The sequence below is a fragment of the Hafnia sp. genome (assembly GCF_036648275.1).
Classification (GTDB): Bacteria; Pseudomonadota; Gammaproteobacteria; order Enterobacterales; family Enterobacteriaceae; genus Hafnia; species Hafnia alvei.
The window spans coordinates 1-50,231 of the sequence record NZ_JAVXIQ010000027.1 but is presented as its reverse complement, the minus strand read 5'-3'; the positions used below and the strand labels follow the sequence as shown (position 1 = coordinate 50,231).

General features: G+C 48.5%; 46 protein-coding genes, 1 tRNA gene and 2 pseudogenes. 27 read left to right on the top strand and 22 right to left on the bottom strand.

All coding sequences use genetic code 11. From position 1 onward, the window contains the following. A partial coding sequence (locus RSC70_RS17920; protein ID WP_332543115.1) for an APC family permease occupies positions 1 to 632 on the top strand: 632 nt, incomplete at its 5' end. 78 nt (positions 633 to 710) lie between these two features. On the opposite strand, the gene RSC70_RS17915 is transcribed toward RSC70_RS17920, so the two are convergent. From RSC70_RS17915 to RSC70_RS17905, 3 genes are all read right to left on the bottom strand, one after another. Then, on the bottom strand, positions 711 to 1,181 hold the full coding sequence (locus RSC70_RS17915) for a GNAT family N-acetyltransferase (RefSeq protein ID WP_332543114.1): 471 nt from the start codon (positions 1,179 to 1,181) through the stop codon (positions 711 to 713). A 4-nt stretch (positions 1,182 to 1,185) separates the two neighbouring features. After that, complete coding sequence (locus RSC70_RS17910; protein WP_332543113.1) at positions 1,186 to 1,614, bottom strand: TOBE domain-containing protein; 429 nt, start codon at positions 1,612 to 1,614, stop codon at positions 1,186 to 1,188. Between the two features lie 192 nt (positions 1,615 to 1,806). Further along, a complete protein-coding gene (locus RSC70_RS17905; protein WP_040044316.1) occupies positions 1,807 to 2,133 on the bottom strand; it encodes a DUF2623 family protein in 327 nt (108 codons plus the stop codon). Positions 2,134 to 2,431: 298 nt separating this feature from the next. Between RSC70_RS17905 and RSC70_RS17900 the strand changes: the two genes are divergently transcribed. The 3 genes from RSC70_RS17900 (at position 2,432) to nqrE (ending at position 3,881) form a co-directional block, all read left to right on the top strand. Beyond that, complete coding sequence (locus RSC70_RS17900; protein ID WP_004095514.1) at positions 2,432 to 2,635, top strand: hypothetical protein; 204 nt, start codon at positions 2,432 to 2,434, stop codon at positions 2,633 to 2,635. A gap of 62 nt (positions 2,636 to 2,697) precedes the next feature. Beyond that, on the top strand, positions 2,698 to 3,123 hold the full coding sequence (locus RSC70_RS17895; protein WP_332543112.1) for a GNAT family N-acetyltransferase: 426 nt from the start codon (positions 2,698 to 2,700) through the stop codon (positions 3,121 to 3,123). A gap of 158 nt (positions 3,124 to 3,281) precedes the next feature. Beyond that, complete coding sequence (nqrE, locus tag RSC70_RS17890; protein WP_025800077.1) at positions 3,282 to 3,881, top strand: NADH:ubiquinone reductase (Na(+)-transporting) subunit E; 600 nt, start codon at positions 3,282 to 3,284, stop codon at positions 3,879 to 3,881. A gap of 496 nt (positions 3,882 to 4,377) precedes the next feature. Here the strand turns inward: nqrE and yjjG are convergent, their stop codons facing one another. The 5 genes from yjjG to hpaR all read right to left on the bottom strand — a co-directional run bounded on the left by yjjG (position 4,378) and on the right by hpaR (position 8,514). Beyond that, entirely contained in the window at positions 4,378 to 5,052 is a 675-nt protein-coding gene (yjjG, locus tag RSC70_RS17885; RefSeq protein ID WP_025800078.1) for a pyrimidine 5'-nucleotidase, read from the bottom strand. 152 nt (positions 5,053 to 5,204) lie between these two features. Beyond that, positions 5,205 to 6,149 carry a kdo(2)-lipid IV(A) palmitoleoyltransferase gene (lpxP, locus tag RSC70_RS17880; protein WP_040044313.1) on the bottom strand — a complete coding sequence of 315 codons (945 nt, stop codon included), beginning with the start codon at positions 6,147 to 6,149 and terminating at the stop codon, positions 5,205 to 5,207. Positions 6,150 to 6,460: 311 nt separating this feature from the next. Next, on the bottom strand, positions 6,461 to 6,673 hold the full coding sequence (cspE, locus tag RSC70_RS17875; protein ID WP_004095506.1) for a transcription antiterminator/RNA stability regulator CspE: 213 nt from the start codon (positions 6,671 to 6,673) through the stop codon (positions 6,461 to 6,463). 469 nt (positions 6,674 to 7,142) lie between these two features. After that, positions 7,143 to 7,781 (bottom strand): hypothetical protein, encoded by a 639-nt coding sequence (locus tag RSC70_RS17870; RefSeq protein ID WP_332543111.1) that lies wholly within the window; start codon positions 7,779 to 7,781, stop codon positions 7,143 to 7,145. A 289-nt stretch (positions 7,782 to 8,070) separates the two neighbouring features. Continuing rightward, the gene (gene hpaR, locus RSC70_RS17865; protein ID WP_025800084.1) at positions 8,071 to 8,514 is read right to left on the bottom strand and encodes a homoprotocatechuate degradation operon regulator HpaR; all 444 of its coding nucleotides are present in this window, start codon (positions 8,512 to 8,514) and stop codon (positions 8,071 to 8,073) included. Positions 8,515 to 8,867: 353 nt separating this feature from the next. On the opposite strand from hpaR, the pseudogene RSC70_RS21070 reads away from it, so the two are divergent. The 11 genes and pseudogenes from RSC70_RS21070 to RSC70_RS17805 all read left to right on the top strand — a co-directional run bounded on the left by RSC70_RS21070 (position 8,868) and on the right by RSC70_RS17805 (position 21,007). Then, positions 8,868 to 10,273, top strand: a pseudogene (locus tag RSC70_RS21070) (fumarylacetoacetate hydrolase family protein). Continuing rightward, complete coding sequence (gene hpaE, locus RSC70_RS17850; protein ID WP_332543109.1) at positions 10,270 to 11,736, top strand: 5-carboxymethyl-2-hydroxymuconate semialdehyde dehydrogenase; 1,467 nt, start codon at positions 10,270 to 10,272, stop codon at positions 11,734 to 11,736. The pseudogene RSC70_RS21070 and the gene hpaE overlap by 4 nt, the downstream one beginning before the upstream one ends. A 63-nt stretch (positions 11,737 to 11,799) precedes the next feature. After that, a complete protein-coding gene (gene hpaD, locus RSC70_RS17845) occupies positions 11,800 to 12,657 on the top strand; it encodes a 3,4-dihydroxyphenylacetate 2,3-dioxygenase (RefSeq protein WP_332543108.1) in 858 nt (285 codons plus the stop codon). A gap of 9 nt (positions 12,658 to 12,666) precedes the next feature. Continuing rightward, positions 12,667 to 13,050, top strand: a complete 384-nt coding sequence (locus RSC70_RS17840; RefSeq protein WP_130998473.1) for a 5-carboxymethyl-2-hydroxymuconate Delta-isomerase — start codon at positions 12,667 to 12,669, stop codon at positions 13,048 to 13,050. 79 nt (positions 13,051 to 13,129) lie between these two features. Continuing rightward, positions 13,130 to 14,608, top strand: a complete 1,479-nt coding sequence (locus RSC70_RS17835; protein WP_332543107.1) for an NAD-dependent succinate-semialdehyde dehydrogenase — start codon at positions 13,130 to 13,132, stop codon at positions 14,606 to 14,608. Positions 14,609 to 14,633: 25 nt separating this feature from the next. Continuing rightward, positions 14,634 to 15,437 carry a 2-oxo-hept-4-ene-1,7-dioate hydratase gene (hpaH, locus tag RSC70_RS17830; RefSeq protein WP_040044386.1) on the top strand — a complete coding sequence of 268 codons (804 nt, stop codon included), beginning with the start codon at positions 14,634 to 14,636 and terminating at the stop codon, positions 15,435 to 15,437. A gap of 10 nt (positions 15,438 to 15,447) precedes the next feature. Then, positions 15,448 to 16,251: a 4-hydroxy-2-oxoheptanedioate aldolase gene (hpaI, locus tag RSC70_RS17825; protein WP_282806906.1), complete on the top strand. Its 804-nt coding sequence runs from the start codon at positions 15,448 to 15,450 to the stop codon at positions 16,249 to 16,251. A 23-nt stretch (positions 16,252 to 16,274) separates the two neighbouring features. Then, the gene (hpaX, locus tag RSC70_RS17820) at positions 16,275 to 17,651 is read left to right on the top strand and encodes a 4-hydroxyphenylacetate permease (RefSeq protein WP_282806907.1); all 1,377 of its coding nucleotides are present in this window, start codon (positions 16,275 to 16,277) and stop codon (positions 17,649 to 17,651) included. A 164-nt stretch (positions 17,652 to 17,815) separates the two neighbouring features. Beyond that, positions 17,816 to 18,703: a 4-hydroxyphenylacetate catabolism regulatory protein HpaA gene (gene hpaA, locus RSC70_RS17815; protein ID WP_046458316.1), complete on the top strand. Its 888-nt coding sequence runs from the start codon at positions 17,816 to 17,818 to the stop codon at positions 18,701 to 18,703. 209 nt (positions 18,704 to 18,912) lie between these two features. Then, the gene (gene hpaB, locus RSC70_RS17810; protein ID WP_234618924.1) at positions 18,913 to 20,475 is read left to right on the top strand and encodes a 4-hydroxyphenylacetate 3-monooxygenase, oxygenase component; all 1,563 of its coding nucleotides are present in this window, start codon (positions 18,913 to 18,915) and stop codon (positions 20,473 to 20,475) included. Between the two features lie 19 nt (positions 20,476 to 20,494). Further along, positions 20,495 to 21,007, top strand: coding sequence for a 4-hydroxyphenylacetate 3-monooxygenase reductase subunit (locus RSC70_RS17805; RefSeq protein WP_234618925.1), 513 nt, complete (start codon positions 20,495 to 20,497; stop codon positions 21,005 to 21,007). A 65-nt stretch (positions 21,008 to 21,072) separates the two neighbouring features. On the opposite strand, the gene yddG is transcribed toward RSC70_RS17805, so the two are convergent. Further along, on the bottom strand, positions 21,073 to 21,984 hold the full coding sequence (yddG, locus tag RSC70_RS17800) for an aromatic amino acid DMT transporter YddG (protein WP_040044300.1): 912 nt from the start codon (positions 21,982 to 21,984) through the stop codon (positions 21,073 to 21,075). Between the two features lie 474 nt (positions 21,985 to 22,458). Between yddG and exbB the strand changes: the two genes are divergently transcribed. From exbB to RSC70_RS17770, 6 genes are all read left to right on the top strand, one after another. After that, entirely contained in the window at positions 22,459 to 23,325 is an 867-nt protein-coding gene (gene exbB, locus RSC70_RS17795; RefSeq protein ID WP_418910012.1) for a tonB-system energizer ExbB, read from the top strand. A gap of 4 nt (positions 23,326 to 23,329) precedes the next feature. After that, positions 23,330 to 23,764 (top strand): TonB system transport protein ExbD, encoded by a 435-nt coding sequence (gene exbD, locus RSC70_RS17790; protein WP_043495096.1) that lies wholly within the window; start codon positions 23,330 to 23,332, stop codon positions 23,762 to 23,764. A 77-nt stretch (positions 23,765 to 23,841) separates the two neighbouring features. Then, on the top strand, positions 23,842 to 24,723 hold the full coding sequence (locus RSC70_RS17785) for a ChaN family lipoprotein (RefSeq protein ID WP_332543106.1): 882 nt from the start codon (positions 23,842 to 23,844) through the stop codon (positions 24,721 to 24,723). Positions 24,724 to 24,734: 11 nt separating this feature from the next. After that, complete coding sequence (locus RSC70_RS17780) at positions 24,735 to 25,517, top strand: energy transducer TonB (RefSeq protein WP_282813851.1); 783 nt, start codon at positions 24,735 to 24,737, stop codon at positions 25,515 to 25,517. A 141-nt stretch (positions 25,518 to 25,658) separates the two neighbouring features. After that, positions 25,659 to 27,752 (top strand): S9 family peptidase, encoded by a 2,094-nt coding sequence (locus RSC70_RS17775; RefSeq protein WP_442904331.1) that lies wholly within the window; start codon positions 25,659 to 25,661, stop codon positions 27,750 to 27,752. A gap of 58 nt (positions 27,753 to 27,810) precedes the next feature. Then, entirely contained in the window at positions 27,811 to 30,075 is a 2,265-nt protein-coding gene (locus RSC70_RS17770) for a TonB-dependent receptor domain-containing protein (protein WP_332543104.1), read from the top strand. Between the two features lie 68 nt (positions 30,076 to 30,143). Here RSC70_RS17770 and RSC70_RS17765 read toward each other — a convergent pair whose 3' ends face one another. Next, the gene (locus tag RSC70_RS17765; RefSeq protein ID WP_349238858.1) at positions 30,144 to 30,464 is read right to left on the bottom strand and encodes a YnfA family protein; all 321 of its coding nucleotides are present in this window, start codon (positions 30,462 to 30,464) and stop codon (positions 30,144 to 30,146) included. Between the two features lie 283 nt (positions 30,465 to 30,747). On the opposite strand from RSC70_RS17765, the gene RSC70_RS17760 reads away from it, so the two are divergent. Then, a complete protein-coding gene (locus tag RSC70_RS17760) occupies positions 30,748 to 32,319 on the top strand; it encodes a PTS transporter subunit EIIC (RefSeq protein ID WP_332543103.1) in 1,572 nt (523 codons plus the stop codon). 13 nt (positions 32,320 to 32,332) lie between these two features. Further along, positions 32,333 to 33,712, top strand: coding sequence for a family 4 glycosyl hydrolase (locus RSC70_RS17755; protein ID WP_304185110.1), 1,380 nt, complete (start codon positions 32,333 to 32,335; stop codon positions 33,710 to 33,712). Between the two features lie 43 nt (positions 33,713 to 33,755). Here the strand turns inward: RSC70_RS17755 and RSC70_RS17750 are convergent, their stop codons facing one another. Beyond that, entirely contained in the window at positions 33,756 to 34,469 is a 714-nt protein-coding gene (locus RSC70_RS17750; protein ID WP_103010310.1) for a MurR/RpiR family transcriptional regulator, read from the bottom strand. A 99-nt stretch (positions 34,470 to 34,568) separates the two neighbouring features. On the opposite strand from RSC70_RS17750, the gene RSC70_RS17745 reads away from it, so the two are divergent. Beyond that, complete coding sequence (locus tag RSC70_RS17745) at positions 34,569 to 35,756, top strand: MFS transporter (RefSeq protein WP_332543102.1); 1,188 nt, start codon at positions 34,569 to 34,571, stop codon at positions 35,754 to 35,756. Between the two features lie 54 nt (positions 35,757 to 35,810). Here the strand turns inward: RSC70_RS17745 and ahr are convergent, their stop codons facing one another. The 4 genes from ahr to arsR all read right to left on the bottom strand — a co-directional run bounded on the left by ahr (position 35,811) and on the right by arsR (position 39,172). Then, a complete protein-coding gene (gene ahr, locus RSC70_RS17740) occupies positions 35,811 to 36,830 on the bottom strand; it encodes an NADPH-dependent aldehyde reductase Ahr (protein ID WP_040044383.1) in 1,020 nt (339 codons plus the stop codon). 205 nt (positions 36,831 to 37,035) lie between these two features. Next, positions 37,036 to 37,461: a glutaredoxin-dependent arsenate reductase gene (gene arsC, locus RSC70_RS17735; protein ID WP_332543101.1), complete on the bottom strand. Its 426-nt coding sequence runs from the start codon at positions 37,459 to 37,461 to the stop codon at positions 37,036 to 37,038. A gap of 12 nt (positions 37,462 to 37,473) precedes the next feature. Further along, a complete protein-coding gene (locus RSC70_RS17730) occupies positions 37,474 to 38,763 on the bottom strand; it encodes an arsenic transporter (protein WP_332543100.1) in 1,290 nt (429 codons plus the stop codon). Positions 38,764 to 38,821: 58 nt separating this feature from the next. Continuing rightward, the gene (arsR, locus tag RSC70_RS17725; protein WP_040044284.1) at positions 38,822 to 39,172 is read right to left on the bottom strand and encodes an As(III)-sensing metalloregulatory transcriptional repressor ArsR; all 351 of its coding nucleotides are present in this window, start codon (positions 39,170 to 39,172) and stop codon (positions 38,822 to 38,824) included. Positions 39,173 to 40,432: 1,260 nt separating this feature from the next. Between arsR and RSC70_RS17720 the strand changes: the two are divergent. Beyond that, positions 40,433 to 40,636, top strand: a pseudogene (locus RSC70_RS17720) (tyrosine-type recombinase/integrase); the annotation flags it as partial. A gap of 10 nt (positions 40,637 to 40,646) precedes the next feature. Here the strand turns inward: RSC70_RS17720 and RSC70_RS17715 are convergent. Beyond that, positions 40,647 to 40,722, bottom strand: a tRNA-Thr gene (locus RSC70_RS17715). A 283-nt stretch (positions 40,723 to 41,005) separates the two neighbouring features. On the opposite strand from RSC70_RS17715, the gene RSC70_RS17710 reads away from it, so the two are divergent. Beyond that, positions 41,006 to 42,037 carry an NADP-dependent oxidoreductase gene (locus RSC70_RS17710; protein ID WP_282813844.1) on the top strand — a complete coding sequence of 344 codons (1,032 nt, stop codon included), beginning with the start codon at positions 41,006 to 41,008 and terminating at the stop codon, positions 42,035 to 42,037. A gap of 97 nt (positions 42,038 to 42,134) precedes the next feature. On the opposite strand, the gene proA is transcribed toward RSC70_RS17710, so the two are convergent. From proA to gpt, 5 genes are all read right to left on the bottom strand, one after another. After that, positions 42,135 to 43,388 (bottom strand): glutamate-5-semialdehyde dehydrogenase, encoded by a 1,254-nt coding sequence (gene proA / locus RSC70_RS17705; protein WP_282813843.1) that lies wholly within the window; start codon positions 43,386 to 43,388, stop codon positions 42,135 to 42,137. Positions 43,389 to 43,397: 9 nt separating this feature from the next. Next, positions 43,398 to 44,501 carry a glutamate 5-kinase gene (gene proB / locus RSC70_RS17700; RefSeq protein ID WP_025800157.1) on the bottom strand — a complete coding sequence of 368 codons (1,104 nt, stop codon included), beginning with the start codon at positions 44,499 to 44,501 and terminating at the stop codon, positions 43,398 to 43,400. Positions 44,502 to 44,615: 114 nt separating this feature from the next. Further along, positions 44,616 to 45,017: a sigma factor-binding protein Crl gene (gene crl, locus RSC70_RS17695; protein WP_025800158.1), complete on the bottom strand. Its 402-nt coding sequence runs from the start codon at positions 45,015 to 45,017 to the stop codon at positions 44,616 to 44,618. 60 nt (positions 45,018 to 45,077) lie between these two features. Beyond that, positions 45,078 to 46,325 (bottom strand): esterase FrsA, encoded by a 1,248-nt coding sequence (gene frsA, locus RSC70_RS17690; protein WP_130933191.1) that lies wholly within the window; start codon positions 46,323 to 46,325, stop codon positions 45,078 to 45,080. 183 nt (positions 46,326 to 46,508) lie between these two features. Continuing rightward, entirely contained in the window at positions 46,509 to 46,967 is a 459-nt protein-coding gene (gene gpt / locus RSC70_RS17685; RefSeq protein ID WP_025800161.1) for a xanthine phosphoribosyltransferase, read from the bottom strand. A 256-nt stretch (positions 46,968 to 47,223) separates the two neighbouring features. Between gpt and pepD the strand changes: the two genes are divergently transcribed. Continuing rightward, entirely contained in the window at positions 47,224 to 48,684 is a 1,461-nt protein-coding gene (gene pepD / locus RSC70_RS17680; RefSeq protein WP_103010320.1) for a beta-Ala-His dipeptidase, read from the top strand. A 71-nt stretch (positions 48,685 to 48,755) separates the two neighbouring features. Here the strand turns inward: pepD and dinB are convergent, their stop codons facing one another. After that, positions 48,756 to 49,817 carry a DNA polymerase IV gene (gene dinB / locus RSC70_RS17675; protein WP_332543099.1) on the bottom strand — a complete coding sequence of 354 codons (1,062 nt, stop codon included), beginning with the start codon at positions 49,815 to 49,817 and terminating at the stop codon, positions 48,756 to 48,758. Positions 49,818 to 50,231: the final 414 nt, after the last annotated feature.

Below are 50,231 nucleotides of genomic sequence, written 5' to 3'. Positions count from 1 at the left end.
GCGGTGTGATCTTTATCGTGGTGTCGTACTTCTTACAGTTGTACTTCCCAGATATCTCACGCTTCGCTAACCCAGATGCATCACAGCCAGAAATCATGCTGTTTGTCGCAGGCAAGTTCTTCCAGTCCATCATTCTGGTGTTCTCCTGCGTTACCGTACTGGCTTCGGGTATGGCTGCACACGCCGGTGTTTCTCGCCTAATGTACGTTATGGGCCGCGATGGCGTGTTCCCTGAGCGTCTGTTCGGATACATTCATCCGAAATGGCGTACCCCAGCATTCAACGTGTTGTTGGTGGGTTGCATTGCCTTGTCAGCGGTATCGTTTGATCTGGTGACGGCCACGGCGCTGATTAACTTTGGTGCTCTGGTGGCGTTTACTTTCGTGAACCTGTCAGTTATCTCTCAGTTCTACATTCGTGAAAAACGTAATCGTACGCTGAAAGACAACATCAACTATCTGCTGCTGCCGGTATTAGGCGCTGCAACCGTTGGTGTACTGTGGGTAAACTTGGAAGAGAGTTCTATGACGTTAGGCCTGATTTGGGGCGCTATCGGTCTGGGTTACTTAACCTTCCTGACTCGCCGCTTCCGTCAGCCGCCTCCGCAGTATGACGCTGAAATCGCTCAGTAAAAACTCAACCTGATAAACTAAAAAGCCCGTTCACTGAACGGGCTTTTTTTATATCTCTTTGCCAACGAGTAAATACGCCTATAGCCGCTTACTCATGCGTGCATTTTCAAGCTGCTGTCCGCCCACCTCAACGTTTTGGCGATAAACAATCTCAAAGCCGTAACGCGTGAAAAAAGGCTGAGCCGTCAGGCTGACATACGCATAAATTTCAGAAAGGCTGCGCGTCTGTGCTCGTTGCAGGATTTCATCCATCATCGCTCGAGCGATGCCCTGATGCGCAAATGCAGCCGCCACATAGAAATGATCAATTAATCCGTCAGGCTGCAAATCGAAATATCCAGCGATCTCACCGTCTACTAAGGTTACGGCTGGTTGGATACGTTCAAGTACGCGCAGCCAATATTTAGGTTCCGCACTGGCCTGAATCCATGCCGTGCGTTGAGCGAGGTTATATTCACCCACGGTGAGTTGAGAAACCGCAGATTCATACACTAGCCGCAAAGAAAACGCATCAGAATGATCAAACAGGCGAAATTGAATCTGCGGCATAAGACTAGGCCTTGGTAGCCAACATAACGCTGGAGGCTTTAATCAATGCAATTACGCGACTGCCAGCGCTTAGCGCCATTTCTTCTGCGCTTTCGTTGGTAATAACGGAAGTCAATTCAATGCCCTGATCGGTTTTCACATGCACCGTTGAGTTCACCGCACCTTTAAGAAAAGCACTCACTTCACCGGCGAATTGGTTGCGGGCAGAAAATACTAAACCACAGTCTTCGGAAGCCAAAATAACCCAAGGCGCTTTGATTAACGCGACGGCGTCTTTACCTTTAGTTAGACCCATGGCTTGTTTGCTTGCATGAGTAACAACCGCTACGATTTTCGCGCCACCGTTTAAGGTCAATTCAACCTCGTCATTAACGGCTCCATCCGCGACTGCTGAAATGACGCCACTTAATTGGTTGCGTGCTGAAACAGACATTTTGCTCTCCTTGATTAAACAAACTGTATTGACGACACAATGGTTATAGACTCTATAAATTACGTAACATCAAGGAGATAAATCAGACTGATAAGCCGAGTTCACATTGATGCTGCTTGAAATAAACGAATCTACATCAGTCTTTAATACTAACAGAAGTTAATCGTAACAACAGAGATCAACCCGAGCTATTCAGCCTGTCGCTTCAGCACCGAAGAAAACTTCGTCTGCGCGGCGTGAGCGTTCATAGCCGGAATAATAATATTCTTGTAAACCCCGATCTTCACTACCATGGAAAAAATCAGCAATAGCATCCCGCTCCAGCCCGTAGTCACGTGCGAGCTCCCCCGCTCGGCAAGCAGCCATGTAACGGTTATCCACCCGTTTGCCAAAGCTGTGCGCAAATCCACAAACAAAACCACGTCGATAATCGAAGCAGTGCTGGCTCATCTCATTGGCTGATTTAGGTTCATAAGCCCTTACGCCGTCCATCACACCTTCGCCAAAATGATTTTTCACATCATCCTCCACGACTCTTTCACCATGAGAGATAACCTCAATAAATTGCTATCATTGAGCAAATAGCAATCGTTATATAAATTATTATACAACGATTATATAAATAAAAGGTATACCCTTCGTGAGGTAGGCTAAAGACAAGTCTGAGAATCAAATGGGGGTCAATTCAAGTGTATGACGATCATCGTTCAACCGAGTATAATCACGCGCTTGATTCGAGAACCGCATCATAACGCTATTCTGTAATCACGATATTCTGTTATTACTCAATTTTGTCACGACTATATAGGGGAAGAAAATGGCTGATGAGTTTGACAACGCCAGTGCACTGGAAGAATTAGAGCGTGACCTCGCTCTTGCGAACCGCCAAAAGACACAAATGCCATTTACTGGTATGTGCTATAACTGCCACGAAAAAATTGAGAGTGGCAACTTTTGTGACAAAGACTGCTGTGAAGACTGGCAGAAAGCGCAATGGGCTAAGTCACAACGCCAGCGTTAATATTTTGGTTTAATATCAAAAATATAACGTACAATTTTACTAAACTAACGGGAAGGTCAGAGATGTCATCAACGCCAGCCGAAGTGTGTTATCACGTCAATAAGGCGATCACTGTTGAACAGTTTTCACAATTGTTGTCAGAAACAACACTGGGCCCACGACGCCCGTTAGATAACCCAGAATGTTTGGCAGGAATGTTAGAACATGCTGATATCTTAGTCACTGCGTGGGCTGGTGAGCGCCTGATTGGCATCGCTCGTTCAGTGACAGATTTCAACTACTGCTGCTACTTATCCGATCTCGCAGTATCAGAGTCGGTTCAAAAGGGCGGCGTAGGTAAAGCATTAATACAAATGACGTGTCGCCAGCTTAAACCTAGCTGCAAAGTTATTCTGCTGGCAGCACCACTCGCACAGGAATATTACCCACGCTTGGGTTTTGATCAACATCCAAGTGCCTGGACCTGTACCGCTGAAAGTCTCATCTAATTTCCCCCCAAACCCTATTTCAATCACAAATTCATTATAAACATCTGCTCTGTGAATGATTTGTGATTGAAAACTGATCGTGCTCAATACTCGGTTTTTCCTGATTGTTAATCTATTATTTCGGATTTTTAGTTGATTGACGCTTATGGAAAAGCATGATGCTTGAGCAATACCTAAATATTTTTTTTCGCGCTGTTTTTGTCGAAAACATGGCTCTAAATTTCTTCTTAGGCATGTGTACGTTTTTGGCTGTTTCAAAAAAAATTGAAACGGCATTTGGGCTTGGACTCACCGTCACCGTATTATTAGCCGTTGCTACACCGCTAAATAATCTCATCTATAACTATCTGCTCAAAGACGGCGCTTTAATTGAAGGCCTCGATTTAAGCTTCCTCGACTTTATTACCTTTATCGGCGTTCTCGCCGCACTGGTGCAAATATTAGAAATGATATTGGATCGTTTCTTACCTGCGCTACACCACTCGCTGGGTGTGTTTCTACCGCTTTTAACCATTCACTGCGCAATTTTTGGCGCAACCATATTTATGGTTCAGCGTGAATATAACTTCACCGAGTCATTTGTATATGGCACCGGGTGTGGGCTTGGCTGGTTACTTGCGATTGTCGCGATGGCAGGTCTGCGAGAAAAAATGAAGTACTCAAATATCCCCGAAGGGATGCGCGGATTAGGCGCAGTGTTTTGCACGGCGGGCTTGATGTCACTGGGATTTATGTCTTTTGCCGGTATCAATCTTTAAGCTATCTGGAAACTCGATTAGCCATAAGTGCGAAACGACGCATCAATTGTACAGGAATGCGTCATTTGTATGACTTATAGAGCATAATGTGAGCAGCATCACAATGAAACGCCGTTTTGAAGTATAAAAAGGATCTATACCGATTCATATTTCAAGGCAAAGCTCATGACTACGACTGTAAAAAATTATATCTCAGACAATAAATCAACTATCGACACCCTTGTTCTACGCTTTTGCTGGGGCGTAGCAGCGCTCGGTGTTATCGCCTGTGTGTTGCTAACCAAAATGTATTGGTAAATGAATTCCTAGATTTACTCTTTGCAAAAAAATCCCCAACTGAGGGCAATGCCGTTCGTTTAAGAGATCGAGATACACGGGTCTACCACACCGCGGGGCGCTCCGGCGGCTTACGCCGCTACGACCCCATCGGTGTGCTTCCCCCTAAAATAGAGCTTAAGTGAACGACATTACAACTGAGGGGATTTTTTTGGCTGCGTTAAGCTAACAATATTTTCTGTAACTCGTTTAACGAGCTCACTTGATAGCTTGGCGAAATACCGTCCGGCAAAGCTGCACCGGTCGTATTCAGCCAGCAGGTATCAATACCTGCATTGATACCCCCCAAGATATCGGAGTGAGGGTTATCACCTACCATCAAAATTCGTTCTTTTGGCGGATAATTCATCTGTGAGAACGCATATTCAAAGATCCCAACGTCTGGCTTCGCAATCCCCACTTGCTCAGAGATCACCAGTGTAGAGAATGCATCCTTCATCCCAGTTCTCTCTAAACGCACCGTTTGCAGTTGGGTAAAACCATTAGTAATAATCCCCATATTGGCCTTACCGGTCAGCGCATTCACTAGCTCTCTGGCACCAGGCAATACATCACAGATATCAGCCATCGCCTGTAAAAATGCGTTATTGATTTGGCACGCTGTTACGCCTAAGCGCTGAGCCCAAAGCTCGAAGCGCGTGATCTGTAGCTGTTGTGCATTAATACGGCCATCTTGATAATCCACCCACAGTGGCTGATTAACCGCCTGATACTCTGCATAATCCTGATCGGTAAAATCAACGTTAAAACGAGAGAACATCAGCTTTAAACCTTGAAAAGCATCAAACCGGAACAACGTCTCATCAGCATCAAAAAGAACCCAACTGTACTTCATGGTACTCGCCTCTCTCGTCATTTTTCTTTTCGCTCACTAAGCACTGAAACTATCAGACTTAAAATTCGGGGCTTAGAATAGCGTAAACCCCGAACATTCGCTTAATAAATGGTTCGGGGTTTAGTGTTTAATTAAACTAATTTATGGGCTAATTAGGCGTAGAGAGAAGTATCACCAACAGGCCGTGTTTTAAACCGGCGATGCAGCCATAAATATTGTTCTGGCGCGCGCAAAATTTCTTTCTCAATCACGCTATTAATAAATTCAGCGGCTGCTTGTTCATCATCATAAGGATAATCTTTCAGACCTGGCTGAATAATAAGGTGATAGCCGCTGCCATCTGGCTTACGGATTAACACCGTTGTCAGCAGAACAGGCTTAGCCAGTTTAGCGATAGTAAAGGTGCCATTTGTGGTCGCCGCTTTTTTGACAGCGAAGAATGGAGCAAACGAACTTCCCTTCGGTCCGAAATCTTGGTCTGGAGCAAACCACACAGCCTCACCGGCTTTAAGGGCATGAACCATACCGCGCAGGTTACGACGATCAATCATCGCTTTATTAGAGCGAGAACGCCCGCGGGTTTGAACATACTCCATCACTTTATTGTTGTGCTTACGATACATCGCCATCATAGGACGACACAGCCCCATCACGCGCCCGCCCAGCTCCAGCGACATAAAGTGTACGCCAATCACCATCACGCCACGGTTTTCCGCTAGGGCCGCATTGAGGTTCTCAATCCCGCTCACATCAAACCACTTCTTGATACGCGCATCAGACCAAAACCATGCCATACCGGTTTCTAACAGCCCGATGCCTAAAGACGTAAAATTATCCGTTACGCGAGCATCTAGCTCTTCAGGTGACAAATCAGGGAAGCACAGTTCGAGGTTACGTCGTGCAATCGTGACACGGCGTTTTAGGAAACGTTTGGAGATACGGCCCATCGCTCCGCCAAGACGGCGAATGACAGGGTAAGGTAATTGGACCAATAAATATAACAAGCCTAAACCGAACCACAGCGACCAATGGCGCGGGTGCAGTAAGCTTGTTGAAAAACCTGAGTGTTTCACAATAGACCTTCTTTCTTTATACATAGCAGTTTGCGTATCGCATAAAGAAGAATTTATCTATAGCGGTACATATAGTCTTTGACTCACTGCGTTTGATTAAGTTGCAGCAAAAATAAAACTTAATGAATTTTATTTTATGCGCACAGCAGATTTATCTTATCTGTCTTAATTTTCAGAATGATACTAGATTTACAAATATTAACGTTGAGAATACATAACCAGACAAAATAAAACGGGCCCTGAATAAACAGGACCCGTTCTAATTAAATGATTACCGGTTTAGCAATTTAGGGTTACCCAAAATCACAAACTCTGGTGGTCACTTAAAAGCAATATTACAGAGCTACAACGTTAGCTGCTGAAGGACCTTTCTGGCCATTTTCAACAGTGAACTCAACACGCTGGCCTTCGTCCAGAGTTTTGAATGCGGTGCTCTGGATTGCAGAGAAGTGAACGAAGATGTCTTTGCTGCCGTTGTCTGGAGTGATGAAGCCGAAACCTTTACCAGCGTCAAACCATTTTACTAAGCCAGTCATTTTATCAGACATGATATTTCCTAATATATTTAAAGTAGAGTCGCCGCTCTCGGGCGAAAAGGGTCTGTTCTATCAGAGGACGTACGGGAGCACTAAAGAAGGAAATTCATGAGCGAAGTGATACACATCGCTAAACAAAGAACTGCTTTACTAAAATGTCTTTCATACTGGTTCTGCATTACAAACCGAGAGCATTAACTCATGTTTGGTAGTTTTACGCAAGCACTATCACGAGACAATCTCGAGAATTTTCTCAAAAGAGAAAAAAGACAATAAAATCAAAGAAACAAAACCGTGTTTTTTTATTGAAAAATAATCATAACAATAGAAATAATTTCTGACGTGAGCATGTGGCAAAAAACAATCTGCTCTATTACGTAATCATCCACAATCTCGATTAGGTGTCTCTAATAAGCAAAATGCACGCTGAGATCTTCAGCATGCATTCATTAGGTGACTTATTTTAAGAGCGTAAATGACTTTAATTATAAGATTCAATCAGCGCTATTTTTTCTTGGCTAAGTATTTTTTTATCAGAACGCATTATGCCCAGAGCGATATCGAATAAGCACAGCATAAACGGAAGTTCATAAAGTTCCTCAAGTAAATCCTGATAATGACTATCTCTAATAAATATCGGCGCAAGTAATCGATGATGTTCAATCGTATCTGAAATAAGAAAACACACCACCATCAATAATACGCTCCACAACGGGATGCTTTGATGCTTTATTCTTTCTAGAATATTTTTACGTAATGCAGGTAATAATAACATTAGTATTAAGGTACCAATTAAAATAACGGAAATTATTCTAAAATAAATTTTAGGTGTTTCTGGAAAAAAATCTCGGCCCCAGCTAATCCCACGACCAAACAACACGATCCACCATACCGTCGCCCAGCACCAGAAGGCCTTTGGGCGTGGGGCAAGCGTTAAAGGCTTCATATAGAACCATGTAAAGATCGCCCCAAAAAGCAACCAGGCTGATTGTACATCTTCAATAACCTGCACCACCACACCGTGAGCCAAGGGGAGTTTAAACAACGCCAGGAAAGGAAAAGTGACGGCAATGATAGCGAGAACTGCCGTAGCAGGAGAAAGTGTTTTATTTATATTCATAGGAATATTCATAGCATTTTAAGATCTATTTATTGTGCAGTCCTATCAATTTAACAACGCTTTGTCAGTGATATTTTTCAATTTGTGCTTAGGTATATATATTAACCAAGAAACATTATTTTTATTTATCGCCGTAAAAATTCAGCACAAATTGCTTATCTAAAATATGTCCAATAAACAACTCATTGAACTAATACAGCTGATATTTTAGACATAGGAATAAAAATACGCACTTTATGTATAGAATAAAATAAGTTCTTTCAATGCGACAGCATATAGAGATTTTGATCTATTCCTCGCTCTCGCTTTGACACAAAGCCGCATCACCTAATGCAATTAATTCATCCAGTAAACTCGTTAGTTGCACCATCTTCTCCGTTGAAAAAGCCCGCTCAATCGCCTGATATCCTTCCTCAACCTGCGAACGCGCTTTCTCATAAAGGCTTTTGCCTTCAGGGGTGAGTGAAACATACAGTTTGCGCTGATCGCTTATCGGCTTTAAACGAAGGATAAGACCATCCCTTTCCATGCGCGTTAAAATGCCGGTCAAGCTCGGGCGAACAATGCAGGTTTTACAAGAAAGCTCATGAAAATCAATTGAATTATCGACTGCTAGCACTCGAATAATGCGCCATTGCTGTTCCGTGAGATTATGGCTTTTCAATATTGGACGAAAAAAACCCATCGCAGTTTCCCGCGCCTGTAGCAGGGCAATAGTCAAAGATTCATGCATAGATTCACACTCTCAAGAAAATCCAACCAAGGCCACCCCTCGGTACATTTTAGGCATTCTACATGTACTTATCATGAGTTCAAATTGAAACTTATTAATATCTAAATAATTATTTACCTAGATTAGATTTGTTTCAGTAAAGTTTCAAATCAATAATATTAAAAATAAACATTAAAACTAACTATATGATTTTAAATACAATTTAAAACAAAGATGTAAAAACATTGTTACTAAGATCACACTTCAGACTGATTTTATTGCCTAAATGTTAAACAAGGATTAAAACATAATCATTAACATATTAATAAAAAACATTTCTCATACCGACACGACCATTTGCAAAGGAGTCGTTCATGAAAGGCACCATCTTTGCCGTTGCACTCAATCACCGTAGCCAGACCGAAGCTTGGCTCGATGCATTTCAGCAGCCGCCTTATCAAACACCACCCAAAACCCCAGTTTGGTTTATCAAACCTCGCAATACCGTTATCCACGGCGGCGATTCAATCCCAGTTCCACAGGGAGAAAGAGTACAAAGCGGAGCCACCATTGCGCTAGTCGTTGGAAAAACTGCCCGTAAAATCGCCATCGCTGACGCCGAAGATTACATTGCGGGCTATGCGCTGGCTAACGATGTGAGCTTGCCAGAAGAGTCCTTTTATCGCCCAGCCATTAAAGCTAAATGCCGCGACGGTTTCTGTCCGCTAGGCGAACTAGCTCCTCTGCCCCACGTTGATGCCGTCGATATCATCACCGAAATCAACGGCAAAGAAGTCAACCGCTGGACAACCGCCGATCTGAATCGCAGCGCCGCAGAACTCCTGTGTGCTCTGAGCGACTTCGCCACTCTACAACCGGGCGATGTCATTTTATTAGGAACTCCCCAGCAACGCGTTGATATCCAGCCAAGCGACAGCATCACTATTAAAGCGGCAGGCCTGCCAACGCTTGAAAACAGCGTATGCCTACAGCTCAAAAGGACGGGAGAAACCGCATGAAACACGCTCGCATTCGCCATCAAGGGCAAGATTTTAACGTCACTATCGACGAACAACACCGCGCCTGTTTGCCCAACGGCAGAAAAATTCCGACTGATGAAGTGCAATGGTTGCCCCCCGTTGAAGGCACGCTATTCGCGTTAGGCCTGAACTACGCCGATCACGCCGCTGAGTTGGCTTTTAAAGCCCCTGAGGAGCCGCTTATTTTTATCAAGGCGCCGAACTCTTTAACCGGCCACCAGCAAATATCGGTTCGCCCCGATAACGTTGAGTATATGCACTACGAAGCCGAGCTCGTGGTTGTCATTGGCAAGCGGGCATTCCAGGTCACGCCGGATGAAGCCATGGATTATGTTGCCGGTTATACCGTGTGTAACGATTACGCCATTCGTGATTATTTAGAAAACTATTATCGCCCTAACCTACGCGTGAAAAGCCGCGACACGCTAACCCCCATCGGGCCTTGGATCATTGATAAAGCAGACATTCCCGACCCACATAATTTAACGCTCAGCACCTATGTTAACGGTGAGCTACGCCAGCGCGGCACCACCGCTGACCTCGTTTTCGATATCCCATTCCTAATCGCTTATTTAAGTGAATTTATGACGTTACAACCGGGCGACATGATCGCCACCGGCACGCCAAAAGGTCTGTCAGATGTGGTACCGGGCGATGAAGTTATCGTCGAGGTTGAAGGCGTTGGGCGCCTGATTAACCGCATTATTAGCCAAGCCGAATATGAGGAGAGTCTGAGATGAAAAAAATAAACCATTGGATCAACGGGAAAAACGTTGCCAGCAAACAGTATTTTGAAACCACAAATCCGGCTAATGGCGAAGTATTAGCGGAAGTGGCCTCTGGCAGCGAAGAAGAAATCAATCTCGCCGTGGCAGCCGCGAAAGAGGCGTTCCCTAAATGGGCCAATCTACCAATGAAAGAGCGCGCGCGTTTAATGCGTCGTTTAGGTGAATTGATTGACGAAAACGTCCCAGAAATTGCTGCCATGGAAACCGCGGATACGGGTCTGCCGATTCATCAAACTAAAAATGTGCTGATCCCACGCGCTTCGCATAACTTTGAGTTTTTCTCTGAAATCTGTCAGCAGATGAACGGCAAAACCTACCCCGTCGACGACAAAATGCTCAACTACACCCTCGTTCAGCCCGTCGGTGTTTGCGCGCTCGTTTCGCCGTGGAACGTACCGTTTATGACCGCAACATGGAAAGTCGCGCCCTGCTTAGCACTTGGCAATACCGCGGTGTTGAAAATGTCTGAGCTTTCCCCCCTGACCGCCGATCGCCTAGGCGAATTAGCGCTTGAGGCTGGAATTCCTGCGGGCGTGCTTAACGTCGTTCAAGGATATGGCGCCACGGCGGGCGATGCGTTGGTTCGTCATCACGACGTACGCGCTATCTCTTTCACCGGTGGTACTGCGACTGGCCGCAACATCATGAAAAATGCAGGCCTGAAGAAATACTCCATGGAGCTCGGCGGCAAATCACCGGTGCTGATTTTTGAAGATGCCGATATCGAACGCGCTTTAGATGCGGCTTTATTCACCATCTTCTCGATTAACGGCGAACGCTGCACCGCGGGCTCACGCATTTTCATTCAGCAGAGCATCTATCCCGAGTTTGTTAAACGCTTTGCCGAACGCGCTAACCGCCTACGCGTTGGCGATCCACAAGATCCCAATACCCAGGTTGGCGCGCTCATCAGCCGCCAGCATTGGGAAAAAGTCTCCGGCTATATTAGCTTAGGTATTGAAGAAGGCGCCACGCTGCTTGCTGGCGGCCCAGATAAACCGAGCGATCTACCCGCCTCGCTTAAAAACGGCAATTTCTTACGCCCAACCGTATTAGCCGATGTTGATAACCGCATGCGCGTGGCGCAGGAAGAAATATTTGGCCCCGTTGCCTGCCTGATGCCTTTCAAAGATGAAGCCGAAGGGCTGCGCTTGGCCAACGAAGTGGAGTACGGATTGGCCTCCTACATCTGGACGCAGGACGTTAGCAAAGTACTGCGACTGGCACGCAGCATCGAAGCGGGCATGGTGTTTGTTAACACGCAGAACGTGCGCGACCTTCGCCAACCTTTCGGCGGCGTTAAAGCCTCCGGGACCGGACGCGAAGGTGGAGAATACAGCTTTGAAGTGTTTGCAGAAATGAAGAACGTCTGTATCTCAATGGGCGATCACCCCATCCCTAAATGGGGCGTATAGCACCAATTCCCCAGCGCTCACGCAGGGGCCTCCGCAATGTATTAAAACGAGAAGCGAGGAAATATGGGAAAGTTAGCCTTAGCAGCCAAAATTACACATGTTCCATCCATGTATCTGTCTGAGTTACCGGGTAAAAACCACGGTTGTCGTCAAGCAGCCATTGATGGACATAGAGAAATCGGCAAGCGCTGTCGTGAAATGGGCGTAGACACCATTATCGTATTCGACACTCACTGGTTAGTGAACAGCGCCTATCACATTAACTGCGCAGATCATTTTTCCGGTACTTACACCAGCCATGAACTGCCGCATTTCATTCGTGATATGACCTATGAATACAGCGGCAATCCTGAGCTAGGGCAGCTTATCGCCAAAGAAGCCTGCGCAATGGGCGTTCGCGCTCAGGCTCACAACATTCCTAGCCTAACGCTCGAATATGGCACGTTGGTTCCGATGCGTTATATGAACAGCGACAAACACTTCAAAGTGATCTCCATCTCAGCGTTTTGTACCGTTCACGCCTTTGAAGACAGCCGGAAGCTGGGAGAAGCCATTCTAAAAGCAATCGAACAATACGATGGCACCGTGGCGGTTCTCGCCAGCGGCTCACTTTCCCATCGCTTTATTGACGATCAGCGCGCCGAACAAGGCATGAACAGCTATACCCGTGAATTCGATCATCAAATGGATGAACGCGTGGTCAAGCTGTGGCGTGAAGGAAAATTCAAAGAGTTCTGCGACATGCTGCCCGAATACGCCGACTACTGCTATGGCGAAGGCAACATGCACGACACCGTCATGCTGCTCGGCATGCTGGGTTGGGACAAATACGACGGCAAAGTGGAGTTTATTACCGATCTTTTTGCCAGTTCGGGAACCGGTCAGGTCAACGCCGTTTTCCCTCTACCAGAACACGCATGAGGTCACGCCATGCCACATTTCTACGCTGAATGTACCGACAATATCCGTGAACAGGCTGACCTCCCCGCGTTATTTGCCAAGGTTAACGCCGCGCTTGCCGCCACCGGTATTTTCCCTATCGGTGGGATCCGCAGCCGCGCCATCTGGTTAGACACATGGCAAATGGCGGATGGAAAACACGATTATGCCTTCGTTCACATGACGCTAAAGATTGGCTCAGGGCGTAGTTTAGAAAGCCGCCAACAGGTTGGTGAAATGCTGTTTGAGCTCATCAAAACGCACTTCGCCGCGCTGATGGAAAGCCGCTATCTGGCGCTCTCTTTCGAAATGGAAGAGCTCCACCCGCAGCTTAATTACAAACAAAACAATGTGCATGCCTTGTTCAAGTCTTAGCTAAAAAGCGCCCCTCTCTCTCATTCGACGAGAGGGGAATCGTCAGCGATCAACATCATAAAAACAACAAGGATCCATCATGACATCGCCCTTCACCACCCTCGCATCGCGCGGGCTACTTCGTCATCAGGCTTACATTAATGGCCACTGGCAAAGCGCCACTGACGGCCGCACTTTTGCGGTTACTAATCCGGCAAACGGTGAGACCATTGCCGAAGTCAGCGATCTATCCGCGCATGAAACCGAAGCCGCCATCCGCGCAGCCGCCGACGCACTGCCGGCATGGCGCAAGCAAACGGCAAAACAACGCAGCCAAACGCTGCAACGCTGGTTTCAGTTAATTATGCAAAACCAAGCCGAACTGGCCGAATTGCTCAGCCTAGAGCAGGGCAAACCCCAGTCCGAGGCGATGGGCGAAATTGCCTATGGCGCAAGCTTTATCGAGTGGTTTGCCGAAGAGGGGAAACGCGTTTATGGCGAAACCATTCCTTCCCCCTTACCCGGTCGGCGCATCAGCACCATCAAGCAGCCCGTCGGTGTGGTTGCCGCTATTACGCCGTGGAATTTCCCCAACGCGATGATTACCCGCAAAGTTGCACCCGCGCTGGCCGCAGGCTGCACCGTGGTATTAAAACCCGCGCCAGAAACACCGCTATCGGCGCTGGCTCTCGCCGCTTTGGCACATGAAGCAGGGGTTCCCGCCGGTGTGTTTAACATCGTCACCGGCACCGATGCCGCGGCAATGGGTCAGGTATTAACGCAAAGTTCAACTGTACGGAAGCTCTCATTTACCGGCTCTACGCGCATTGGAAAACTGCTGATGCAACAAAGCGCCGACACGGTGAAAAAGCTCTCGCTAGAACTCGGTGGCAATGCGCCATTCATCGTTTTTGACGACGCAGACCTTGATGCGGCAGTCCAAGGCGCTTTAGCGGCGAAGTTTCGCAACAGCGGGCAAACCTGTGTGTGCGCCAACCGCATTCTGGTGCAAGACGGCATCTACGATGAATTTGCTCAGCGTTTAACCCGCGCCGTTAGCGAACTGCGCGTTGGCCCTGCGATTGAACCATCCTCCCAGCAAGGCCCCTTAATTAACCAAGCGGCGATTGAAAAGGTACAGGCGCACATCAGCGACGCGGTTTCACACGGCGCGCACATTCTTACCGGCGGGGAACAACACGCGCTGGGCGGCCTCTTCTTCCAGCCCACCGTCATAAGCCATGTCACTGAATCCATGCGCATTGCACACGAAGAAACCTTCGGCCCCGTGGCTCCCCTCTTTCGTTTTCACGATGAAGCAGAGGCCATTCGCTTAGCGAATAAAACTGAATCAGGCCTCGCCGCCTACTTCTACTCACGCGACATCGGGCGTATTTATCGCGTGGCCGAAGCGCTGGAAAGCGGAATGGTTGGCATCAACGAAGGGCTGATTTCAAACGAAGTCGCGCCGTTTGGCGGGATTAAACAATCGGGTTTGGGGCGCGAAGGTTCGCGCTACGGAATCGAAGATTATCTGGAAGTGAAATATCTCTGCTTTGGCGGAATTGAGAACAACTGAGGTGCCTATGACGGCAAATAACGCAATGTTAACGAAAGAAACAATAAGCCAGATCGCCCACCGCTTACATCAGGCCGAGCAAAGCCGTGAGCAGATCCGCCAGATATCACTCGATCACCCACAGATCACCATTGAGGACGCCTACGCGATCCAGCGTCAATGGGTCGATCTCAAAATTCACGAGGGCCGCGTTCTCAAGGGCCATAAGATTGGTTTGACGTCAAAAGCCATGCAGGCCAGCTCGCAGATCAGCGAGCCCGATTACGGCGCACTGCTTGATGACATGTTTTTTCAAGACGGCAGCGACATTCCCATAGATAAATTTATCGTGCCACGCATTGAGGTCGAGCTAGCCTTCGTTCTAGCGAAGCCTCTACGTGGGCCAAACTGCACGCTGTTTGACGTGTATAACGCAACGGATTACGTGATCCCAGCCCTTGAGCTCATTGACGCGCGTTGCCACAACATCGATCCGGATAGCCAGCGTCCACGCAAAGTGTTCGACACCATTTCCGATAACGCCGCCAATGCGGGCGTGATTTTAGGTGGTCGCCCCATCAAACCCGATGCATTAGATCTGCGTTGGATCAGCGCGCTGATGTACCGCAACGGCGTAATTGAAGAATCGGGCGTTGCCGCCGCCGTGCTCAACCATCCGGCCAACGGCGTCGCATGGTTAGCCAATAAGCTTGCCGCTCATGATGTGCAGTTAGAAGCCGGACAAATCATTCTCGGTGGCTCATTTACTCGCCCAGTTCCTGCCCGACGCGGCGACACCTTCCACGTGGATTACGGCAACATGGGCTGCATTAGCTGCCGCTTTGTATAAGGAAAACCTCATGTCCTCGACCCTACATAACAGCTTTAAGCAGGCCCTCAAAGAAGGGCGTCCACAGATTGGTTTATGGCTTGGTCTGTGCAGCAGCTACAGCGCAGAGCTGCTAGCCGGCGCCGGTTTTGACTGGCTTCTGATCGACGGCGAGCACGCGCCTAATAACATACAAACCGTGCTTACCCAGCTACAGGCTATTGCGCCTTATCCAAGCCAGCCCGTGGTACGTCCTTCATGGAATGACGCGGTACAAATTAAACAGCTGCTCGACATTGGCGCACAAACCTTGCTGATCCCGATGGTGCAGAATGCCGACGAAGCGCTGGCGGCGGTACGCGCCACCCGTTATCCGCCACAGGGGATCCGCGGCGTTGGCAGCGCGCTCGCTCGCGCATCACGTTGGAATCGTATTCCTGATTACCTACAGAAGGCGAATGAACAGATGTGCGTTTTGGTACAAATCGAAACGCGCGAAGCCCTACGCAACCTGCCACATATTCTGGATATTGAAGGCATCGACGGCGTATTCATCGGCCCTGCCGATCTGAGCGCCGATATGGGATATGCGGGAAATCCTCAACACCCTGAGGTCAAAAGCGCCATTGAAAACGCGATTTTGCAGATTAAAGCCGCGGGCAAAGCGCCGGGGATCTTGATGGCATCGCCAGAGGCTGCCGATCGCTATCTCCAGCTCGGCGCATTGTTTGTTGCCGTCGGCGTTGATACCACCTTACTGGCACGCGCGGCTGAAAATTTGGCGGCACGTTTTGGCAAGGGCAACGAGCCACCGACCACCGCGGGCGTTTACTGAGTTCATTCTGAGGGGAAAGGCAAATGAGCGATTCAACATCAGCGGTATCAAACGAGGTCGAGCCAGCCCATCGGCATAAAAACCTCACTGAACAGCAGCAGCGAGTCATCAACAAACTCTTCCGCCGCTTGATCGTGTTTTTATTCGTACTGTTTGTATTTTCATTTCTCGATCGTATCAATATCGGCTTTGCCGGTTTAACGATGGGAAAAGATCTCGGCCTTAGCTCCACTATGTTTGGCCTCGCGACCACGCTGTTCTATGCCACCTATGTGATTTTCGGCATTCCTAGCAACATTATGCTGGGCATCGTCGGCGCACGTCGTTGGATCGCAACGATCATGGTGCTGTGGGGACTGGCCTCAACGGCAACCATGTTCGCTACCGGACCGCACAGTTTATATGTGCTGCGTATGATCGTAGGCATTACCGAAGCGGGTTTCCTGCCTGGGATCTTGGTTTATCTCACCTACTGGTTCCCAGCCTATTTCCGTGCCAGAGCCAATGCGCTGTTTATGATAGCTATGCCTGTAACCACCGCGCTCGGCTCGCTGGTTTCCGGCTATATTTTATCGCTCGACGGTATTTTGAGCCTCAAAGGCTGGCAATGGCTATTTCTGCTGGAGGGTTTCCCATCGGTGCTATTAGGCATCATCGTTTGGTACTACCTTGACGATAAGCCGTCGAAAGCCAAATGGTTAACTCAGGAAGATAAAGACTGCCTGCAAGAGATGATGGACAGCGATAATTTGCAGCTGGTACAGCCTGAAGGAGCGCTTAGCCACAATGCCTTACAGCGGCCAAGCATGTGGCGTGAAATTTTCACCCCGATCGTGCTGATGTATACGCTGGCCTATTTCTGCCTCACGAATACGCTGAGCGCCATTAGCATCTGGACGCCCCAGATCATGCAGAGTTTTAACCAATCAAGCAGCAATATCACGATTGGTTTACTCGCCGCTATTCCGCAGTTTTGCACCATCGTGGGAATGATTTGGTGGAGCAAACACTCCGACCGCATGCAGGAACGAAAACACCATACCGCGCTGCCGTTTTTGTTCGCCGCCGTCGGTTGGCTACTGGCTTCCGCCACCGATCACAACATGATCCAGCTATTGGGGATCATCATGGCCTCCACGGGCTCATTTAGTGCGATGGCGATCTTCTGGACAACGCCAGATCAGTCGATCAGCCTGCGAGCCAGAGCCGTTGGGATCGCGGTCATCAATGCCACCGGCAACATTGGTTCAGCGGTGAGCCCGCTGCTGATTGGCTGGCTTAAAGATCAGACCGGAAACTTCAACTCGGGACTCTACTTTGTCGCTGGGCTGCTGATCGTGGGCGCGATCATTATCTGGCTGATCCCGATGAAAGGATCACGACCACGGGCAACGCCGTAATATGCAAAAACACCGCCTAACCTTCTCCTTCTCTTTTCTGAACAAGGGAGCGAGGCTGACTGAGAGGCGTTATTAAATAAATCTACGTAATGCCCCCTCCCCTGCGAAGGGGAGGGCTGGGGTGGGGTTCTAGAAGTCAGTTGCACCGCAATCAAGGAATAGTCATGAGCCAAATAACCAATATCGACATCAGCAAAGACTACGACGAAACGCAGGGCTCTGATGATGTGCATTACCAGTCATTCGCCCGCATGGCGGCATTCTTTGGGCGAGATATGAAGCCACACCGCCATGACAGTTTTTTCCAAATGCACTTTCTGAATACCGGCCAAATTGAGCTACAGCTCGACGACCACCGTTATTCGGTGCAGGCACCGCTGTTTGTTCTCACGCCCCCCTCGGTGCCACACGCATTTTTCACCGAGCCAGACAGCGACGGTCATGTGCTCACCGTTCGCCAAGAGCTGATTTGGCCGCTGCTAGAAGTGCTTTATCCCGGCAAACGTGATGCTTTCGATCTGCCAGGCATTTGCCTATCGCTGGCCGATAAACCTCAAGAATTAGCGGCGCTAGACCACTACTGGGCACTGATTGCCCGCGAGTCCACCAGCGAGCTAGGAGGACGCGAACATACGCTGGTACTTTTGGCGCAGGCGGTTTTCACCCTACTGTTACGCAATGTTCCGCTCGATGAACAATCCTCCAGCGGAATGCGAGGAGAAATGCGCGTTTTCCAGCGCCTTAACCAGCTTATCGATGAAAATTTCCGCCTACATTGGTCAGTACCGGAATATGCCAATAAACTCGGGATTACGGAATCGAGGTTGACAGACATCTGCCGACGCTTCGCCAACCGCCCTCCCAAACGCTTGATTTTCGACCGCCAGCTACGCGAGGCCAAGCGCTTACTACTGTTTAGCGATAGCGCCGTGAGTGAAATTGCTTATCAGCTTGGATTCAAAGATCCCGCTTATTTTGCCCGTTTTTTTAATCGGTTAGTGGGCTGTTCACCCAGCGCCTACCGTGCTGAACAAATCGCCGTTTCACACTGATCCAGTACAAAATTCGTGCTGGATCACATTCTTCCAACAAACCGCCACTCCCGCCTGAAAAGTACCAGTGATTACCTCAAAAGTATCTTCCCGAAACCCTGTTTAAACGCTTCAATTAAGAAACAAAAACAAAACAATAAATTAACAAACAGCCAGTGAACGCCTTCCAGAAGGTCGTTCTTGGATTCTGACCCTACTGTGAGGTAAACATGAAACCTGAAGATTTCCGTGCCGACACCAAACGCCCGTTAACCGGTGAAGAGTACCTAAAAAGCCTGCAAGATGGCCGTGAGATCTACATCTACGGCGAGCGAGTCAAAGATGTCACCACTCACCCCGCATTTCGCAACGCGGCGGCGTCGGTAGGACAACTTTATGACGCACTGCACAAGCCTGAGATGCAGGACAAACTGTGCTGGGGAACCGATACCGGAAGCGGCGGCTATACCCATAAATTCTTCCGCTTTGCGAAGAGCAGCGATGATTTACGCCAGCAGCGCGATGCTATCGCCGAATGGTCACGATTAAGCTATGGCTGGATGGGGCGTACTCCTGATTACAAGGCCGCATTTGGCAGCGCATTAGGCGCAAATCCCGCATTTTATGGGCAATTTGAAGCCAATGCCCGTCACTGGTATAAGCGTATTCAGGAAACGGGACTCTATTTCAACCATGCCATCGTCAACCCGCCTATCGATCGCCACAAGCCCGCTGACGAAGTTAAAGACGTCTATATCAAACTCGAAAAAGAAACGGATGCCGGCATTATCGTCAGTGGCGCCAAAGTGGTGGCGACTAACTCGGCGCTCACTCACTACAACATGATCGGTTTTGGCTCAGCTCAGGTCATGGGTGAAAACCCTGATTTCGCGCTGATGTTTGTCGCGCCTATGGACGCCGACGGCGTCAAACTCATTTCGCGCGCCTCTTACGAAATGGTGGCAGGCGCAACCGGCTCTCCTTATGACTATCCGCTCTCCAGCCGCTTCGATGAAAATGACGCGATTCTGGTGATGGATAAGGTCCTGATCCCATGGGAGAACGTACTAATCTATCGTGATTTTGACCGCTGTCGCCGTTGGACAATGGAAGGTGGCTTTGCGCGCATGTATCCCCTTCAAGCCTGCGTGCGTTTGGCGGTTAAACTCGATTTCATCACCGCATTGTTGAAAAAGAGTCTGGAATGTACCGGAACCTCTGAGTTCCGCGGCGTACAGGCCGATCTCGGTGAAGTTGTCGCATGGCGAAATATGTTTTGGGCGCTGAGCGATTCGATGTGTTCGGAAGCCACGCCGTGGGTGAACGGCGCTTATTTACCCGATCACGCCGCGCTACAAACCTACCGCGTCATGGCTCCAATGGCCTATGCCAAAATCAAAAACATTATCGAGCGCAACGTCACCAGCGGCCTGATTTATCTGCCCTCCAGCGCGCGCGATCTCAACAATCCAGAGATAGATAAATATCTCGCCCGCTATGTACGCGGCTCAAACGGCATGGATCACGTTGAACGCATCAAGATTTTAAAACTGATGTGGGACGCCATCGGCAGTGAGTTCGGCGGTCGTCATGAGCTTTATGAAATCAACTACTCAGGCAGCCAAGATGAAATCCGTCTGCAATGCCTGCGTCAGGCACAAAGCTCCGGCAATATGGATCGCATGATGGCTATGGTTGATCGCTGTCTGTCGGAATATGACCAGCACGGTTGGACCGTTCCACACCTGCACAATAACAACGATATTAATATGTTAGACAAGCTGCTGAAATAGTCAGTAGCGGGAGGCCAGTATGTCTTTAGAAAATGAACACCGTCTACGTTTTCGCGATGCCATGTCCAGTCTGTCGGCCGCGGTCAACATCGTAACCACCGATGGCCCTGCGGGTCGCTGTGGGATCACCGCCACCGCCGTCTGCTCGGTAACGGATACACCGCCGTCGCTGATGGTATGCATCAACAGTAACAGCGCGATGAACCCTGTTTTTCAGGAGAACGGCAAACTCTGTATCAACGTGCTTAGCCATGAGCAAGAACTGATGGCGCGACATTTTGCGGGGATGACGGGTACCAGCATGGAAGAACGCTTTAGCTGGGATATCTGGACCAAAGGCATTCTCGGCCAACCGATGCTGCGCGGAACCTTAGCCAGTCTCGAAGGCGAAATTGAGCAGGTACAAACTATCGGTACACATCTGGTGTATTTGGTGCAAATCAAGCAGATTACGCTGAGTGAAGCAGGCCACGGCCTGATTTACTTCAAGCGCCATTTTCACCCGGTGATGCTCGAAGCCATCGCAGTATAAACTCACCCTAGGCTAAAACATATTGGGCCAAGCAACATCACGTTTGCTTGGCCTTTTTTGGCCTGTTATTCAGCGGCTTTACTCACCCGCTTCGGCTTGGTCGACAACCAACAGATAATAGCGCCAGCGGTGACGGCGCAAACACCTAGCCAGAACGTTGGCGGCAGCAAAGAAGATAAAATTAGCGAGGCAAATAACGCCGAAAGAATAGGCGTGAAATAAGAGAGCGTCGCTAACAGATTAATATCCCCTCGAATCATACCGATATTCCACGCGGCATAACCAAAGCCCATCGCAGCACCGGCCATAGCGATATAAAACGCGCTGTGCAAAGAGATAGTAAAACTCTCAGCTCCGCCTAATAACCATTTAATCCACAAACAGACGGCGGTGAGCGCGAAGAACAGCGCCGCTGCATTTTGTCCGTTGGCGTATTTATTCGTCACAACGCAATACACCGCCCACAGAATAGCGCCAACAAATGCCAAGACATAGCTGACCGGATGAGCAACGATATTCTCAGCCATTCCAGAAAGTGAGGCTAATGAACCACCGCTTATCACCACCGTTACGCCTAATAAAGACAACAATACACCCAGCAGTAAACTGATTTTTAACCGACCTCCGCTACACAAAAAAGAGAGCAGCACGGTAAAACTCGGCCATAAATAGTTAATCACTGACACTTCAATCGACTGAGCTCGCGTGGTGGCATAACCCAGCGCCAAAGAGAGGCACACTTCATAGCTGGCAAACAAAGCGCCCCCAGCTAACAAATAAATCGGTTTAAAAGCCCGCAGCTTGGGAGAACCCAGCAGAATGAAAAGAAATATAGAACCCGCCGTATAGATTAACGCGGCACCTGCCACCGGCCCAACGCCTTCGCTAACGTTACGAATTAGGCCAACGATGGTGCTCCAAAGCAAAATGGCCAAGATGCCACAGGCGTTTGCTTTCGTTCTGCTACTGCTATCCATACTGCCTCGCAGTGAATAAAAGAGAGAAATATTTGGCCCAAAAAGATAGCGCTGATTGGGCGGCTCAAGTTAAGCATTCTCACGTATTCAGATAGATAAATCCAACAACATCATCATGGATATTATCTAAATAGCCATAACCGATGGCGCAATCACAAACATAAAATCCGGCCTTTTATCTGCTGTTATCCCGCTAAAAAAGTATTTGGCACAATATGTTAAATGAGAAAATTTACTTTCACCCAAAACATGAGTCATGAAAAAAATAATATCCACACAATTTATGCAATCCTGCCAAATAACCACAAAACCCAAAACGTTAATTAACCTAAATTTATTCTTAATTCCGAAAATAATTACCCACCTAACTAAATGAGAATGATAATGAGTATCATTTGATCTAAATCTTTGCTAGCATCCTGTCCGCAATAAATGCAGTTCAATCCAACGAAAAAAATAAAACGGAGGCTCCGCATGGCATTAGCGGAAAACTTTTTGGCACAGTTCACCCTTTTTAACGGCAAGTTCAGCAGGATGCTAAAACAATCTCTGGCGCTATTCCTCAGCTTCGGTATAGCCGGATACTCCGGCGCAGAACCCCTTATTAGCGAGCAGGGAAGCACCGTTCAAAACGTTTCTACCGGTGGAATTTCATCGCTGGACCTTTCTATTTTTGGCATGTATCAACAGGCTGATATTGTGGTGAAAAGCGTGATGATTGGATTAATCGTTATATCCGTTATCACATGGACTATCTTATTTGCCAAAAGCATTGCGCTGCTGCGGGCTAAACAGCAATTACGGCGCGAATATCGCTTACTATTTCCATCTAATTCTTTATCCACGGCCTGTGAATTATCGCAGTCCTTCGCCGAGAACAGCATAAGCGCAGCCCTATTACGCGATGCTCAGGATGAAAAACAGCTTTCAACACACGCCTCCGATCTCAACGGTATTAAAGACCGAACCAATTTTCGCCTCGATCGCCGCGTTGCGGCCTATGGCCGTCAGCTTGCCAAAGGCAACGGCTATCTCGCCACCATTGGCGCAGTGGCACCGTTTATCGGCTTATTCGGCACCGTTTGGGGCATCATGAATAGCTTTATCGGCATTGCGCATTCGCAAACGACCAATCTGGCCGTCGTTGCGCCAGGCATCGCCGAAGCGCTACTGGCTACCGCCATGGGGCTGATTGCCGCGATCCCAGCCGTGGTGATTTACAACCTGTTCAGCCGCATGATTAACGAACATCGCGCGCAGGTGGGAGATGCAGCCGCGCAAATTCTGTTGCTGCTGAGCCGCGATCTTGACCTCAACGCGCCCCAACAGCAGGTGGGATAGCGGCATGGCACTGCACATTCATGATTATTCCGCTGGCGAATCCGCTGAAAGCCGTGAGATTCACGACATCAACGTCACGCCTTTTATCGACGTTATGCTGGTCTTGCTGATTATTTTTATGGTCGCCGCGCCGCTGGCTACCGTCGATATTCGCGTGAACTTACCGGCATCCTCGGCACAGCCGCAGCCACGCCCAGATAAGCCGGTCTATCTGACCATTAAAGCGGATAAACAGCTTTATCTCGGTGATGCGCTAACCACCAGCGATCGGCTCAGCGAGCAGCTCAATGAGCAAACCAAAGCAGATAAAGACACCACCATTTTTCTGCAAGCAGACAAAGCGGTGGACTACGCCACGCTAATGACGGTGATGGATACGCTGCGCACGGCGGGTTATCTCAAGGTAGGATTAGTCAGCATGGAATCGGTCGCGCCCTAACCTACGTTGAGCTCCCCCCACTTGTTATTAAACATTTTATGATATAGCGGCCCAACAGCCGCCTTTAGGCCAAAGACATGAGCACACTATTTAGTCTTAAGTCTCTGATTATATTAGCCACATTAGCACTCAGTGCATGCAGCCAACCAACATTGACTCGACCATCACGCGCATCCGCGTTGAACGATGTAAACACCTTGGGCACCATCATCGATTTGCACAACGGTGAAAAGCTAACCAGCCAGGAATTACTCACGCGTGTCGCGCCGCAGCCGCGGCTTATCGTCGGAGAAAAACACGATAACGCGCAGCATCACCTGATTGAAATGTGGTTGATCAAAAATCTTCCTCAGCAGCGCCCACAAGGCAGCGTACTGCTAGAAATGCTGACCATCGATCAACAGCCGCGCGTCGATCAGCTCAAAAAATGGTTAAAAGACGATCCGATGGTACGCGAAGGTCGTATTCAGACATTGCTAAACTGGCAACAAGGCTGGCCTTGGGAGATGTATCACGGCGTAGTGATGCAAACCCTGCGTGCCCCCTACCCTCTGCTGGTGGCGAATCTCTCCCGCGAACAGGTGCAGTCTTTATATAAAAACCCACAGCTTCCTGCTGGAAAAATCTCCACCGCTCCACAGGTACAAAACGCGATTCGTGAAACTATCGTCACGATGCATGATGGGAAAATCGAACCCGCTCAGTTAAAAGCGATGCTCGCTATTCAACAGCAGCGCGATCGATTTATGGCGCAGCAGCTACTTGCGGCCCCTGCGCCCGCCATGCTGATTGCCGGTGGCTACCACGCAGCGAAAACCATGGGCGTTCCGCTGCATATGCAAGATCTCGCCCCTTCATCGCGCCCCATCGTTCTAATGCTGGCTGAGACAGGTATGAATATTACCTTGGCGCAGGCTGACTACGTTTGGTACGTCCCTCAGCCTAAAACTGAGCAGTAAATAAAACCACTATGGATATTCTCTATAACGCACAGCCTAAATGGGGCCGCTGGTTTATCTTCGCGCTGGCGGTTCATGGCACATTTTTAGCGGCACTGGTTTGGCGCCCATCTGACACCAAGCCGCCCTATGAGCCGCCTCCTGCGGTAATGCTGCAATGGGCTGAAACCATCCAAGCGCCTGCTTCCCCCACGCCGTTGCCGATTGGCATTGCTCAACAGCAGTCGGCGGCAGCAGAGGAAAAACAACAGGTTAAGGATAAAGCGCAGCCAAAGGTGGTGGTAGCCAAAGAAGCCGTCATTGAGGTGGCGAAACAGAAAAAGTCGGCTGATGGGGAAAAGAAAAAGCCGCGCCCGATCAATAAGCTTAAAGATCAAACCAGCGATGCCAGCCATGCCGCCATAGCCAGCAACGCAGCGCCTCAGGCAAATACGCTATCGCCAAACATTGCGGCACCGTTCAACAGCGATGCCACCAAGCGTAATAGCGAAAAAGTATCGTGGGAAAGCTTAGTTAAGGGTCATCTAAACCGATACAAAAAGTATCCCCTTGATGCCCGCCGACGCGCCCGTACTGGCCTCGCCGTGGTGACGTTCACCGTGAATGCGGCAGGTTTCGTGCAGGGTAATCAGCTCTATGCTTCATCCGGCACCATTTCGTTGGATCGTGAGGCAGTCGAAGTTTTAGAGCGTGCTCAACCGCTACCAAAACCACCGGCGGAAATATTAAACGGCGGACTTTATAGCGTAAGAATGCCGATCAACTTTGATCTAGCGGAATTAAAACAGCAGTAAGTCATCGCGGCTGGCACTAATAAATCACTTATTTTCATGCTGAAATTTTCTGGCAGGGCACGCTATTCGCCCAAAAAACCAAAAGGACGCACCATGCGTGAATTGTGGCAAAAACTTTTGTTATTAATGACGCTCACGGCGATGTGCTCTTGGCACGTATCTGCCGCTGAATTATTTTCTCCTGAACCATTGGCGGCCAATCTACAGCCGCCGCAGGCGCAAAAAATCCCCAAAGCGCTCATCGAACATGGCGATCGGCGTATCGACAACTATTTTTGGCTACGTAATGAGAGCCGCGCCAATCCAAAAGTTTTGCGCTATTTGCAAGATGAAAACCGTTACGCCAACGCGGTGTTAAAACCGTACTCCGCGCAGTACGACGCCCTATATCGCGAGATGGTCGGTCGCATGAGCCCTGAAGATCGCTCGGTGCCTTATCAACGTAACGGTTATCGCTATCAGGACGTGTATCCGTCAGGCAAAAATTTTGCCGTAACTCAGCGCCAGCCGCTGGCGGGCAGCGCCGTGTGGCAAACGCTGATGGATGGAAATCTGCGTGCAACCGGACAAGCTTACTATCGCTTAGGCGGTCTGGAGATCAGCCAAGATAACCAGATGATGGCCGTTGCCGAAGACACCCAAGGCCGACGCCAATACCGTATTTCGCTACGGAATTTACATAACGGACAGTGGCTCACCGACGTTATCGAAAACACATCAGGCAATATGTTGTGGTCAAATGATGGACGTACCCTATTTTATGTCCGCAACCATCCGCAAACGCTGGTGCCGTATCAGGTTTATCGCCATCACGTTGGTACACCGCTAGCACAAGACCAACTGGTTTATCAGGAAAACGACGGCGCGTTTTATCTTAGCCTGTCACGCTCGGCATCTGACCGCTATTTATTGATAACCCTCAGCGCCAGTACGTCGTCTGAAGTCCGCTTATTAGATGCTGACCAAGCGGATGCGCCGCCCGTATTATTTACCGCACGCCAGCCAAACGTTGAATATTATCTGGATCACTTCAACGACACTTTTTATCTGCGCTCCAACCGTAAAAATGCCAATTTTGGTTTATACCAAACCAACGCGATGGGTCATTCATGGCAGCCTTTAGTTGCCCCACAGCCTAATAAAATGATCGAAGGTTTTACCTTATTCAAAGATTGGCTTGTCGTTGCTGAACGCAGTGATGGCCTGAGCCAGATACGCAAAATCAACTGGAAATCTCACGCCGAAGACACCTTGCCCTTCGACGATGCCAGCTATATGGCATGGTTAGGCTATAACCCTGAGCCACAGTCCGATCGCTTACGCTACGGCTATTCGTCGATGACGACACCAACCAGCACCTACGAATGGGATTTATCCAGCGGCAAACGCACGCTGCTTAAGCGTCAGGAAGTTAAAAACACGCAGCCACAGGACTATCACAGCGAACGAATTTGGATCACCGCACGCGACGGCGTGAAAGTACCGGTGTCGTTGGTTTACAACAAAAAAATGTTCAAGGCCAAGCAAAGCCCGTTACTGGTTTATGGCTACGGCGCCTACGGTATGAGCATGGATCCCGCCTTCAGCGCGAATCGTCTTAGCCTACTGGATCGCGGTTTCGTTTTCGCCATGATCCACGTTCGCGGCGGCGGCGAGCTCGGTCAGCAATGGTATGAACAGGGAAAACTGGCAAATAAGCCCAACAGTTTCAATGACTTTATCGATGCAACACGCGGTTTGGTTGAACGAGGTTTTGGCCAGCCCGGCCGGCTGTATGCCATGGGCGGCAGCGCCGGAGGGTTATTGGTTGGCGCGGTCATGAATCAACAGCCGGAGCTATTTAACGCCATTGTTGCGCAGGTTCCTTTTGTTGACGTCGTCACCACCATGCTTGATGACACACTCCCCCTCACGCTCGGTGAATATGATGAATGGGGAAATCCACATCGGCTGGCGGATTATCAGCAAATGAAGGCCTACAGCCCCTACGACAATATAAAGCCTATGCGCTATCCCAACTTATTGGTGACCACCGGCCTAAACGATTCGCAGGTGCAATATTGGGAGCCAGCAAAATGGATTGCCAAACTGCGAGAAAATCAATTAGGAAACGGAAAACTATTATTACTAACCGATATGCAGGCTGGACACGGCGGTAAATCAGGTCGACTCAAGCGAGTGGAAAATACAGCGCTGGAATATAACTTTATTCTGGCCGTAGATAATCAACGCTGAGACAACCGAGCAAAGCAAAAAAAATAAAAATAGACTGATAATACCTTTAAGGGAACATATGAAACTCAATAAAATAGCCGGCGTGATCGGCTCGGGCATGCTATTGCTCAGCGCAAGCAGCTATGCACAACAAGCCAGTGAGGAAAGCAGCGGAGACAAAAAAGGCTCAGCGGTATTTTCTCCACTTAATGTCTCGGCCGGTAAAATAACCAGCGAGCAAGAAGCCTTGGAAAAAACCGGAGCCGTCAGCTCACGAGATACTAATAAAAATTTAGAATCTCTCGACGCGACGTTACGCAGCATGCCCGGAACCTATACCCAAATCGATCCCGGCCAAGGCTCGGTTAGTGTGAATATTCGTGGGATGAGCGGTTTTGGCCGCGTAAACACCATGGTCGATGGCATCACGCAAAGCTTTTATGGCACTTCAACCTCCGGCACCGCCGTGCACGGTTCTACCAACAGTCAGGCTGGCGTGCTTATCGACCCTAACTTCCTCGTTGGCGTTGACGTGACTCGCGGCGACAGCAGCGGTTCCTCTGGGGTAAACGCCCTAGCGGGCAGTGCCAATCTGCGCACGATTGGCGTTGATGACGTGGTGTTTGCTGGAAATCCTTTCGGCGTGCGATCACGTTTTTCCGTCGGTAGCAACGGCATTGGGCGCAGCGGAATGATTGCCGCCGCGGGTAAAACCGATGCTTTTACGGATACCGGCAGTTTTGGTGCCATGGCCGCCATCAGCGGCAGCTCGGTCTATTCCAACTTTAATAACGGCGATGGGATTAATAGCGAAGAGTTCGGCTATGACGAATTCATGAAGCAGAATCCAAAATCACAGCTGTATAAAATGGATATCAAACCGAATGAGTTTAATAGCTTTGAACTCTCCGCCCGAACTTATCAAAATAAGTTTTCACGCCGCGATATCACCAGCGACGATTATTACATCAAATATCACTACACGCCGTTCTCTGAATTAATTGATTTCAACGTCACGGCCAGTACCAGCCGCAGCGACCAAAAATATCAAGACGGATCGTTGTACACGTTTTATAGCACGTCAGCACGTAACCGTTCTAATGCGCTAGATGTGAATAACACCAGCCGCTTCACGCTCGGTAATAACGATCTGGCCTTTAGCATCGGCAGCAAACTGATGCGTACCCGCTATGACAAACTGATCAAATCCAACGCTGGCGATCCAAAGTCTTCGCAGGAATCAATTGAAAACAATCCTTTTGCCCCGTCGGGCGATCAGGATATTTCAGCGCTGTATACCGGCCTTGAGATAAAGCGCGGGATCTATCAGGCTAATTTTAATCTTAACTACACTCAGAATAAGATTAGCGGCTTCAAGCCCGCCTGCGATCCGCGGGTTATCTGTATTCCACAGGGTGAATACAATGTTGATCAAAAAGAGAGTGGTTATAATCCTTCTGTAGAGCTCTCTGCACAGGTAACGCCGTGGCTCCAGCCGTTCGTAAGCTACAGCAAATCAATGCGTGCACCCAATATTCAGGAGATGTTTTTCTCGAACTCCGGCGGCGCGTCAATGAACCCATTCTTAAAACCAGAAAGCGCCGAAACCTATCAGGCCGGTTTTAATATTAAGGCGCACAGCCTGTTGCTCAATGAAGATTTACTGCGCTTGAAAGCCTTGGTATACCGTAGCAAGATTAAAAACTACATATTCAGTGAGTCATATCTGGTTTGCACCAACGGACGCAAATGCAATATGACCGAAGTTAACGGCAATGACTGGGCTGACGTCAGTGATTACACCGACAATATGTACATCTACGTGAACTCCCAATCACTGGTACGTGCTCACGGTTTTGAATTAGAAATGGATTACGATGCGGGCTACGCATTTGCGCGTTTGGCTTATAGCCAGCAACACACCGACCAACCAACGTCGATTGCCAGTACCTATTTTGGCGCAGGGGATATTACCGAGCTGCCAAGAAAATATATGACGCTCGATACCGGTGTCAGGTTCCTAGACGATTCATTAACCGTCGGTAGCATTATTAAATACACCGGAAAATCACGTCGCCTATCGCCTAACTTTGATTTTGACGAGAAAACCGGTGCAGTGGTGAAGGAAGATCTCCCACAGATCCCAACCATCATCGATCTCTACAGCACTTATGAGATCAACCGCAACGTGATGCTCAAACTCAGCGTGCAAAACCTGATGAATAAAAACTATTCTGAGGCATTGAATAAACTCAATATGATGCCAATGCAGGGTGATGACAGCACCGCGGCCAATACGGCACGCGGCAGAACTTATATCTTTGGTGGGGAAATTCGCTTCTAATCACCACGCCGTCATGCTGAATATTTCGGCATGACGGCGTTAATTTCACAACCCGAACCACTCATGCATTACGAAGGTTGCAACACAATTACCGCCATACCTATCAACGCAACGCAGGCACCAACCATATCCCAACGGGTTAATTCAACCCCGTCTACAAAGCGCAGCCAAAGTAACGCAACGCCGATGTATACCCCACCGTAGGCCGCATAGGTTCGGCCCGCCGCAGTGGGATGTAATGTCAGTAACCACGCAAAGATAACCAAACTCAACGCAGCCGGTAGCAATAACCATAGCGGCTTATGTTGCTTCACAACCAAATATGGCAGATAGCACCCCACGATCTCTGCGACTGCCGTCAGGCTAAATAATAAGAATGCTTTAACAATTAACATTAGGGTATTTTTACCAAAAGTCGTGATACACAAGGCAGTTAACCCATTTTGCCCTGAAAAATATATTTGATCCACGTCGCATCTATTTATCCCCACTGATTAGCCACACTATTACAAAGACCTTTAAATCGTTAATTCGAAACAGGTATGCATTTTGTGACTATTTGTACCTATTTTTCGCAACGTGTTCCTTTTCGCTAAGGCCATTGCTATAACGTCATCACTGGAAGTGAATTTATTATAACAAATACCCTCTATTAATAATAAAGGAACAGCTATGTCTAGAATACGGCAACGTACTCTGGAGAGTATGCAAAAATTCTCTAGGGCGATGATCGGTGCAGTGCTGTTTTTGCCAGTAATAGGTTTAATTCTGGCATTAAGTTCAATTTTAACTAACCCAACGCTTATTTCTGAAACTAGCTTTCTTCATCAACTTGGTCAGTTATTAGGAGACACTTTCTGGCCACTGTTTGGTAATCTAGGCTTACTCTTTTGTATCGGTATTAGCTATGGATTAGCAAAGGATAAAAAAACGGAAGTCGCCTTAGTTTCCGTTATGTGCTTCATTATGTTTTTAGGTGCCAATCACTCTTGGTTGGAATATACCCACGGCATTGCCAATAAAATAAATGGCGAATATTACGGCACAGGACAAACTCAAATATTAGGGTTTGTAGTTGTTGATATGGGGATCTTCCTCGGTATTATTCTCGGCTGCACCATTGCATGGGTACACAATAAAGTCTCGCAAATAGAACTCCCTGGTGCATTGTCTATGTATGGTGGCGCGAAGCTAACGCTTATCGCCATGACGCCGGTTGTGATTATCTACGCAATAGCTTTCACCTGGTTCTGGCCATTTATGACTCACGGCATTGCGGCCTTAACCGGCTTTATGAAAAACGCAGGCGTTGCTGGCGTATTTGTTTATGGTTTCTTCGAGAAATTCTTAATCCCTACCGGCCTACACCATTTCGTGTGGTCGCCTTTCCAACTTACGCAAATCGGCGGTTCGCTGACGGTCGATGGGCAGACGGTTTCGGGGACTCAGGCCATCTTCCTCGCGTATATGCGCCATCCCGATTTAACACCGGTGATGAACGATGCTCTGCGTTTCTCTCAGCAAGGTATGACGACTATTTTCGGCCTGTCTGGCGCTGCACTGGCGTTTTATCACACCGCGAAGCCAGAAAAGAAAATGCTCGCGAAGGCCGTTTTATTACCGGCCATTATTACCTCAATTCTGACCGGGATTACTGAGCCGATTGAATTTACATTCCTGTTTATCTCACCGCTTCTGTGGATTATTCACGCCACATTAACCGCAGCATCACAGGCTATTTGCGATCTGTTACAGGTGAGACCTTGGGGAGCATCTGGCTTAATTGAGTTTTTAGCCTATAACCTACCGCTACCCGTTTCGCTGACACGCTGGCCACTTTATATCGTGATTGGCATTGGACAGTTTATTGCTTATTACGTGATATTCCGCACCGTGGTTGTGAAATTAAAGCTTAAAACACCGGGTCGCGAAGACGATGATGATGTGAAGCTGTATAACAAAAAAGATTATCAAGAAAAAATTCAGCAGGAAAAGAAAAGTACGGGCTCACAGGCCGATGAAATTATTAAAGGACTCGGTGGCAAACATAACATTATATCTGTCGATAATTGCTTTACCCGTTTGCGCGTCGCTATTCATGATTTAACTATCGTCGATGACGCTGCTTTAAAGGCAACCGGAGCAAATGGCGTAGTGCGTAACAGGAATGAAGTTCAAGTGATTTACGGTGTCAAAGTTGGACAAGTACGCTCGAAAGTTGATACCTGGCTGGCTAATAATTAAATTGGGAGTACATATGAAACTAACAGTATTGGGCGGCGGCGGCGTGCGTTCCGCATTTCTGGCAAAATCTCTGGCTTATAATGCCCACCGCATCGGATTAAAACAGGTCGTTTTTCTGGATAATTCTGCCCAGAACCTGACCATCTTTGGCGAAATTGCACGTTATATTTTTAATACTATTCGCCCTGATATTGAATTTAGCTTAACCAGCGAGCCCGTTTCAGCCTTACAAGACGCCAACTATGTGATTACCACACTGCGCGTCGGCGGCGATGAAAGCCGTATTCATGACGAGCGTATTGCGTTGGACCATAATACCTTAGGGCAAGAAACAACCGGTGCGGGTGGCTTTGCCATGGCCATGCGCTCTATTCCGGCTATTTTGGACTACTGCAAATTAATCGAAGAACATGCGGCACCCGATGCCATCTTATTTAACTTTACCAATCCATCAGGCTTAGTCACCGAAGCCATTATCAAATCGGGCTTTAAACGCCGCGTGTACGGTATCTGCGATGCACCATCAGAGCTGATTCGTGAACTACCTAGCATTCTTAACTGTGATGAAAGTGAATTGCAGGTTGAGTGCTATGGCCTCAATCACTTCTCTTGGTTCACACATTTTACCGTGCACGGAGAGGATGTGACCGAACAATTGGTTAATTCGCCTGAGCTGTATAAAAAAACGGCCATGCAATACTTCTCGCCAGAATTAGTTCGTCTGTGTGATAACCAACTGCTCAACGAATACTTATATTATTACTATTATAAAGAAGAAGCGCTGAAGGCTATTCAAGATTCAGGCGAAACACGAGGCGAACAAATCGCACGCATTAACCATGATATGCGTGAAGAGCTTAGCCTTATCGACGTTAAAGAAAATCCAGCCACCGCATTTGATATTTGGATGAAGCATTATCTGCGTCGTGAAAATAGTTACATGCAAAATGAATCTCAGCAGGAAAAATTCCACACCAGGGAACCTTTAACACTGCAACAATTCATCGAAGAGCCAGACAGCGGCGGCTATGCGGGCGTTGCTTTAGATATTTTAGAGGCCGTAAACAGCAATACCACTAAGCGTATTGTGGTATCACTTTCCAACAACGATACGCTGGATTTCCTGCATCCCGACGACGTTATTGAAATCAGCTGCGATCTCAGCAAAGAGGGATTAAAACCGGTTAAGCCTATTCATGTACCCGAGGCGCAGAAAAATATGATTTCCTGCGTGAAAGAGTATGAACGTCTCGCGGTGCAGGCGATTTTGACTCAGGACAGAACGCTCGCGGTTAAGGCATTGATGGCACATCCGTTGGTCGGGTCGTGGTCATTGGCTGAAAAGCTGGTTTCCGCCTATTTGCAGGGTCCACAATTTAAAAACTGGCACTAAAACCTAGCATTAAAAATAGAGGGCGTCGCAGGACGCCCTCTCATTATTTCTTCTGCATAAACCACAGTTTCAGAAGATGCTCAAACCCGAGAATACAGTAGCCAAAGAACGGATTTGACCAATAAATATCATCATCATATTTTTGTGGATCGTGAATAATAAATGATAGGTTCGCAGCCTGTGCTAACGGACTTTGATGATCGCCGGTAAAACAAACAAGGTTGATATTTTTATTCTCTAGTGCCTTTACCCAGCTTAATGCAGATGAACTACGGCCCGATTTAGAGATCAGCCAAATCGAATCAAACTTATTGGCATTTTTTTGTTCCAGAATTTCATAGTCTGGCCATAGCGCTAAGCTGGCGTTGACGCCGGTAACTAAAAACTTGTTATAAATATATTGGGCAATAAGCTGCGAGAAGCCGCTACCGTGGATCAGAATCCGTTCATTTTGTAGTCTTTCTAGCAGAATATCCACTTTCTCCGGCGGCTGAATATTCATAAAATCAACATCGTTGGTAACATCGAGCTTCGGTAGCGTAATGTTAAACTTAATAAAGTAAACCATCTCAAGCCAGCCGCTAAACTCAAGTTTTTTGGCTAAACGAACCAAAGATGAGGGATTGCTACAGCACTTTTCAGCAACGCTGCGTATCCCTTGCTGAATACATAGTTCAGGATTGGCCTGTATATATTGCAGAACACCAATTTCTATATTATTCAGTTTAATATTACGAAATAAATTTTGAATATCCATGATAAACCCCTGTTAAGCAAATTTGAGATTAGCACAGGCATTTATTAATAACTGAGCAATCAGTCAAATTTATTTCACTTCGCAATGGAAAATAGGGATATGAAAAAACATCTTACAACCGTTGGCGCAACATTCTTTTTATGGGGATTAATAACGGCGTTCAACAGCACATTAATCTTATTTTTTTATCACTACTTTCAGATTTCATGGTCTCAGGCAATGCTTGTAAATGTTCTCTTTTACACTGCCCCCTTTTTGACTTGCCTTCCCTGCTCTAAACTTATCGCACTATTCGGCTACCGCGCTATCTTGCGCAGCGCTTTACTGCTCACGATGAGCGGCTGTGGGCTATTAAGCTTAGCGCTGGGTTATTATTCGATTATTGGAGCCCTATTTGCCGTATTCGTGATTGCGACTGGTGTTGCTGCCATGCAGGTTGTCGCTAACCCTTATATCACGCTGCTCAGCCAAGAACATAAACGCGTAGGCAACCTCACTTTAGCCTCAGCCGTAAACTCATTAGGCACAACGCTAGCCCCGCTGCTGATTGCCTTAGCGCTACAAGCATCACCGATTGATTATGTTAATCATAACGAGCCGATAAAATGGATTTGGCTTGTCTTAGCCCTCTTTTCCGCGGGGTTATTTGCAATAACATTTTCAATCAAACTACCTGATATTATTCAAGAGAAAAAAACCAAGACTCACTCATCGACCCTATGGGGTAATACCAAGTTTATTTATTCCGCAGCTGCCATATTTGTCTATGTTGGCGTGGAGGTTTCATTAGGAACGAATACCATCAACTATTTATCGACCATTGGAAAATGGAATACTGAAACCACGATATCATTAATTTCACTGTACTGGGGTGGCGCATTAATCGGGCGTTTTATCTTTGGCGTATTTGCCCATCGGATCTGTTTAAAAATTGCATTTCTGGCAGTGACGTTAGTCTCCGCACTTCTTATCTTGTTATCCATTCTATTAAACAACGCGATAGGCGGTTATTTATTGCTTCTGATAGGTTTTGCCAATTCGATTATGTACCCTATTATTTTTAGCCAAAGCATGGCAACGGTGCCTCACAGGGCAAATTTTGCGGCTGGCGTGTTAATTATGGCAGGGATTGGAGGCGCGATTATTCCTTATATTCAAGCGCTATTGATTGATAGCCTGACACTACGTTTTAGCTTTTTACTGCCGCTGGCGCTTTATATATTGCTAGCATGCTGGGGAGCAAAACACCTTCAGCCTGCCTCTTCGTCAATTTGTGCTTTGGAGTAAATAGTAGCAATAAATTTTAGCCACAGGGTAAACCTGTGGCTAAGATAATAACGATTAGAAATCAGCTTTAAGCACCACGCGGTAGCGGGCTTTGCCTTCACGCACATGTTTCAATGCTTGATTGATTTGCGACATCGGGTACAGCTCGGTTGTTGGCGCAACTTTAGTTCGTGCGGCAAACTTCATAAGCTTGCGCAGCTCATTTGGAGAGCCCGTTGCCGAACCAGAAATACTCCGATCGCCGCCGATAAGCGTGAACGCTGGCACCTCTAACGGTTTCATCACCGCTCCCACCGTATGGAAATGGCCACCGTAGGTTAGCGCTTCAAAGTACGGTAGCCAGTCTAGCGACACATTGACGGTATTGATGATCAAATCAAACTGTTTTGCCAGTGCGTTCAACGCCTGAGGATCGCGGCTATTGACGACGCGATCGGCCCCCATGGCCAAAACTTCCTGCTCTTTTGCTGGATTAGAACTAAATGCCGTCACTTCACAGCCCATCGCGTGGAGCAATTTAATGGCGATATGACCCAAACCGCCAATGCCAATCACGCCAACTTTGCTGGTTGCGGTAATGTGATGCATCAATAACGGTTTAAACACCGTAATGCCGCCGCAAAGCATCGGCCCAGCCGTTGCCATATCAATATCATCCGGTAACGGAATAGCCCACTGCCAGTTACAGCGCAGCTTATCGGCAAAACCACCTTTGTTCATAATGGTAGGTACGCTACCGTTCTGACAGTTAATTTGGTTTCCGCTAATACACGCATCGCAATGTTGGCAACTGTTTGCCGTCCAACCCACACCGACTCGCTGACCGACTTTCAGGCCTTTATTTTTGGCAGCATCGCCCAGCGCGTGGATATGCCCCACCACTTCATGACCTGCAATCAGAGGATAGTCAGAGAATCCCCACTCGTTATCGATCATCGATAAATCCGAATGACAGATACCGCAGTATTCGACTTTAACCTCAACGTCGTCTGGCTGTAACGCACCAGCGTCATACTCATAAAGTTCCAGATCTGCACCGGGTTTCAGCGCAGCATAGCTTTTGATTTTTGACATGTTGATGACCTTTGAGAAAGTACCAACTCAAGACTACGCCACCCGAGTAAAAATCGATACATCGCACAAACAGTTTTACCTTACAAATTTAAACATCAACGATCATTTTTAGAAACTCTCCGCAATAAACTGATCAGCGGATGCCGATTTTTCTTTGCAATTCCTCACCATGTGCGCATTCGTTCTGAGGGATAAAATTACACATCTATTTCAACGAATTACCACTATCATCAACAACTTTCTCCCCATCCTCTTTAGTAAACGCGCCTTTCTGAGTCTCGGTAAGAATACCCAAAACCACTTCGGAAGGACGACACAGCCGAGTTCCCAGCGGCGTCACCACAATCGGACGATTAATCAGGATCGGATGTTGCAACATAAAATCGACTAACTGGTCGTCAGTAAATTTATCTTCTGCAAGACCCAGTTCCTCATAAGGCTCGACGTTTTTACGCAGCAAAGCCCGTACTGAAATGCCCATGTTTGCAATAAGTTTCACCAGCTCATCGCGTGAAGATGGGGTCTCGAGGTAAAGAATAATGGTCGGCTCAGCACCGCTGTTGCGGATCATCTCCAGCGTATTACGTGACGTGCCGCAAGCCGGGTTGTGATAAATCGTAATATTGCTCATGTCAGTATCTCATTACGAAGTGAAAGAGAGACGTAGCGCCAGCGCGGCCAGCGTTACAAACAGCACAGGTAGAGTCATGATAATCCCGGTGCGGAAATAATATCCCCAGGTGATGGTCATGTTCTTCTGTGAAAGCACGTGCAGCCACAGCAGCGTTGCCAAGCTGCCAATCGGGGTGATTTTTGGCCCTAAATCGCAGCCAATCACGTTGGCATAAATCATCGCTTCTTTAATCACGCCAGACGCCGTGCTGCCATCAATCGACAGCGCACCAACCAGAACGGTCGGCATGTTGTTCATGATGGAAGAGAGGAAAGCTGTCAGGAATCCGGTGCCAAACGCCGCGGTCCAAAGACCTTTTTCTGCCAGCACATTCAGCACGCCAGAGAGGTATTCGGTTAATCCTGCGTTGCGCAAGCCGTAGACCACCAGATACATCCCGAGCGAAAAAATCACGATCTGCCATGGCGCACCGCGCAGCACTTTACCCGTGTTAATGGCATTGCCTCGCTTCGCCACCATCAGCAAGATAGCAGCCCCAACCGCCGCAATGGCGCTAACGGGAATGCCGAGCGGCTCCAGAACGAAAAAGCCAACCAGCAGAAGGATCAAAACTATCCAGCCAGTCCTGAACGTTGCCGGATCTTTGATTGCTTTTGCAGGCTCTTTAAGACGTTCAAGGTCATACGTTAACGGGATATCTTTGCGAAAGAACCAATGCAGCATCACCAGCGTGGCAGTAATCGCGGCAATATCCACTGGCACCATCACCGACGCATATTCGGTAAATCCTAGATGGAAGAAATCCGCCGAAACAATATTCACCAGATTCGAGACAATAAGCGGCAGGCTGGCGGTGTCGGCAATAAACCCAGCGGCCATCACGAATGCCAGCGTGGTTCTTTTACTAAAGCCAAGCGCCAACAGCATGGCGATAACTATCGGCGTTAAAATAAGCGCGGCGCCATCGTTGGCGAACAGAGCCGCCACCGCAGCTCCGAGCAAAACAATATAGGTAAACAGCAGGCGTCCTCGACCGTTTCCCCAACGAGAAACGTGCAGCGCCGCCCATTCGAAAAAGCCAGATTCATCCAGAAGCAGGCTGATGATGATCACAGCAATAAACGTTGCCGTAGCGTTCCAGACGATATTCCACACCAAAGGAATATCGCCGATATGTACAACGCCAGAGATTAACGCCAGTACCGCGCCCAGCGTAGCACTCCAGCCAATCCCTAATCCCTTCGGCTGCCAGATAACCAAAACGATGGTCAGGACAAAAATAGCGCCTGCCAGTAACATAATATCTCCCCCATTAAACCTTCATATTCATTAAAACATATGTATTTGGTTAAATTTTTTAGATACAGACAGCTTTGCCGCTACCAGAACAGTTAGCCACGGACAACTTACGGGCAAGCGCTTTAATATCGTCCTGCTGACTTAACCAAGCCTGCTCAATAACCTGAGCCGCCCAAGAAGGCATATGCGGGGATAAACGATAGTAAACCCACTTCCCCTGCTTGCGATCCAGTAAGAGCCCGCTCTCTCGTAGCATCGCCAGATGACGTGAGATTTTCGGCTGTGACTGTTCAAGCGCGGTGCACAAGTCGCACACGCACAGTTCTCCCATTTCCCTAAGCAATAACACAATGCCCAGACGGGTTTCATCAGATAGATTTTTGAAGAGTTGCAGACAAGCTAGCGGCATCGTTCCTCCTGAATATTTGGCAACAGGATACTCTGCGGGTTGATAAAATCAATGATACATTCGATAAAACATATGTTTTATAATTGCAATGAGGCGTTGTGATAAATTATTTTCGGTGGGGTTGTAGCGATTCCAAATGAGTGGCGCCATAGCTTTCGAGGCACTGAGTCTGCGTCATGGCAGAGTTATGAAAAAAAGTGATATTTGCTTCAGCATACGCATATCCACTTCCCCGCTGGGAACGGCGCTTATATTGTATGTAGGGAATATCGCCCCCGTATCTATTCCATGACAGAGGATTTGTAAGTGCGGTTGGTTGGTTTTGGATGACACTCAATGCTAAAAGCATAAAGCTATTAACTTGAGGCCTTGAAAAGGCTCATTACAACATAGAAGTAATGCTCATAGTTTAAAAAAACTTACATGTCTTTCTCAATCGATATACTTCGAAATTGTTAAAGAAATATCCATGGTGCACTAATTTACTAAAGAAAAATGGGAAGCGAGTGCACTCACAATACATACCTATGATCATCGTTGCGCCAAGGACAAACATGACAGTAAGTAATATAAACTTCACGACTTTATTCATTGTAATAAATAGTTTCAATAAATCATGAAGCAATAAGTTACACCAGATACAGTAAACGTATTGTATATAAAGCCATCATGAGGTCCGATTTACTCTTCTTCGCTGAATGATGTACTGAATAGAAAATATCCACTGAGATAACGACTTTGCATCTGCCAGACATTTCCTCTACTTGCGGCGGGATTCATCTCCTGCTTGCTTCTGCTGATTCTCTTTCTATCGTTTTTGGTGTTGGATAAGGGGCTTTCTTATTGGATGAACAAGGGACGCTAGCTGGAAGAAGCAAGAAAAGAGCTTGAACTTTTATACCCAAATTCAGGCAAAAAAAATCCCGACTTGATCAGGGGTGCATGTTCAAGTCGGGAAAGCTCATATGTCCGTATATGACAAGTCAAAGTTCACTTCTAGGATGGAAGGCAATCATATCAGCTAATCCTTACTTATTTTGTGCATATACCGAACGTTCATAAAGCGTTGATATACCCCACCTAAACAAACTTATTCATCGCAAAACGTCGGCGTTTTGCGATGAAATCAACAAAGAAGAGATACTACCAATGAGCGGGTTAGCGGAAGAAAAGTGAATCAAGGATGTAGACGCTAGCCGCGCAGCAAATATCGCTCACGTAAAGCAAATCAATAATGCAACCATGGCACTTCTTATGAATTCTGAGCTAGTTCAGGCCGGGGTACCGATCTCGGTTCTACAGGAAATGGGAGGATGGGAATCTATCGAGATGGTTCGGCGTTATACGCACTTGGCACCAAACCATTAAACTGAACACGCTAAGCAAATAGACACCATTTTTGGCAACGTTGTCCCAAATCGGTCCCATGTAGAAAGTTCAGAGCAATTAGTTTCGTATAAGTGATTGATTTTACTGGTGCCGATAAGAGGAGTCGAACCTCCGACCTTCGCATTACGAATGCGCTGCTCTACCAACTGAGCTATATCGGCACTGAGGGAAATATTGCTGAGGAAACGCCTGAAGTGCGGGAATTACGATAGTTAAATTCATCAGTAGCGTCAAGGTGCTAGGGATTCGTATGACTATTAAATCAACACAAAAAGCCATTTTGTTCTTAAGGTGATTTTCCTTAGGGAAATTATTTATATCCACAAATCCTATCAAGCCGCACACATACGACATCAGACCGGGCGTTTTTTAGTTAGTCTGGAACAAGTATTCCATTATTCGATGGATAATTGGAGTTGCCGTTAACCTATCACGGAGTCTGTTATGTCTATCTCATCTCGCCTCAATCGCCGGTACGTTCTGGCGCAGCGCCCTCAGGGGATGCCTTCCGATCAAGATATTCGTTTAGAGCAAATTGCTCAGCCAGAACCGGTACAAGGGCAGGTTTTACTGCGTACGCTTTATCTTTCGTTAGATCCTTATGTCCGTGGCCGTATGGATGATACGCCGTCTTATTCTCCTCCGTTGGCTATCGGTGAGGTGATCTGCGGCGGTACGGTGTGTCGCGTTGAGCAATCACTGAATGAGAAATATCAGGTTGGCGATCTGGTTTTGGCCTACACCGGTTGGCAAGACTATGCATTATCAGACGGTGAAGGGCTGCAAAAACTAGACGCCAATATGGATCATCCTTCCTACGCCTTGGGTCTATTGGGGATGCCTGGTTTTACGGGCTATATGGGCCTCACCGATATCGGCAATCCACAGCCGGGTGAAACCGTTGTTGTGGCCGCCGCAACCGGGGCCGTGGGCTCCGTTGTGGGTCAGGTAGCGAAACTACGCGGCTGCCATGCGGTCGGTATTGCCGGTGGTGCTGAAAAATGCCGCTATGCGGTTGAAACGCTGGGGTTTGATATTTGTCTTGATCATAAAGCACCGGATTTTGCCGTGCAGCTAAAACGTGCCTGTAGCAAAGGCATCGACGTTTATTATGAAAACGTCGGCGGCGCCGTTTTTGACGCGGTTCTGCCTCTGCTGAATACCAAAGCGAGAATCCCAGTATGCGGCATGATCAGCCAGTACAACGGCCATCATAGCGACCACCAGCAAGACCGTTTACCGCTGCTGATGTCGACCATCTTGAAAAAACGCATGCGCGTTGAAGGCTTTATTATTTCTCAGGACTATGGCGATCGTTATCCTGAATTTTATGCCCAGATGAGCACGTGGCTGGCGCAAGGAAAAATCGCTTTTAAAGAAGATATTGTGGAAGGACTGGAGAACGGCATTAGCGCCTTCCAAGGGCTATTGAGCGGTAAAAACTTTGGTAAGCTGATCATCAAAGTCGCGGAATAGCCAAGAATACAGTCCTGTTGAACGGGGGATATTTTGTAGATCGCGTAAATAGAAAAACGGCGCTCAATGCGCCGTTTTTATTCTGCAAGAGAAACCATTAGCGACGAATTAAATCATCACCGTAACCAATCCATTTATAGGTGGTTAAGGCTTCCAGACCCATCGGGCCTCGCGCGTGTAGCTTCTGAGTGCTCACCGCAACTTCAGCGCCTAAGCCAAACTGACCGCCGTCGGTGAAGCGCGTGCTGGCGTTAACGTAAACCGCTGAAGAATCCACTTCACGAACAAAACGATCGGCATGGTGCATATTGCGCGTCAAAATCGCATCAGAGTGCTGAGTACCGTGCTCACGGATGTGCTCAATCGCACCGTCCAGCCCATCAACCACCACTACATTTAGATCCAGCGACAGCCATTCGTCATCCAATTCCGCCTCTTGTACCGGCGTCACAGGCGCTGGCCCTTGGCTTAGCAACGGCAATGCACGTGGGCACGCGTGTAATGAAACTCCCACTTCGTGCATACGCTGGCTTAGCAGTGGTAAGAACTGCGCGGCGTCCTGTGAGTTCACCAACAGCGTTTCTACCGTATTGCAGGTGCTTGGGCGCTGAGTTTTCGCGTTTACAATAATCTTCAACGCCTGTTCAATATCCATGCCCTGATCGACATAGATATGACAAACACCAATACCACCGGTGATCACCGGGATCGTTGACTGCTCGCGGCACAATTTATGTAACCCCGCCCCACCGCGCGGGATCAGCATATCAACGTAACGATCCAGTTTAAGCAGTTCAGTGACCAACGCACGGTCAGGACTTTCAATCGCCTGCACCGCATCGGCTGGTAACCCTGCTTTCTCCAGCGCACGCTGAATCACTTTTACCGTTGCCTGATTAGTGCGGTGCGTCTCTTTGCCGCCGCGCAGGATCACCGCGTTGCCGGTTTTCAGGCACAGCGCCGCGGTATCAACGGTCACGTTCGGGCGTGCTTCATAAATCACCCCCACCACGCCTAACGGCACACGGCGGCGTTCGAGATTTAACCCGCTGTCTAATACGCTGCCATCAATCACTTTACCAACCGGATCGGTGAGGTTACACACCTGACGCACGTCGTTAGCGATACCTTCCAAACGGCTCTGCGTAAGCTGCAAACGATCGAGCATCGCTTCGCTCAAGCCGTTCTCACGCGCCTGCTGAACGTCCATCTGGTTCGCTTGCAGAATAGATTCACTATCCTGCTCTAAATAATCGGCAATCAGCGCAAGCGCCTGATTCTTCTGCGCCGAGCTAAGGACGGCTAAGTGATAGGATGCTCGTTTGGCCGCCTTACCCATTTCTTCTAACATATAAACCCCTTAGCTTACGATCATATCGTCGCGGTGAACGGCAACTGGGCCGTATTCATAGCCCAAAACACCGCTGATTTGCTGTGAATGGTGGCCGGCAATCATACGCAGCGCATCGCTGTTGTAGCGGCTCACGCCGTGGGCCAAATCGCGCCCTTCCAGATTGCGAATGCGGATAACTTCACCGCGTGAGAAATCACCGCTCACATCACGAATACCTTTCGGCAACAATGAGCTGCCACGTTCGAGAATCGCAGCCACGGCGCCATCATCCACGGTAATTTCACCCGCAGGTGGCGCACCAAAAATCCAGCGTTTGCGGTTTTCCAGCGGCGTTTCCAGCGCATGGAAACGTGTACCGACGGATACCCCTTCAATAACGTCACCCACAACGCCCGGCTTGCTACCCGCAGCGATAATCACGTCGATACCGGCGCGGCAGGCAACGTCGGCGGCCTGCAGTTTGGTGGTCATACCGCCAGTGCCTAAGCCCGATACGCTATCGCCCGCAATGCCACGCAGCGCGTCATCAATGCTATTCACTTCGCGGATAAGCTCTGCGGTTGGGTTATGGCGAGGATCGGCGGTAAATAGCCCAGCCTGATCGGTCAGCAGCAGCAGCTTGTCGGCCCCTGCCAAAATGGCGGCCAGCGCAGAAAGATTATCGTTGTCGCCAACTTTAATTTCCGCCGTTGCCACCGCATCGTTTTCATTAATTACGGGAACAATACGGTTGTCCATCAAGGCATGCAGAGTATCGCGCGCATTCAAGAAACGTTCGCGATCTTCCAAATCAGCACGCGTCAGCAGCATCTGCCCAATATGGATGCCGTAAATTGAGAACAGCTGTTCCCAAAGCTGAATCAAACGGCTCTGCCCAACGGCGGCCAATAACTGCTTAGAAGCTATGGTTGCGGGGAGTTCGGGGTAGCCCAAATGCTCACGTCCAGCGGCAATCGCACCGGAGGTTACAATCACAATACGATGCCCTGCCGCGTGCTGTTGCGCGCACTGGCGAACGAGTTCCACGATATGGGCACGGTTTAGACGGCGCGAACCGCCGGTCAATACGCTGGTACCTAGCTTTACAACTAGGGTTTGGCTGCCACTCATAATCTTTTTGCCGTTTATTGGTGTTGGAGAAATGGGGAGAAAGAGAAAAAGTATCAGGAGAGGCGCGTTATGCCAACAGGCATAACGCAAAAGCACACTTATTACTGCGCCCGATCAGGCTCGAAGGCGAACTAACTCTTCAGAAAAGTCGTCGGCTGGCTGAATTTTAATCTCGAGCGTGGTTAAAAGCTCTTTGAGGCGGTTATGAAAATTGAGTGAGGTTTGTTCTAATTTGTCAGTCACTTCAGGATCTTTAATCACCTGCTCCTGCCAAACACCGTTCTTATCAAACAATCCAAACGAATAGCGATAGGTAAAATGCGTTTCCTCGGCGGCAAGATCGAGCCACCATCCCCAAAACTCACGTTTTTCTGGATTGGGTTTAACGTTGACACACACGGCTAAACAGTCAAAAAAGAAATGATCATCCTGACACTGCCCCGAACGAATATAGGGGCCAAGCGCGGTGAATTTTTTGATTAAGCGGCTTTTAGAGTAACCACCTGGTAATGTCATGCTACATCCTCCTGTTGTGGTTACTCTTTTTTAACAAATTTCCAAACTTTAGCAATCAAATTAACGCGAATGTTCGCCAATCCAGTCACAAACCTGATGCAAAGCCTGGTTGAACCCCTCAAATAACGGGGAAGATGGCACCATCAATAATTTGCCATCCAGCGAAGAGTCCGCGATAAGTTTGGCTTCAGATTTAGGGCAAAACGGATCGCGCTCCCAATATCCGGCCAGCATCGGCGTATGACAGCGACGACCAAGCAGCCCTTGAGTCTTCAATGAATAACAGCTGAGTTCGGTGCGTAACGCGGCATCGGATACGCTGTTCATCCCCAAACGGCTGGCCAGTACATCGATATACATTTCGGGAACGCGTTCCTGAATGCATTTATCACACAGCAGGCTGTGCACCACGGGGCCTAATGTGGCAACCGCTCGCAAACGGCGAGGTTCCAAATAAGCTAAACGCACCGCCACGTTTGCGCCAAAGCGGAAACCAAATACCGAGACTCGGGTATGATCGACCCACGGCACATTCGGTAACGCTTGCAGCACTTGTTGATGCAAACGGCTCGAGTCCTGCGTCAGGCAAAAATGCGAAGACATTCCAACGGATGGCATATCAATCGTGAGCATCGCCATGCCAGCAGGCGCTAGATGGTCGCGGAACAGTCGGTAGCTGTCGCTCTGCATCATATCCAACCCACCGCAAATCAGCACCGTTGGGAATGGCCCTTTGCTGTTATCCGGCATATGCAGAAAACCGGTGATCTTTTTCCCACCGTCAATCGCAAACTCGACTTCTTTCAGTTCGTATGACAGCAGCTTAGCCGATTCTGCGTAGGCGCGATTGGCCAATGCTTCGGCCTGCTCAGCCAAATCATCACCTTTGAGATGAGGGTAAGCCGCGATGCTGTAAAGATTCGCCGCTTGCAGCCAGTATTCTCCGGCCAGCGCAGGATCTTTTTCTTCCTGAGCACGCTGCTGCCAAGACATCGCTTGATGCGACCACTCGTATATCCAGTTGCCGCTCCGATAACCCACTACGGTGTCGAGCAAGCGCTCATCGCTACGTTCGGCCGTTGAAGCGGCAATATGAGATAGCACATGCTCGATTTCGATAGGTGAGACACCGCGCCAAACCCACATCAGGCGATTGATGATGCGATACCAATTAGCCTGCGAGGTTCCATCCAGCGCAGAGGCAATCGAAGCCTGCGGAACGTGCCCATGACGCTTGACCAGCGTGGACGTTTCACGATGCTTGAATCGAGGTTTGAATAAGGTTTCAGAAAGGTTTGGTTGGGACATGATAGACGGCAGCCTCCGAGTACTGTCTTTTCAGCCGCAGACAAAAAGCGGCAGAGCTAAATCTCGCCCAGCGAGCGCTCGGAAGTAGTGTAACGAACTCGGACGCTAAAAAACAAACGTCCGGACAAAGCCGGACGTTTCTTTACATCTTATTGTGCTTTTATTGCATTGCCTAAAAGCAAATTAACGATTGCTGATTGGCTCAACAAACGTCACCGCCATATCCCATGGCTGTTCGATCCACGTATTCTGTGGAATATCGATAACGTAATCATCAACCAGAGGGCGACCTGCAGGCTTAGCGAAAATGGTGACGAAATGCGCTTTAGGATACATTTCGCGGATCGCCTGAGCGGTGCCGCCGGTATCGACTAAATCGTCAATCACGATGAAGCCTTCGCCATCACCTTCAGCACGCTTAACAACTTTGAGCTCACGCTGGTTATCATGGTCGTAGCTGGAGATACAAACGGTATCAACGTGACGGATACCCAGTTCACGTGCCAGTAATGCGGCAGGAACCAAACCACCGCGGCTTACCGCAATAATTCCAGTCCACTGTTCAGAAGGCATCAGGCGTGCAGCCAGCTTACGTGCGTGCATTTGTAGCACGTCCCAAGTTACAACGTATTTTTCGCTCATTAATAGTGTCCCAGCCATAATATTCATGGCTTAAAGATTGGTCGGGGGGGAAAAAAGGTTGCGCGAGATTATAGAGAGCCAGAGCAATAAAAACCAGTCTCTTTCGCAGAAAGCCGGCACCCCGATTGCGGATTTAGTGCCTTAGTCTGTCCACATAAGTAAATATAGTGGTATTCTCTGAAAAAATGGCTTTATCTCTTAACCCCCTATTGTGCCACTGTTATCGGCAGCACAACTGATTATCAGGAGACTTAACGTGTCTGAACTGTCTCAGCTATCTCCACAGCCACTGTGGCAAATTTTTGCGGATATCTGCTCTATTCCTCACCCTTCGTATCATGAAGAAGCGTTAGCCGCGCACATCGTTGCATGGGCTGAAGAAAAAGGTATCCACGTTGAACGTGACGAAGTCGGTAACGTCCTGCTGCGTAAACCTGCCTCTCGCGGCATGGAAAACCGTAAGCCCGTTGTGCTGCAAGCGCATCTGGACATGGTTCCACAAAAAAATAACGATACCGCACACGACTTCACTAAAGATCCTATCCAGCCATACATTGACGGTGATTGGGTAAAAGCACGCGGCACCACGCTGGGCGCAGATAACGGCATCGGTATGGCTTCTGCATTGGCCGTTTTAGCCGATGACAGCGTTTCTCATGGCCCAATCGAAGTGCTGCTGACCATGACCGAAGAAGCCGGCATGGAAGGCGCATTCGGCCTGAAAGCGGGCTGGTTGCAGGCTGATATTCTGATCAACACCGACTCTGAAGAAGAAGGTGAGATCTACATGGGCTGCGCAGGCGGTATTGACTTCATCACCACGCTGCCGTTGCAGCGCGAAGCCGTTCCTGCTGGACATGACATTGTTAAGCTGACACTGAAAGGACTGAAAGGCGGTCACTCCGGTGGTGATATTCATTTGGGCTTAGGCAACGCCAACAAACTGCTGGCGCGTTTCCTGTCTGGTCACGCTACCGAATTGGGCCTGCGCGTATTGGATCTGAACGGCGGTACGCTGCGCAACGCGATCCCACGCGAAGCCATCGCGGTTCTGGCTGTTCCTACGGCGAATCTGGCTAAGCTGAAAACGCTGGCCGAAGCTTTCCAAAACATTCTGAAAGTTGAGCTGGCTGCGGTAGAGAAAAACCTGAGCGTTCAGGTTGAAACTGCACAAAGCGATTCTCAGGCTCTGACCGCCGACAGCCAACAGCGCTTTATTGCCCTGCTGAACGCCACGCCAAACGGCGTGATCCGCATGAGCGACGAAGTGAAAGGCGTGGTTGAAACGTCTCTGAACGTGGGTGTTGTGACCACCGACGCAAAAGAAGCGCAAATTATCTGCCTGATCCGCTCGCTTATCGACAGCGGTAAAGATGCCGTGGTTAGCCAACTAAACTCTATTGGTGAACTGGCTGGTGCGCATGTGGAAGCCAAAGGCAGCTACCCAGGCTGGAAACCGGATGCAAATTCTCCGGTGATGCATTTGGTGCGTGAGACTTACCAGAAGCTGTTTGATACCACGCCAAACATCATGGTTATCCATGCGGGTCTGGAATGTGGTCTGTTCAAAAAGCCTTACCCAGAAATGGATATGGTGTCTATCGGCCCAACCATCACAGGCCCACATTCGCCGGATGAGCAAGTTCACATTGCCAGCGTAGGCCAATACTGGCAGCTGCTGACAGCTCTGCTGAAAGCGATCCCAGAGAAAGCCTAAGCGCTAAGTCTTTGCGTGTTACAGAAGCCAACCCTCGGGTTGGCTTTTTTTATCCCTTCACGCCCTCAAACCTAACCATCAATATCCAGCGAAAGCTGCTTTTCTAACTGTGGATCGAGCAGCGTGACGTGTAGTCCCACCAGCCGCACACCTCGGCTATTTCGACGCTCATCCCAAGCCTGCCGTGCCACCTGAAATAAATCGCGCTTATCCAGAATCGGCCACACATGCTCCTGCGTTGTCTGCTGAAAATCATGGAATTTGAGTTTTACGCCCTGTCGCGCGATATGCAGATCCGGCTGCACTTTCGCCAAGCGTCGCTCCAGTTCTTCATACAGTTTTTCCAGCAAAACCTCGCACTCTACCCAGCTATGAATATCTTCTGACAGCGTTCTTTCCACCCCAACGGACTTACGCAAGCGATCGGGCATCACTTCTCGTTCATCCTGACCGTGGCAGCGTTCCCAAAGTACGCGCCCAAACTTGCCAAAACGGCGTAACAGTTCGGCCAAATTATAGCGACGCACATCGGCACAGGTATTCAGCCCCAGCTCACTCAGTTTGGCGGCGGTTACCTTGCCAACGCCGGGGATCTTTTTCAGCGGCAACGTGAGAATAAAATCGTCAACCTGCGCGGGCGTAATTACATATTGGCCGTTAGGTTTATTTAAATCGGAGGCAATTTTCGCTAGAAATTTGATCGGTGCTATGCCTGCCGACGCAGTAAGATGGAGCTCCTCGGCGATTTCCTTGCGGATTTGCTCTGCAATCAACGTGGCTGAGCCGTAGCACTGGGTGCAGTCGGTAACATCAAGATAGGCCTCATCGAGCGACAGCGGCTCTATCAGCGACGTATAACGCTGGAAAATCTCACGTATATGGCGCGAGACATCTTTGTAGACCTCCATTCTCCCCGGACGCAACGTGAGATGCGGGCACAGCTTAAGCGCTTGTCCTGTCGGCATAGCACTACGCACCCCGAATTTACGCGCGGCGTAGTTTGCTGTGCTGATCACCCCTCGGCGATCGCGACTTCCGCCAATCGCCAGCGGTACATCGCGTAACTCAGGGAAATCACGCATTTCGACTGCGGCATAAAAGCAGTCCATATCGACATGTATGATTTTGCGCATAGAGAGAATGATGGAGTTAATGACTGTATAAGTATACAGGTTATTTGAAGGGAAAGGGAAGTGGGGGGGAGTTCGCCTGCCTTCCGTTTATGGGGCTACTGTGTAAGATTCCGCCCGCCTGTCATATCGATCTTCATTGATACATACGTGAAGGCGTACGGGCAGAGACCACCAGCGCGTGGTCTCTGCACTCGCGCGCTTTTATCCGAGACGCCATTTCCGCTCCGGTTTGGTATCGCCCATCTAGGGCGCCCCAAACTCCACCGGTACATCCTTGTACCGGTGGCTCGTCCAACCAAGACTAAAGCACGAGATATTGAGGGTTGCTTTTTTTCGGCACATTACCGAACAGCCGAGTAAATCATGAAGGTTAGGATTCGCCGATTGATATCGGCGAAAGAACGACGGAGGCAT

What these genes read in the sequence shown, in the direction of transcription:
- RSC70_RS17915 (WP_332543114.1), bottom strand. Translation starts at nt 1,181, where the DNA reads ATGCCGCAGATTCAATTTCGCCTGTTTGATCATTCTGATGCGTTTTCT.
- RSC70_RS17910 (WP_332543113.1), bottom strand. Translation starts at nt 1,614, where the DNA reads ATGTCTGTTTCAGCACGCAACCAATTAAGTGGCGTCATTTCAGCAGTC.
- RSC70_RS17900 (WP_004095514.1), top strand. Translation starts at nt 2,432, where the DNA reads ATGGCTGATGAGTTTGACAACGCCAGTGCACTGGAAGAATTAGAGCGT.
- RSC70_RS17895 (WP_332543112.1), top strand. Translation starts at nt 2,698, where the DNA reads ATGTCATCAACGCCAGCCGAAGTGTGTTATCACGTCAATAAGGCGATC.
- nqrE (WP_025800077.1), top strand. Translation starts at nt 3,282, where the DNA reads ATGCTTGAGCAATACCTAAATATTTTTTTTCGCGCTGTTTTTGTCGAA.
- yjjG (WP_025800078.1), bottom strand. Translation starts at nt 5,052, where the DNA reads ATGAAGTACAGTTGGGTTCTTTTTGATGCTGATGAGACGTTGTTCCGG.
- lpxP (WP_040044313.1), bottom strand. Translation starts at nt 6,149, where the DNA reads ATGTATAAAGAAAGAAGGTCTATTGTGAAACACTCAGGTTTTTCAACA.
- cspE (WP_004095506.1), bottom strand. Translation starts at nt 6,673, where the DNA reads ATGTCTGATAAAATGACTGGCTTAGTAAAATGGTTTGACGCTGGTAAA.
- RSC70_RS17870 (WP_332543111.1), bottom strand. Translation starts at nt 7,781, where the DNA reads ATGAATATAAATAAAACACTTTCTCCTGCTACGGCAGTTCTCGCTATC.
- hpaR (WP_025800084.1), bottom strand. Translation starts at nt 8,514, where the DNA reads ATGCATGAATCTTTGACTATTGCCCTGCTACAGGCGCGGGAAACTGCG.
- hpaE (WP_332543109.1), top strand. Translation starts at nt 10,270, where the DNA reads ATGAAAAAAATAAACCATTGGATCAACGGGAAAAACGTTGCCAGCAAA.
- hpaD (WP_332543108.1), top strand. Translation starts at nt 11,800, where the DNA reads ATGGGAAAGTTAGCCTTAGCAGCCAAAATTACACATGTTCCATCCATG.
- RSC70_RS17840 (WP_130998473.1), top strand. Translation starts at nt 12,667, where the DNA reads ATGCCACATTTCTACGCTGAATGTACCGACAATATCCGTGAACAGGCT.
- RSC70_RS17835 (WP_332543107.1), top strand. Translation starts at nt 13,130, where the DNA reads ATGACATCGCCCTTCACCACCCTCGCATCGCGCGGGCTACTTCGTCAT.
- hpaH (WP_040044386.1), top strand. Translation starts at nt 14,634, where the DNA reads ATGTTAACGAAAGAAACAATAAGCCAGATCGCCCACCGCTTACATCAG.
- hpaI (WP_282806906.1), top strand. Translation starts at nt 15,448, where the DNA reads ATGTCCTCGACCCTACATAACAGCTTTAAGCAGGCCCTCAAAGAAGGG.
- hpaX (WP_282806907.1), top strand. Translation starts at nt 16,275, where the DNA reads ATGAGCGATTCAACATCAGCGGTATCAAACGAGGTCGAGCCAGCCCAT.
- hpaA (WP_046458316.1), top strand. Translation starts at nt 17,816, where the DNA reads ATGAGCCAAATAACCAATATCGACATCAGCAAAGACTACGACGAAACG.
- hpaB (WP_234618924.1), top strand. Translation starts at nt 18,913, where the DNA reads ATGAAACCTGAAGATTTCCGTGCCGACACCAAACGCCCGTTAACCGGT.
- RSC70_RS17805 (WP_234618925.1), top strand. Translation starts at nt 20,495, where the DNA reads ATGTCTTTAGAAAATGAACACCGTCTACGTTTTCGCGATGCCATGTCC.
- yddG (WP_040044300.1), bottom strand. Translation starts at nt 21,984, where the DNA reads ATGGATAGCAGTAGCAGAACGAAAGCAAACGCCTGTGGCATCTTGGCC.
- exbB (WP_418910012.1), top strand. Translation starts at nt 22,459, where the DNA reads ATGGCATTAGCGGAAAACTTTTTGGCACAGTTCACCCTTTTTAACGGC.
- exbD (WP_043495096.1), top strand. Translation starts at nt 23,330, where the DNA reads ATGGCACTGCACATTCATGATTATTCCGCTGGCGAATCCGCTGAAAGC.
- RSC70_RS17785 (WP_332543106.1), top strand. Translation starts at nt 23,842, where the DNA reads ATGAGCACACTATTTAGTCTTAAGTCTCTGATTATATTAGCCACATTA.
- RSC70_RS17780 (WP_282813851.1), top strand. Translation starts at nt 24,735, where the DNA reads ATGGATATTCTCTATAACGCACAGCCTAAATGGGGCCGCTGGTTTATC.
- RSC70_RS17775 (WP_442904331.1), top strand. Translation starts at nt 25,659, where the DNA reads ATGTGCTCTTGGCACGTATCTGCCGCTGAATTATTTTCTCCTGAACCA.
- RSC70_RS17770 (WP_332543104.1), top strand. Translation starts at nt 27,811, where the DNA reads ATGAAACTCAATAAAATAGCCGGCGTGATCGGCTCGGGCATGCTATTG.
- RSC70_RS17760 (WP_332543103.1), top strand. Translation starts at nt 30,748, where the DNA reads ATGTCTAGAATACGGCAACGTACTCTGGAGAGTATGCAAAAATTCTCT.
- RSC70_RS17755 (WP_304185110.1), top strand. Translation starts at nt 32,333, where the DNA reads ATGAAACTAACAGTATTGGGCGGCGGCGGCGTGCGTTCCGCATTTCTG.
- RSC70_RS17750 (WP_103010310.1), bottom strand. Translation starts at nt 34,469, where the DNA reads ATGGATATTCAAAATTTATTTCGTAATATTAAACTGAATAATATAGAA.
- RSC70_RS17745 (WP_332543102.1), top strand. Translation starts at nt 34,569, where the DNA reads ATGAAAAAACATCTTACAACCGTTGGCGCAACATTCTTTTTATGGGGA.
- ahr (WP_040044383.1), bottom strand. Translation starts at nt 36,830, where the DNA reads ATGTCAAAAATCAAAAGCTATGCTGCGCTGAAACCCGGTGCAGATCTG.
- arsC (WP_332543101.1), bottom strand. Translation starts at nt 37,461, where the DNA reads ATGAGCAATATTACGATTTATCACAACCCGGCTTGCGGCACGTCACGT.
- RSC70_RS17730 (WP_332543100.1), bottom strand. Translation starts at nt 38,763, where the DNA reads ATGTTACTGGCAGGCGCTATTTTTGTCCTGACCATCGTTTTGGTTATC.
- arsR (WP_040044284.1), bottom strand. Translation starts at nt 39,172, where the DNA reads ATGCCGCTAGCTTGTCTGCAACTCTTCAAAAATCTATCTGATGAAACC.
- RSC70_RS17710 (WP_282813844.1), top strand. Translation starts at nt 41,006, where the DNA reads ATGTCTATCTCATCTCGCCTCAATCGCCGGTACGTTCTGGCGCAGCGC.
- proA (WP_282813843.1), bottom strand. Translation starts at nt 43,388, where the DNA reads ATGTTAGAAGAAATGGGTAAGGCGGCCAAACGAGCATCCTATCACTTA.
- proB (WP_025800157.1), bottom strand. Translation starts at nt 44,501, where the DNA reads ATGAGTGGCAGCCAAACCCTAGTTGTAAAGCTAGGTACCAGCGTATTG.
- crl (WP_025800158.1), bottom strand. Translation starts at nt 45,017, where the DNA reads ATGACATTACCAGGTGGTTACTCTAAAAGCCGCTTAATCAAAAAATTC.
- frsA (WP_130933191.1), bottom strand. Translation starts at nt 46,325, where the DNA reads ATGTCCCAACCAAACCTTTCTGAAACCTTATTCAAACCTCGATTCAAG.
- gpt (WP_025800161.1), bottom strand. Translation starts at nt 46,967, where the DNA reads ATGAGCGAAAAATACGTTGTAACTTGGGACGTGCTACAAATGCACGCA.
- dinB (WP_332543099.1), bottom strand. Translation starts at nt 49,817, where the DNA reads ATGCGCAAAATCATACATGTCGATATGGACTGCTTTTATGCCGCAGTC.